Origin of the sequence: Escherichia sp. 94.0001, assembly GCF_013369155.2 — a bacterium.
GTDB lineage: Bacteria > Pseudomonadota > Gammaproteobacteria > Enterobacterales > Enterobacteriaceae > Escherichia > Escherichia coli_F.
Genome location: NZ_JABWMS020000018.1, coordinates 1 through 57,671 on the forward strand (window position 1 = coordinate 1; position 57,671 = coordinate 57,671).

At 50.5% G+C, this 57,671-nt stretch carries 55 protein-coding genes and 1 pseudogene (1 of these 56 running past the window's edge); 29 read left to right on the forward strand and 27 right to left on the reverse strand.

Translation table 11 applies throughout. From position 1 onward, the window contains the following. Positions 1–171: 171 nt before the first annotated feature. Positions 172–798, forward strand: a complete 627-nt coding sequence (locus HEN33_RS11135) for a hypothetical protein (protein ID WP_176263514.1) — start codon at positions 172–174, stop codon at positions 796–798. A 38-nt stretch (positions 799–836) separates the two neighbouring features. On the opposite strand, the gene zapB is transcribed toward HEN33_RS11135, so the two are convergent. Beyond that, positions 837–1,082 carry a septal ring assembly protein ZapB gene (zapB, locus tag HEN33_RS11140; protein ID WP_001296623.1) on the reverse strand — a complete coding sequence of 82 codons (246 nt, stop codon included), beginning with the start codon at positions 1,080–1,082 and terminating at the stop codon, positions 837–839. A 424-nt stretch (positions 1,083–1,506) separates the two neighbouring features. Between zapB and glpF the strand changes: the two genes are divergently transcribed. From glpF to fpr, 4 genes are all read left to right on the forward strand, one after another. Continuing rightward, entirely contained in the window at positions 1,507–2,352 is an 846-nt protein-coding gene (glpF, locus tag HEN33_RS11145; protein ID WP_000084267.1) for a glycerol uptake facilitator protein GlpF, read from the forward strand. Positions 2,353–2,374: 22 nt separating this feature from the next. After that, entirely contained in the window at positions 2,375–3,883 is a 1,509-nt protein-coding gene (gene glpK / locus HEN33_RS11150; protein WP_032185630.1) for a glycerol kinase GlpK, read from the forward strand. 230 nt (positions 3,884–4,113) lie between these two features. Beyond that, positions 4,114–5,124: a class II fructose-bisphosphatase gene (gene glpX, locus HEN33_RS11155; protein ID WP_001250644.1), complete on the forward strand. Its 1,011-nt coding sequence runs from the start codon at positions 4,114–4,116 to the stop codon at positions 5,122–5,124. Positions 5,125–5,220: 96 nt separating this feature from the next. Next, positions 5,221–5,967, forward strand: a complete 747-nt coding sequence (gene fpr, locus HEN33_RS11160; protein WP_000796321.1) for a ferredoxin--NADP(+) reductase — start codon at positions 5,221–5,223, stop codon at positions 5,965–5,967. 4 nt (positions 5,968–5,971) lie between these two features. On the opposite strand, the gene uspD is transcribed toward fpr, so the two are convergent. The 3 genes from uspD to HEN33_RS11175 all read right to left on the reverse strand — a co-directional run bounded on the left by uspD (position 5,972) and on the right by HEN33_RS11175 (position 7,378). Further along, a complete protein-coding gene (gene uspD / locus HEN33_RS11165; protein ID WP_000323553.1) occupies positions 5,972–6,400 on the reverse strand; it encodes a universal stress protein UspD in 429 nt (142 codons plus the stop codon). Positions 6,401–6,426: 26 nt separating this feature from the next. Beyond that, a complete protein-coding gene (locus HEN33_RS11170) occupies positions 6,427–6,726 on the reverse strand; it encodes a DUF406 domain-containing protein (protein WP_000655986.1) in 300 nt (99 codons plus the stop codon). Positions 6,727–6,937: 211 nt separating this feature from the next. Then, a complete protein-coding gene (locus HEN33_RS11175; RefSeq protein WP_000155257.1) occupies positions 6,938–7,378 on the reverse strand; it encodes a DUF805 domain-containing protein in 441 nt (146 codons plus the stop codon). A 100-nt stretch (positions 7,379–7,478) separates the two neighbouring features. Between HEN33_RS11175 and HEN33_RS11180 the strand changes: the two genes are divergently transcribed. Both HEN33_RS11180 and tpiA read left to right on the forward strand, forming a co-directional pair. Continuing rightward, positions 7,479–8,078, forward strand: coding sequence for a YiiQ family protein (locus tag HEN33_RS11180; RefSeq protein WP_000802214.1), 600 nt, complete (start codon positions 7,479–7,481; stop codon positions 8,076–8,078). Positions 8,079–8,185: 107 nt separating this feature from the next. Further along, positions 8,186–8,953 carry a triose-phosphate isomerase gene (tpiA, locus tag HEN33_RS11185; protein ID WP_001216325.1) on the forward strand — a complete coding sequence of 256 codons (768 nt, stop codon included), beginning with the start codon at positions 8,186–8,188 and terminating at the stop codon, positions 8,951–8,953. Between the two features lie 42 nt (positions 8,954–8,995). Here the strand turns inward: tpiA and cdh are convergent, their stop codons facing one another. From cdh to cpxP, 5 genes are all read right to left on the reverse strand, one after another. After that, positions 8,996–9,751, reverse strand: coding sequence for a CDP-diacylglycerol diphosphatase (gene cdh, locus HEN33_RS11190; protein ID WP_000708998.1), 756 nt, complete (start codon positions 9,749–9,751; stop codon positions 8,996–8,998). Positions 9,752–9,857: 106 nt separating this feature from the next. Next, a complete protein-coding gene (gene sbp, locus HEN33_RS11195) occupies positions 9,858–10,847 on the reverse strand; it encodes a sulfate/thiosulfate ABC transporter substrate-binding protein Sbp (RefSeq protein ID WP_176263515.1) in 990 nt (329 codons plus the stop codon). A gap of 319 nt (positions 10,848–11,166) precedes the next feature. Further along, positions 11,167–12,129 carry a 6-phosphofructokinase gene (gene pfkA / locus HEN33_RS11200; protein WP_001355350.1) on the reverse strand — a complete coding sequence of 321 codons (963 nt, stop codon included), beginning with the start codon at positions 12,127–12,129 and terminating at the stop codon, positions 11,167–11,169. Positions 12,130–12,309: 180 nt separating this feature from the next. After that, positions 12,310–13,212, reverse strand: a complete 903-nt coding sequence (fieF, locus tag HEN33_RS11205; protein ID WP_001076748.1) for a CDF family cation-efflux transporter FieF — start codon at positions 13,210–13,212, stop codon at positions 12,310–12,312. Between the two features lie 148 nt (positions 13,213–13,360). Continuing rightward, the gene (gene cpxP, locus HEN33_RS11210; RefSeq protein WP_001223800.1) at positions 13,361–13,861 is read right to left on the reverse strand and encodes a cell-envelope stress modulator CpxP; all 501 of its coding nucleotides are present in this window, start codon (positions 13,859–13,861) and stop codon (positions 13,361–13,363) included. Between the two features lie 149 nt (positions 13,862–14,010). Between cpxP and cpxR the strand changes: the two genes are divergently transcribed. Next, a complete protein-coding gene (cpxR, locus tag HEN33_RS11215) occupies positions 14,011–14,709 on the forward strand; it encodes an envelope stress response regulator transcription factor CpxR (protein ID WP_001033722.1) in 699 nt (232 codons plus the stop codon). After that, positions 14,706–16,079 (forward strand): envelope stress sensor histidine kinase CpxA, encoded by a 1,374-nt coding sequence (gene cpxA, locus HEN33_RS11220; protein ID WP_176263516.1) that lies wholly within the window; start codon positions 14,706–14,708, stop codon positions 16,077–16,079. The genes cpxR and cpxA overlap by 4 nt, the downstream gene beginning before the upstream one ends. Before the next feature lie 105 nt (positions 16,080–16,184). Here the strand turns inward: cpxA and yiiM are convergent, their stop codons facing one another. From yiiM to sodA, 3 genes are all read right to left on the reverse strand, one after another. Then, the gene (gene yiiM, locus HEN33_RS11225) at positions 16,185–16,859 is read right to left on the reverse strand and encodes a 6-hydroxyaminopurine reductase (RefSeq protein ID WP_001270252.1); all 675 of its coding nucleotides are present in this window, start codon (positions 16,857–16,859) and stop codon (positions 16,185–16,187) included. 148 nt (positions 16,860–17,007) lie between these two features. After that, positions 17,008–17,991, reverse strand: a complete 984-nt coding sequence (gene kdgT, locus HEN33_RS11230; RefSeq protein ID WP_001166064.1) for a 2-keto-3-deoxygluconate transporter — start codon at positions 17,989–17,991, stop codon at positions 17,008–17,010. A gap of 259 nt (positions 17,992–18,250) precedes the next feature. Next, positions 18,251–18,871, reverse strand: a complete 621-nt coding sequence (sodA, locus tag HEN33_RS11235; RefSeq protein ID WP_176263517.1) for a superoxide dismutase [Mn] — start codon at positions 18,869–18,871, stop codon at positions 18,251–18,253. 284 nt (positions 18,872–19,155) lie between these two features. Here sodA and rhaT point away from each other — a divergent pair, with 284 nt between their 5' ends. Beyond that, complete coding sequence (rhaT, locus tag HEN33_RS11240; protein WP_088542128.1) at positions 19,156–20,190, forward strand: L-rhamnose/proton symporter RhaT; 1,035 nt, start codon at positions 19,156–19,158, stop codon at positions 20,188–20,190. Here the strand turns inward: rhaT and rhaR are convergent. Both rhaR and rhaS read right to left on the reverse strand, forming a co-directional pair. Beyond that, positions 20,187–21,035 carry an HTH-type transcriptional activator RhaR gene (gene rhaR / locus HEN33_RS11245; RefSeq protein WP_024211942.1) on the reverse strand — a complete coding sequence of 283 codons (849 nt, stop codon included), beginning with the start codon at positions 21,033–21,035 and terminating at the stop codon, positions 20,187–20,189. The genes rhaT and rhaR overlap by 4 nt on opposite strands. A 73-nt stretch (positions 21,036–21,108) precedes the next feature. Continuing rightward, entirely contained in the window at positions 21,109–21,945 is an 837-nt protein-coding gene (rhaS, locus tag HEN33_RS11250) for an HTH-type transcriptional activator RhaS (RefSeq protein WP_000217153.1), read from the reverse strand. Between the two features lie 287 nt (positions 21,946–22,232). Here rhaS and rhaB point away from each other — a divergent pair, with 287 nt between their 5' ends. The 4 genes from rhaB to rhaM all read left to right on the forward strand — a co-directional run bounded on the left by rhaB (position 22,233) and on the right by rhaM (position 26,189). Beyond that, positions 22,233–23,702: a rhamnulokinase gene (gene rhaB / locus HEN33_RS11255; RefSeq protein WP_088542130.1), complete on the forward strand. Its 1,470-nt coding sequence runs from the start codon at positions 22,233–22,235 to the stop codon at positions 23,700–23,702. Beyond that, positions 23,699–24,958 (forward strand): L-rhamnose isomerase, encoded by a 1,260-nt coding sequence (gene rhaA / locus HEN33_RS11260; protein ID WP_088542131.1) that lies wholly within the window; start codon positions 23,699–23,701, stop codon positions 24,956–24,958. The genes rhaB and rhaA overlap by 4 nt, the downstream gene beginning before the upstream one ends. An 82-nt stretch (positions 24,959–25,040) precedes the next feature. Continuing rightward, positions 25,041–25,865 carry a rhamnulose-1-phosphate aldolase gene (rhaD, locus tag HEN33_RS11265; protein ID WP_032304219.1) on the forward strand — a complete coding sequence of 275 codons (825 nt, stop codon included), beginning with the start codon at positions 25,041–25,043 and terminating at the stop codon, positions 25,863–25,865. 9 nt (positions 25,866–25,874) lie between these two features. Then, the gene (gene rhaM, locus HEN33_RS11270; RefSeq protein WP_000619503.1) at positions 25,875–26,189 is read left to right on the forward strand and encodes an L-rhamnose mutarotase; all 315 of its coding nucleotides are present in this window, start codon (positions 25,875–25,877) and stop codon (positions 26,187–26,189) included. Between the two features lie 40 nt (positions 26,190–26,229). On the opposite strand, the gene HEN33_RS11275 is transcribed toward rhaM, so the two are convergent. Then, positions 26,230–27,624: a carbohydrate porin gene (locus HEN33_RS11275; protein WP_176263518.1), complete on the reverse strand. Its 1,395-nt coding sequence runs from the start codon at positions 27,622–27,624 to the stop codon at positions 26,230–26,232. A 476-nt stretch (positions 27,625–28,100) separates the two neighbouring features. On the opposite strand from HEN33_RS11275, the gene HEN33_RS11280 reads away from it, so the two are divergent. From HEN33_RS11280 to HEN33_RS11295, 4 genes are read left to right on the forward strand one after another with little or no spacing between them, the layout of a single operon-like run. Then, positions 28,101–28,547, forward strand: coding sequence for a PTS fructose transporter subunit IIA (locus HEN33_RS11280; protein ID WP_176263519.1), 447 nt, complete (start codon positions 28,101–28,103; stop codon positions 28,545–28,547). Between the two features lie 10 nt (positions 28,548–28,557). Then, the gene (locus HEN33_RS11285; RefSeq protein WP_176263520.1) at positions 28,558–30,009 is read left to right on the forward strand and encodes a PTS fructose-like transporter subunit IIBC; all 1,452 of its coding nucleotides are present in this window, start codon (positions 28,558–28,560) and stop codon (positions 30,007–30,009) included. Next, positions 29,999–31,069 carry an aminopeptidase gene (locus tag HEN33_RS11290; protein WP_176263521.1) on the forward strand — a complete coding sequence of 357 codons (1,071 nt, stop codon included), beginning with the start codon at positions 29,999–30,001 and terminating at the stop codon, positions 31,067–31,069. Before HEN33_RS11285 ends, HEN33_RS11290 begins: the two co-directional genes overlap by 11 nt. Then, entirely contained in the window at positions 31,069–32,817 is a 1,749-nt protein-coding gene (locus HEN33_RS11295; protein ID WP_176263522.1) for a putative frv operon regulatory protein, read from the forward strand. The genes HEN33_RS11290 and HEN33_RS11295 overlap by 1 nt, the downstream gene beginning before the upstream one ends. Positions 32,818–32,872: 55 nt before the next feature. Here HEN33_RS11295 and HEN33_RS11300 read toward each other — a convergent pair whose 3' ends face one another. Together HEN33_RS11300 and fdhD are read right to left on the reverse strand one after the other, a co-directional pair. Continuing rightward, positions 32,873–33,928, reverse strand: coding sequence for a YiiG family protein (locus HEN33_RS11300; protein ID WP_176263523.1), 1,056 nt, complete (start codon positions 33,926–33,928; stop codon positions 32,873–32,875). Between the two features lie 152 nt (positions 33,929–34,080). Beyond that, complete coding sequence (gene fdhD, locus HEN33_RS11305) at positions 34,081–34,914, reverse strand: formate dehydrogenase accessory sulfurtransferase FdhD (RefSeq protein WP_000753612.1); 834 nt, start codon at positions 34,912–34,914, stop codon at positions 34,081–34,083. Between the two features lie 193 nt (positions 34,915–35,107). Between fdhD and fdnG the strand changes: the two genes are divergently transcribed. Genes fdnG through fdhE form a run of 4 tightly spaced genes read left to right on the forward strand, consistent with a single transcriptional unit; the run spans position 35,108 to position 40,631 of the window. Next, positions 35,108–38,158: a formate dehydrogenase-N subunit alpha gene (gene fdnG, locus HEN33_RS11310; protein WP_015953878.1), complete on the forward strand. Its 3,051-nt coding sequence runs from the start codon at positions 35,108–35,110 to the stop codon at positions 38,156–38,158. A 12-nt stretch (positions 38,159–38,170) separates the two neighbouring features. After that, entirely contained in the window at positions 38,171–39,073 is a 903-nt protein-coding gene (fdoH, locus tag HEN33_RS11315) for a formate dehydrogenase O subunit beta (RefSeq protein WP_000331377.1), read from the forward strand. Beyond that, positions 39,070–39,705 (forward strand): formate dehydrogenase cytochrome b556 subunit, encoded by a 636-nt coding sequence (gene fdoI, locus HEN33_RS11320; RefSeq protein ID WP_000829013.1) that lies wholly within the window; start codon positions 39,070–39,072, stop codon positions 39,703–39,705. The genes fdoH and fdoI overlap by 4 nt, the downstream gene beginning before the upstream one ends. Then, the gene (fdhE, locus tag HEN33_RS11325; RefSeq protein WP_000027715.1) at positions 39,702–40,631 is read left to right on the forward strand and encodes a formate dehydrogenase accessory protein FdhE; all 930 of its coding nucleotides are present in this window, start codon (positions 39,702–39,704) and stop codon (positions 40,629–40,631) included. The genes fdoI and fdhE overlap by 4 nt, the downstream gene beginning before the upstream one ends. Positions 40,632–40,961: 330 nt before the next feature. Here fdhE and yiiF read toward each other — a convergent pair whose 3' ends face one another. From yiiF to yihV, 10 genes and pseudogenes are all read right to left on the reverse strand, one after another. Continuing rightward, positions 40,962–41,204 (reverse strand): protein YiiF, encoded by a 243-nt coding sequence (gene yiiF, locus HEN33_RS11330; protein WP_176262982.1) that lies wholly within the window; start codon positions 41,202–41,204, stop codon positions 40,962–40,964. A gap of 217 nt (positions 41,205–41,421) precedes the next feature. Then, complete coding sequence (locus HEN33_RS11335) at positions 41,422–41,640, reverse strand: ribbon-helix-helix domain-containing protein (protein ID WP_000178566.1); 219 nt, start codon at positions 41,638–41,640, stop codon at positions 41,422–41,424. A gap of 694 nt (positions 41,641–42,334) precedes the next feature. Then, positions 42,335–43,249 carry a transposase gene (locus HEN33_RS26330; RefSeq protein WP_342367202.1) on the reverse strand — a complete coding sequence of 305 codons (915 nt, stop codon included), beginning with the start codon at positions 43,247–43,249 and terminating at the stop codon, positions 42,335–42,337. Between the two features lie 12 nt (positions 43,250–43,261). Then, positions 43,262–44,149: pseudogene (locus tag HEN33_RS26955) on the reverse strand (hypothetical protein); the annotation flags it as partial. Positions 44,150–44,563: 414 nt separating this feature from the next. Next, complete coding sequence (gene fabY / locus HEN33_RS11345; protein ID WP_001297068.1) at positions 44,564–45,505, reverse strand: fatty acid biosynthesis protein FabY; 942 nt, start codon at positions 45,503–45,505, stop codon at positions 44,564–44,566. A 44-nt stretch (positions 45,506–45,549) separates the two neighbouring features. Then, positions 45,550–45,987, reverse strand: a complete 438-nt coding sequence (gene dtd / locus HEN33_RS11350; RefSeq protein WP_000560978.1) for a D-aminoacyl-tRNA deacylase — start codon at positions 45,985–45,987, stop codon at positions 45,550–45,552. Further along, complete coding sequence (locus tag HEN33_RS11355) at positions 45,984–46,856, reverse strand: virulence factor BrkB family protein (protein ID WP_032185608.1); 873 nt, start codon at positions 46,854–46,856, stop codon at positions 45,984–45,986. The genes dtd and HEN33_RS11355 overlap by 4 nt, the downstream gene beginning before the upstream one ends. Beyond that, positions 46,850–47,449 (reverse strand): glucose-1-phosphatase, encoded by a 600-nt coding sequence (gene yihX, locus HEN33_RS11360; protein WP_001315111.1) that lies wholly within the window; start codon positions 47,447–47,449, stop codon positions 46,850–46,852. The genes HEN33_RS11355 and yihX overlap by 7 nt, the downstream gene beginning before the upstream one ends. A gap of 98 nt (positions 47,450–47,547) precedes the next feature. Continuing rightward, on the reverse strand, positions 47,548–48,333 hold the full coding sequence (locus HEN33_RS11365) for a DeoR/GlpR family DNA-binding transcription regulator (protein ID WP_176262984.1): 786 nt from the start codon (positions 48,331–48,333) through the stop codon (positions 47,548–47,550). Between the two features lie 33 nt (positions 48,334–48,366). Next, positions 48,367–49,263, reverse strand: a complete 897-nt coding sequence (gene yihV, locus HEN33_RS11370) for a sulfofructose kinase (RefSeq protein WP_088542136.1) — start codon at positions 49,261–49,263, stop codon at positions 48,367–48,369. 167 nt (positions 49,264–49,430) lie between these two features. On the opposite strand from yihV, the gene yihU reads away from it, so the two are divergent. The 7 genes from yihU to HEN33_RS11405 all read left to right on the forward strand — a co-directional run. Then, the gene (gene yihU, locus HEN33_RS11375; protein WP_000718879.1) at positions 49,431–50,327 is read left to right on the forward strand and encodes a sulfolactaldehyde 3-reductase; all 897 of its coding nucleotides are present in this window, start codon (positions 49,431–49,433) and stop codon (positions 50,325–50,327) included. Positions 50,328–50,350: 23 nt separating this feature from the next. Then, on the forward strand, positions 50,351–51,229 hold the full coding sequence (yihT, locus tag HEN33_RS11380; protein WP_032185604.1) for a sulfofructosephosphate aldolase: 879 nt from the start codon (positions 50,351–50,353) through the stop codon (positions 51,227–51,229). A gap of 16 nt (positions 51,230–51,245) precedes the next feature. Then, positions 51,246–52,487 carry a sulfoquinovose isomerase gene (gene yihS, locus HEN33_RS11385; protein ID WP_000870914.1) on the forward strand — a complete coding sequence of 414 codons (1,242 nt, stop codon included), beginning with the start codon at positions 51,246–51,248 and terminating at the stop codon, positions 52,485–52,487. Positions 52,488–52,605: 118 nt separating this feature from the next. Then, positions 52,606–53,508: an aldose-1-epimerase gene (locus HEN33_RS11390; RefSeq protein WP_123059743.1), complete on the forward strand. Its 903-nt coding sequence runs from the start codon at positions 52,606–52,608 to the stop codon at positions 53,506–53,508. Positions 53,509–53,568: 60 nt separating this feature from the next. Continuing rightward, positions 53,569–54,444, forward strand: coding sequence for a sulfite exporter TauE/SafE family protein (locus tag HEN33_RS11395; RefSeq protein WP_000345431.1), 876 nt, complete (start codon positions 53,569–53,571; stop codon positions 54,442–54,444). Between the two features lie 107 nt (positions 54,445–54,551). Then, positions 54,552–56,588, forward strand: a complete 2,037-nt coding sequence (gene yihQ, locus HEN33_RS11400) for a sulfoquinovosidase (protein WP_176262985.1) — start codon at positions 54,552–54,554, stop codon at positions 56,586–56,588. Between the two features lie 45 nt (positions 56,589–56,633). Continuing rightward, a protein-coding gene (locus HEN33_RS11405; RefSeq protein WP_176262986.1) for an MFS transporter crosses the window boundary here: on the forward strand, positions 56,634–57,671 show its 5' portion. 348 nt of this gene lie beyond the right edge of the window; the window shows 1,038 of its 1,386 coding nt (coding positions 1–1,038); it begins with the start codon at positions 56,634–56,636; its stop codon lies beyond the right edge, outside the window.

The following is a 57,671-nucleotide window of genomic DNA, read 5'->3' on the forward strand; positions in this document are numbered from 1 at the left end:
CTATATGGTAAATTAACTATTCTGGGAATAGGGATATGAATCATCGTTAGTAGCGAACGTATTATATAATAAGGGATTGATATGAGATACGTTATCTTATTAATACTATGGATAATAACTACTTTTCTTAGTCATCTTCAGCACAGCAACCTACTGTCTGGAGATCCTGGCATGGTTGGCGAGTATATCGGTTCAGTATTTCTGGGGCCGTTGTTACTTCCCGTGCTTGTGTCAGGTATTCTGTGCGCATTTATTAAAGAAAAACGTAACTTCGCCAGTTTTACTCGCGGGTGCTGTTGGGTATTGGGAATCCTGCTTTTATCCAAAGTCGGCAATACGTTTCGTATGTTTACCCCGTGGCAATATACCTTTGAGAATGCTGCGATAACCGTGACTATCCCGAACCGACACTGGAATACGGTTTCCATTAGTACTAATAAAACCATTGATATAAGAAGTGAGGATAATAGCGTCTTCATTTCTGCTTTCCGCCTGCCCGCAGGACGTAGCGCCGATGACCCGCTGGAAGCGTTAAAGAAGAAGCAGCGAGACAATCTCAAGGATCAATACAATGAGGAAGCCTTCCAGTTTCATGATTGTAATGCCAAACATTTCACCTGTAAGTATCAGGATGTGTTGATAAATTTTGATGGTCAGCAGAAAAGAACCATCAGTGTTTATCTTGAAGACACCCCCAGGGCTGTGGGGATCATTGCATTAATGGCGCCAGATACGGCAGATAAATATCGCCAACAGGCGATGGAGATTATGCTATCCGCTAAAAATGCAGTGAAGTAAAAAATAAGGCGCCTTGCGGCGCCTCTGCGTGGAAGAGATTAAACCTCTTCCATGCGACCCAGCAGGGCCTGCAGACGTTCCTGCCAGCCGTTCTGCTGTTCTTTCAGATGGTTGTTCTCACGCTCCAGCTCTTCGCGCTGATGCTGGGCATTTTGAACTTCCTGCGACAGTGAGTTGTTTTTTTCTTTCAGCTCTTCGATTTCCATCTGCAACAGAGTGATGGTATCAATCGCCTGCTGTACTTTTGCTTCCAGTTTCTCAAACACTTCTAATGACATTGTCATACCTCTCCTGAATTGCAAGGCGTTGATGGATAAAAATCCTCGTCCCGATTACCGGTGACGCCTTAATAAATACGAGCGCACTTTAGTTAGCTCCGATTGTATGAAGCCGCGCCATCGCTGTCCAGCGGCACGCCTTGCAGATTACGGTTTGCCACACTTTTCATCCTTCTCCTGGTGACATAATCCACGCAAATCGAAAATGTTAATAAATTTGTTGCGCGAATGATCTAACAAACATGCATCATGTACAATCAGATGGAATAAATGGCGCGATAACGCTCATTTTATGACGAAGCACACACATTTTAAGTTCGATATTTCTCGTTTTTGCTCGTTAACGATAAGTTTACAGCATGCCTACAAGCATCGTGGAGGTCCGTGACTTTCACGCATACAACAAACATTAACTCTTCAGGATCCGATTATGAGTCAAACATCAACCTTGAAAGGCCAGTGCATTGCTGAATTCCTCGGTACCGGGTTGTTGATTTTTTTCGGTGTGGGTTGCGTTGCAGCACTAAAAGTCGCTGGTGCGTCTTTTGGTCAGTGGGAAATCAGTGTCATTTGGGGACTGGGGGTGGCAATGGCCATCTACCTGACCGCAGGGGTTTCCGGCGCGCATCTTAACCCCGCTGTTACCATTGCATTGTGGCTGTTTGCCTGTTTCGACAAGCGCAAAGTTATTCCTTTTATCGTTTCACAAGTTGCCGGCGCTTTCTGCGCTGCGGCTTTAGTTTACGGGCTTTACTACAATTTATTTTTCGACTTCGAACAGACTCATCACATTGTTCGCGGCAGCGTTGAAAGTGTTGATCTGGCTGGCACTTTCTCTACTTACCCTAATCCTCATATCAATTTTGTGCAGGCTTTCGCAGTTGAGATGGTGATTACCGCTATTCTGATGGGGCTGATCCTGGCGTTAACGGACGATGGCAACGGTGTACCACGCGGCCCTTTAGCTCCCTTGCTGATTGGTCTACTGATTGCGGTCATTGGCGCATCTATGGGCCCATTGACGGGCTTTGCCATGAACCCAGCGCGTGACTTCGGTCCGAAAGTCTTTGCCTGGCTGGCGGGCTGGGGCAATGTCGCCTTTACCGGCGGCAGAGACATTCCTTACTTCCTGGTGCCGCTTTTTGGCCCTATCGTTGGCGCGATTGTAGGTGCATTTGCCTATCGCAAACTGATTGGTCGCCATTTGCCTTGCGATATCTGTGTTGTGGAAGAAAAGGAGACCACAACTCCTCCAGAACAAAAAGCTTCGCTGTAATATGACTACGGGACAATTAAACATGACTGAAAAAAAATATATCGTTGCGCTCGACCAGGGCACCACCAGCTCCCGCGCGGTCGTAATGGATCACGATGCCAATATCATTAGCGTGTCACAGCGCGAATTTGAGCAAATATACCCAAAACCAGGCTGGGTAGAACACGACCCAATGGAAATCTGGGCCACCCAAAGCTCCACGCTGGTAGAAGTGCTGGCGAAAGCCGATATCAGTTCCGATCAAATTGCAGCTATCGGTATTACGAACCAGCGTGAAACCACTATTGTCTGGGAAAAAGAAACCGGCAAGCCTATCTATAACGCCATTGTCTGGCAGTGCCGTCGTACCGCAGAAATCTGCGAGCATTTAAAACGTGACGGTTTAGAAGATTATATCCGCAGCAATACCGGTCTGGTGATTGACCCGTACTTCTCTGGCACCAAAGTGAAGTGGATCCTCGACCATGTGGAAGGCTCTCGCGAGCGTGCACGTCGTGGTGAATTGCTGTTTGGTACGGTTGATACGTGGCTTATCTGGAAAATGACTCAGGGCCGTGTCCATGTGACCGATTACACCAACGCCTCTCGTACCATGTTGTTCAACATCCATACCCTGGACTGGGACGACAAAATGCTGGAAGTGCTGGATATTCCGCGCGAGATGCTGCCAGAAGTGCGTCGTTCTTCCGAAGTGTACGGTCAGACTAACATTGGCGGCAAAGGCGGCACGCGTATTCCAATCTCCGGGATCGCCGGTGACCAGCAGGCGGCGCTGTTTGGTCAGTTGTGCGTGAAAGAAGGGATGGCAAAGAATACCTACGGCACTGGCTGCTTTATGCTGATGAACACCGGCGAGAAAGCGGTGAAATCAGAAAACGGTCTGCTGACTACCATCGCCTGTGGCCCGAGCGGAGAAGTAAACTATGCGCTGGAAGGTGCGGTGTTTATGGCGGGCGCATCCATTCAGTGGCTGCGCGATGAGATGAAGCTGATTAATGACGCCTACGATTCCGAATATTTCGCCACCAAAGTACAAAATACCAACGGTGTGTATGTGGTTCCGGCCTTTACCGGACTGGGTGCGCCGTACTGGGATCCGTATGCGCGCGGGGCGATTTTCGGTCTGACCCGTGGAGTGAACGCTAACCACATTATACGCGCGACGCTGGAGTCTATTGCTTATCAGACGCGTGACGTACTGGAAGCGATGCAGGCCGATTCTGGCATTCGTCTGCACGCGCTGCGCGTGGACGGCGGCGCAGTGGCAAACAATTTCCTGATGCAGTTCCAGTCCGATATTCTCGGCACGCGCGTTGAACGCCCGGAAGTTCGCGAAGTGACTGCGTTGGGTGCGGCCTATCTTGCCGGTCTGGCGGTAGGCTTCTGGCAGAATCTTGACGAGCTGCAAGAGAAAGCGGTGATTGAGCGCGAGTTCCGTCCTGGCATCGAAACCACCGAGCGTAATTACCGTTACGCTGGCTGGAAAAAAGCGGTCAAACGCGCGATGGCGTGGGAAGAACACGACGAGTAATATCAGGCATCTGAACCAATTGCCTGATACTGATCGCCTGATGCGACGCTTACGCGTCTTATCAGGCCTACGAGCCGATGCCATTTTGTGTAGGCCGGATAAGGCGTTCACGCCGCATCCGGCATGTCGTAGACTCTGAAATCGTGCGGGGGCAACCCCCTCACACATCAATAATCCTGCCCTTCCCCTGTGCTACACTTCGCGCCATTCCTTACTGCTTAGAGTTTGCTATGAGACGAGAACTTGCCATCGAATTTTCCCGCGTCACCGAATCTGCGGCGCTGGCTGGCTACAAATGGTTAGGACGCGGCGATAAAAACACCGCGGACGGCGCGGCGGTTAACGCCATGCGTATTATGCTCAACCAGGTCAACATTGACGGCACCATCGTCATTGGTGAAGGTGAAATCGACGAAGCACCGATGCTCTACATTGGTGAAAAAGTCGGTACCGGTCGCGGTGATGCGGTAGATATTGCTGTTGATCCGATTGAAGGCACGCGCATGACGGCGATGGGCCAGGCTAACGCGCTGGCGGTGCTGGCAGTAGGCGATAAAGGCTGCTTCCTCAACGCGCCAGATATGTATATGGAGAAGCTGATCGTCGGACCGGGAGCCAAAGGCACCATTGATCTGAACCTGCCGCTGGCGGATAACCTGCGCAATGTTGCGGCGGCGCTCGGCAAACCGTTGAGCGAACTGACGGTAACGATTCTGGCAAAACCGCGCCACGATGCCGTTATCGCAGAAATGCAGCAACTCGGCGTGCGCGTATTTGCTATTCCGGATGGCGATGTGGCAGCCTCAATTCTCACCTGTATGCCAGACAGCGAAGTTGACGTGCTGTACGGTATTGGTGGCGCGCCGGAAGGCGTGGTTTCTGCGGCGGTGATCCGCGCATTAGATGGCGACATGAATGGTCGTCTGCTGGCACGTCATGACGTCAAAGGCGACAACGAAGAAAATCGCCGCATTGGCGAGCAGGAGCTGGCGCGCTGCAAAGCGATGGGCATCGAAGCGGGTAAAGTGTTGCGTCTGGGCGATATGGCGCGCAGCGACAACGTCATCTTTTCTGCCACTGGCATCACCAAAGGTGATCTGCTGGAAGGTATTAGCCGCAAAGGCAATATCGCCACCACCGAAACACTGCTGATCCGCGGTAAATCACGCACCATTCGTCGCATTCAATCCATCCACTATCTGGATCGTAAAGACCCGGAAATGCAGGTGCACATTCTCTGAGTGATTTGATCGATTGAGCCTTCCAGTCCTTCGGGACTGGAATTTTTTTGTTCGGAGAACGAAGATAAGGCAAGTCAATCAAAACAGGAGAAAAACATGGCTGATTGGGTAACAGGCAAAGTCACTAAAGTGCAGAACTGGACCGACGCCCTGTTTAGTCTCACCGTTCACGCTCCCGTGCTTCCATTTACTGCCGGGCAATTCACCAAACTAGGCCTTGAAATTGACGGCGAACGCGTCCAGCGTGCCTATTCCTACGTTAACTCTCCTGATAATCCCGATCTGGAGTTTTACCTGGTGACCGTCCCCGATGGAAAATTAAGCCCACGATTAGCGGCACTGAAACCGGGCGATGAAGTACAGGTGGTTAGCGAAGCAGCTGGCTTCTTTGTGCTGGATGAGGTCCCTGACTGCGAAACACTGTGGATGCTGGCAACCGGTACAGCGATTGGCCCTTATTTATCAATTCTGCAACTGGGCAAAGATTTAGATCGCTTCAAAAATCTGGTTCTGGTTCACGCCGCACGTTATGCCGCCGACTTAAGTTATCTGCCACTGATGCAAGAACTGGAAAAACGCTACGAAGGGAAACTGCGCATTCAGACGGTGGTCAGTCGGGAAACGGCGGCGGGTTCGCTCACCGGGCGAATACCGGCGTTAATTGAAAGTGGTGAACTGGAAAGTGCGGTGGGCTTGCCGATGGATAAAGAAACCAGCCATGTGATGCTGTGCGGCAATCCACAGATGGTTCGCGATACGCAACAGTTGCTAAAAGAAACCCGGCAGATGACGAAACATTTACGTCGTCGACCGGGCCATATGACAGCGGAGCATTACTGGTAAGCGGTTACTTATCGATAAACGGCACGATGAGCAGATCCGCTTTCAACTTATTGATCATCCCGCGGTATGCCGGCATCAAACGGTTGATAAATGAGTGGTGATGACCACAGACAAGGAGGTCGCACTGCTCTTGTTGCATAATATCCAGCAGTGTTTCCGGCATTTCCCCACGTTCAATACGCAGTTTTGTCTTCGGCCATTGAATATTTTTCGTCAGTTTATACAGCTTGTTATCCGACTTATTCTTCAACAATTGAAGAATATCCTCTGTTGCAGGGAAGTAGATACCCGGATACAACTCGCTTAAGCCATCATCAATATGAATTAACGTCAGGTGAGCGTCATTATGTCTGGCGAGCTCCAGGGCTTTATTCACCAGTAAGGCATCTTCTTCATTCCCGGAAATTGCCACGCCAATGTGTTTATAAGCCATGTTTAACTCCTTCTAAAGCAACTCCATCAAGCTAACGAACGCAGTGATAACTCAAAAATAATCATCTCGGCCTGGCATGAGAAGGTGAAGGCCGCATCAAGCTCAACTTGCCCCTCCAGATCCTTAATCTTATAGGCCACGCTGGCCCCTTCATCCGCAGAGGATGCAGCGGCGGCAAGCTCTTTCAGTTTAGTCATAAAGGACTCTGCTTCTTCGCGGGTGGCAAAAAAGCGCGAAAACTTACTGGTACAGTTGTCGTTATCAATCACCGTACCGATATCAATCGCACATCCTTTAGTACTGCATTTATCTACGACATCTTTCATAGGGCACCTCTGTATATTCGCCTCTCTGTCGATTACGACTTAAGAATAATGCGCCGTTAAGGGAAGAACAAACAAGTAATGATCTTATGGATTACCATTTTTTTTGATATTGCTTAAGGTGAAGAGATCAGAAGGATTTTCCGGGCATTGTCATTTTCAACGTGGAAATAACAAACCCGGAAAAAAATAGCAGTAAGAGATATATTAAAGGTTAATTACTTGATTTATTGTCGGCTTTATACTTCACATCCTGAGTGTCTTTACCATATTTATTTTCGCCTTGTGTGCCAACAAACGCACCAAGATCGATAAGCATCATCACCAGAATCAACGTCGGGACAAAACGCCCCACCGCCCATTGCCAGACACCAGGTAAAATCGCCCAGTTACCCGCCAGCAGCATCCACGCCACAATCATCAGAAATGCCCATGCGCCGGAACGCCCGCGATCATGCAAGCGCTTAACGGTTACTGCCGCTGTTGGCCAAAGCAAGCACACAAGGCAAAACGCCGCGGTCTGAATATCGAGTAAATTTTTACCCGCCAGTGAGAAAAGCACCAGCATGCCTGCGAACCACAGGCCTATCCAAATCCAGAAATCACGGCGTCCAATACGCCCTTTAAATGAAAATAACCATTGCTGTATGGTCATGTAAGTTCCTTGATGGTTGTCTTTTCCAGGATTCTACCCTTTTGACAAGGGCGACAGATATCGTTTTAATCGGAGCCAGTCATAACAAAAGGTACTGTCAATGAAGCCAGGGTGTACGCTGTTTTTTCTCTTATGTTCTGCATTAACCGTTACAACAGCGGCGCATGCACAAACACCAGATACGGCAACGACCGCGCCTTATCTGCTGGCTGGAGCCCCTACTTTCGATCTCTCCATCAGCCAGTTTCGAGAAGACTTTAACAGCCAGAATCCCAGCCTGCCACTGAACGAATTTCGTGCCATCGACAGCAGTCCCGACAAAGCCAATCTCACTCGTGCTGCAAGTAAAATTAATGAGAACTTGTATGCTTCTACAGCGCTGGAGCGCGGTACCTTAAAAATCAAAAGCATTCAAATGACCTGGCTACCCATCCAGGGGCCAGAGCAAAAAGCCGCGAAAGCGAAAGCTCAGGAATACATGGCAGCGGTGATCCGCACACTCACCCCATTAATGACCAAAACACAAAGCCAGAAAAAACTGCAGTCGCTACTAACGGCGGGGAAAAACAAACGTTATTACACCGAGACCGAAGGTGCACTGCGTTATGTTGTCGCGGACAACGGCGAAAAGGGGCTGACCTTCGCTGTTGAACCGATTAAGCTGGCGCTATCTGAATCGCTTGAAGGGTTGAATAAATGACAAAAAGCAAAGCCTTTGTGCCGATGAATCTCTATACTGTTTCACAGACCTGCTGCCCTGCGGGGCGGCCATCTTCCTTTATTCGCTTATAAGCGTGGAGAATTAAAATGCGACATCCTTTAGTGATGGGTAACTGGAAACTGAACGGCAGCCGCCACATGGTTCACGAGCTGGTTTCTAACCTGCGTAAAGAGCTGGCAGGTGTTGCTGGCTGTGCGGTTGCAATCGCACCACCGGAAATGTACATCGATATGGCGAAGCGCGAAGCTGAAGGCAGCCACATCATGCTGGGTGCGCAAAACGTGGACCTGAACCTGTCCGGCGCATTCACCGGTGAAACCTCTGCCGCTATGCTGAAAGACATCGGCGCACAGTACATCATCATCGGCCACTCTGAACGTCGTACTTACCACAAAGAGTCTGACGAACTGATCGCGAAAAAATTCGCGGTACTGAAAGAGCAGGGTCTGACTCCGGTTCTGTGCATCGGTGAAACCGAAGCTGAAAACGAAGCGGGCAAAACTGAAGAAGTTTGTGCACGTCAGATCGACGCGGTACTGAAAACTCAGGGGGCTGCAGCATTCGAAGGTGCGGTAATCGCTTACGAACCAGTATGGGCAATCGGTACTGGCAAATCGGCAACTCCGGCGCAGGCACAGGCTGTTCACAAATTCATCCGTGACCACATCGCTAAAGTTGACGCTAACATCGCTGAACAAGTGATCATCCAGTACGGCGGCTCTGTAAACGCGTCTAACGCTGCAGAACTGTTTGCTCAGCCAGACATCGACGGCGCGCTGGTTGGCGGTGCTTCTCTGAAAGCTGACGCTTTCGCAGTGATCGTTAAAGCTGCAGAAGCGGCTAAACAGGCTTAAGTCTGACAGGTGCCGGATTTCATATCCGGCACTTAACTCGCCTCAACGCAAAATCTCACATTGATGATCCTGAATCTCCTCGGCTGAAGCACGATTCAGTGTCAGTAGATTTCGTTGTGTCGCCAGCAACACAAACGAATTATCACTCTGCCGCACCATCGCCAGCCCGTAGCTTCCCATATGTTCCCGCGCCTCAGGCACTTCTTCTGCAAGCATCATAAATGGACTGCGTTGTACCAGTTCGCTTTCCGTTACCCGACGCGCCAGATATTCATGCCCGCGCAAGCCACCTGGCAGCGGCAACCAGCGACTGCTGATGTTCGCCAGATTATTATCCAGCTGTTCGCGCACATCAGGACGAATACAAGAGATATGAATATGAAAATGGTTTTGCGTACGCCCGGTGCGAGAGTTGATCGCCAAAGAAACCGCGCGATCGGGAACCGGCTGGCCGTATTTTTTGCTCATAAAATCACGCGCCTGCCAGGCCAACCAAAAAAAGTTAGGCGTAGAAGGATCGGTCAACAAAGGGCTTTCAGTACCGTTAATACGATACGTTGGCATCAACAGATATTGCAGTGGACCATTGAGGTCTTTTAAAACCACATATCCGGCATTGGGTTTGACTTCCGCACATGGCGAAGGATTTTGATTTTGCTGCTGATTGGGTAAACATTCCTCAAGGACAATCTTACGTAATGTATCCGACTCTTCGCCGGTTAATTTCCAGTAACCAATACCAGCAGCCACAACGGCGATAACTATCATCACCAAAAAAAGAAGACCCGCTTTTTTCATCTTTTTTTCCCTGTACCTCAAAGAGATGCAAGGGTAACGCAAAATCGTGACAAATAAAAAACCCGGTCGCGAGAAACCACCGGGTTTGATAATTATCCTGGGGAAATCAGCGTTTGCTGATCTGATCGAACGTACCGCCGTTAGCAAAATGCTCTTTTTGCGCTTTCGTCCAGCCGCCGAACTCTTCATCAATGGTGAATAACTTCAATTTTGGAAACGCATTTTCGTACTTTTTCGCTACCTCAGCGTCGCGCGGACGGTAGTAGTTTTTCGCGGCAATTTCCTGACCTTCTGGCGAGTAGAGATATTTCAGGTAGGCTTCCGCCACCTCTTTAGTACCTTTTTTCTCAACCACTTTATCGACCACCGACACGGTTGGCTCTGCGAGGATAGACTCACTCGGCGTGACGATTTCGAATTTATCTTTCCCCAGTTCATTCGCTGCCAGCAGAGCTTCGTTTTCCCAGGCAATCAGTACATCGCCAATTCCGCGCTCGACAAAAGTGTTAGTGGAGCCGCGCGCGCCAGAATCCAGAACTTCGACGTTTTTATACAGTGCCCGAACAAAATCCTGCGCTTTTGCCTGATCGTTGTTGTTGTGGTGCAGCGCGTAGCCCCAGGCAGCCAGGTAGTTCCAGCGCGCGCCACCAGAGCTTTTCGGATTAGGCGTGATCACCGAAACACCCTGTTTAATCAGATCGTTCCAGTCATGGATCTGCTTCGGATTGCCCTTACGTACCAGGAAAACAATGGTGGAAGTGTACGGTGCGGAGTTATCCGGCAGACGTTTGATCCACTCTTTATCAATCCGCCCGCGTTCCGCAATTGCGTCCACGTCATAGGCCAGAGCCAGAGTGACAACATCAGCTTCAATACCATTGATTACCGACGTCGCTTGTTTGCCTGAACCACCGTGTGACTGACGAATCACCACGTTATCGCCAGTTTGCTGTTTCCAGTGGGCACTGAATGCTTTGTTGTACTGTTCGTACAATTCGCGCGTTGGATCATATGAAACGTTAAGAAGCTGAATATCCTTCGCCAAAACGCTGGTTGCCGCCAGCAAAAATGTTAACCCTACGCCCCACTTGTTCATCGCCCGACTCTCTTATGTTGTGTTGTGATGAGCAAAGCGTGCCAGAAGGTTAACCAAACATTAAAGAATAAAAAAAGATTGGCTATAACTTGCGGGTATATGTTGGGGGATTAAAAAGGCGGAAGAAATCCGCCTCATATTGCTGACAAAGTGCGCTTTGTCCATGCCATATGCGGCGCGAACGCCTTTTACGGCCTACAAAAGTTTGCAAATTCAATAAATTGCAGAATTCATGTAGGCCTGATAAGCGAAGCGCATCAGGCATTTTTGCTTCTGTCATCGGTTTCAGGCTAAAGGAATCTGCCTTTTTCCGAAATCATTAATACAGTTTTTTCGCGCAGTCCAGCCAGTCGCCTTTGAACGGACGCTTCATGTTTTCGATAGCGTCGATGATGTCGTGGTGAACCAGCTGTTCGTTCTGGATACCTACACAACGACCGCCGTAACCTGCCAGCAGCAGTTCAATGGCGTAAGCACCCATACGGGAAGCCAGAATACGGTCGTAAGGCACCGGAGAACCACCGCGCTGAATGTGGCCCAACACAGTTGCACGGGTTTCACGACCAGTTTCTTTCTCGATGAAATGCGCCAGTTCGTCAACATCACACATGTGTTCGGTAATTGCCACAATGGCGTGTTTCTTACCTTTCGCGATACCCGCTTTGATTTCATTTACCAAGTCATCACGGCTGAATTCAACTTCCGGAACCACAACGAATTCACAACCACCGGCGATGGCCGCAGCCAGCGTCAGATCGCCACAGTAACGCCCCATCACTTCCACCACGGAAATACGCTGGTGAGAAGAAGAGGTGTCACGCAGGCGGTCGATCGCTTCTACAACGGTGCTCAGCGCAGTGAAGAAACCGATAGTGTAGTCAGTGCCTTTGATGTCGTTGTCGATAGTGCCCGGCAGGCCGATGCACGGGAAGCCCATTTCGGTCAGACGCATTGCACCCATGTAGGAACCGTCACCGCCGATAACCACCAGCGCGTCGATACCACGTTTTTTCAGGTTTTCGATAGCCACGGCGCGGATGTTCTCGTCGCGGAATTCCGGGAAACGCGCAGAACCGAGGAACGTACCGCCACGGTTGATCATGTCAGACACGCTGTAACGGTCTAGCTGTACCATACGGTCTTCATACAGACCCAGATAGCCGTCATAAATCCCCATTACTTCCAGACCTTCTGTCAGCGCAGAACGAACAACCCCGCGAATTGCGGCGTTCATGCCTGGCGCATCACCGCCGCTTGTCAACACACCGATTTTCTTAATCATGACTACCTCTGAACTTTGGAATGCAAAATGAAATCTGTTGCCGGAAGTCTTCTTGCACATCGAAGTGATCCAACGAATGTGCAAATAGTATAACAATCACTTCCTGCTGAATTGATTCAGGTCAGGCCAAATGGCGGTATTTTATACACAAAATGCGGGTCTGGCTCTCTTTTATACTGATTATGAAAGCATAGACCGTTTACCCTCCCTGGGTACGACGGAACAGGGGTCCTGATGGATAATCACATCCGATCCCGGAAAACGCCGTAAAATAGCCTGCTCTACCTGATCCGCCACCATATGTGCCTGAACCAAAGGCAGAGAGTCTTCCATTTCCAAATGAATCTGAATAAAGCGGGTCGGCCCTGACTGCCGCGTGCGAAGATCGTGAGCGCCGCTAACACCCGGCCAGGAAGTCACGATATCAATAATTTCTTGCCGTTCCTCATCAGGTAATGCGCGATCCAGTAATGACTGTACCGCCTCATATCCCATGCGTAACGCGCTATATAAAATATAGATGCCGATTCCCAATGCAAACAGAGCATCGGCGCGATGCCAGCCGTACCAGGACAACCCCAGCGCCAGCAGAATTGCGCCGTTCATCATAACATCAGACTGGTAATGTAGCATATCAGCCCGCACCGCCTGGCTTTGCGTCCGGCGCACCACCCACCGCTGAAACGAGACAAGGATAATCGTACAAATTAGCGCCACAATTGTCACGATAACCCCGACGCCTGGATCTGTCATCGGTGTTGGAGATACCAGATGTTGAATACCCGTCAAAAACAGGAATAGTGCCGAACCGGAGATAAACATACTTTGCGCCAGCGCCGCGAGGGACTCAGCTTTACCGTGACCAAACGAGTGATTATCGTCGGCAGGTTGCAGGGAATATCGCACCACCAGTAAATTCGTCAACGACGCGCCGATATCCACCAGCGAATCCACCAGCGCGGCGAGAATACTCACCGACCCGGTATACCACCATGCAAAAATTTTAATCAGCAATAGCAGCGAAGCCATCGCCGTTGCAGCAATCGCCGCCCGACTGACCAGCCGTCCATAAGATTGATTCATAAATACTCCCGCTATCAACTGACGGTAGTATAACGGAAGCAAATCATCTGCAATGCATTAAGCAGTAGGCAAATTGAGGATAAAAAAAACCCCCACATCATGTGGGGGAAGACAGGGATGGTGTCTATGGCAAGGAAAACAGGGTTTACTACTGGGAACGTGAGTTGCTACTACTCAATAGCTTCAACGATGAACTTTTTTGCCATTGCGTCACGTCGCGCAACTGCTCCATTCGTTGTTGATGTTTCTCGTTTAAAACCGCTTGCTGCTCCGGCGTTAACAGGCGATACATTTGGTTGCGGACTTTTGCCATCTCAACCTGACGAGCAATTTGCTCATTCGCCATTTTTTCTGCCTGTGCGCGCACAGCGTTTTCATCAAAATTTTCTGCGGTGACAAGGCGATGCATTGTCTCCAGTTCGCTAACATTAACAGGAGGCTGTTCGTGCCGGGCCTGTTGCATAAGATCTCGCATCTGCTGACGCTGATGTTCGGTTAAACTTATGCCGTCGAACATATGGCTCTGCGTACTGCGCTGCGTAAGTTCTTCACCCGGATGCCAGTTATCGCCTGAACCGACTTCAGCAGCGTGGCTTAATGAACTGACTGCCAGCGTTGAGGCCATGACGGCAGCGGTAACTATGCGCATCATTTGCTCCCAAAATCTTTCTGTCGCGATTCAACGATAGAGAGTTTACGATTCAGGCTGCAAACATGCGTCAGGGGGTGTAAAACAACGTAAAGTCATGGATTAGCGACGTCTGATGACGTAATTTCTGCCTCGGAGGTATTTAAACAATGAATAAAATCCTGTTAGTTGATGATGACCGAGAGCTGACTTCCCTGTTAAAGGAGCTGCTCGAGATGGAAGGCTTCAACGTGATTGTTGCCCACGATGGGGAGCAGGCGCTTGATCTTCTGGACGACAGCATTGATTTACTTTTGCTTGATGTCATGATGCCGAAGAAAAATGGTATCGACACATTAAAAGCACTTCGCCAGACACACCAGACGCCTGTCATTATGTTGACGGCGCGCGGCAGTGAACTTGATCGCGTTCTCGGCCTTGAGCTGGGCGCAGATGACTATCTCCCGAAACCGTTTAATGATCGTGAGCTGGTGGCACGTATTCGCGCGATCCTGCGCCGTTCGCACTGGAGCGAGCAACAGCAAAACAACGACAACGGTTCACCGACACTGGAAGTTGATGCCTTGGTGCTGAATCCAGGCCGTCAGGAAGCCAGCTTCGACGGGCAAACGCTGGAGTTAACCGGCACTGAGTTTACCCTGCTCTATTTGCTGGCACAGCATCTGGGTCAGGTGGTTTCCCGTGAGCATTTAAGCCAGGAAGTGCTGGGCAAACGCCTGACGCCTTTCGACCGCGCTATCGATATGCACATTTCCAACCTGCGTCGTAAACTGCCGGATCGTAAAGATGGTCACCCGTGGTTTAAAACCTTGCGTGGTCGCGGCTATCTGATGGTTTCTGCTTCATGACAGGCAGCTTAACCGCGCGCATCTTCGCCATCTTCTGGCTGACGCTGGCGCTGGTGTTGATGTTGGTTTTGATGTTACCCAAGCTCGATTCACGCCAGATGACCGAGCTTCTGGATAGCGAACAGCGTCAGGGGCTGATGATTGAGCAGCATGTCGAAGCAGAACTGGCGAACGATCCGCCCAACGATTTAATGTGGTGGCGGCGTCTGTTCCGGGCGATTGATAAGTGGGCACCGCCAGGACAGCGTTTGTTATTGGTGACCACCGAGGGCCGCGTGATCGGCGCTGAACGCAGCGAAATGCAGATCATTCGTAACTTTATTGGTCAGGCCGATAACGCCGATCATCCGCAGAAGAAAAAGTATGGCCGCGTGGAACTGGTCGGTCCGTTCTCCGTGCGTGATGGCGAAGATAATTACCAACTGTATCTGATTCGTCCAGCCAGCAGTTCTCAATCCGATTTCATTAACTTACTGTTTGACCGCCCGCTATTACTGCTGATTGTGACTATGTTGGTCAGTACACCGTTGCTGTTGTGGTTGGCCTGGAGTCTGGCAAAACCGGCGCGTAAGCTGAAAAACGCTGCCGATGAAGTTGCCCAGGGGAACTTACGCCAGCACCCGGAACTTGAAGCGGGGCCACAGGAATTCCTTGCCGCCGGTGCCAGTTTTAACCAGATGGTCACCGCGCTGGAGCGCATGATGACCTCTCAGCAGCGTCTGCTTTCTGATATCTCTCACGAACTGCGCACGCCACTGACGCGCCTGCAACTGGGTACGGCGTTATTGCGCCGTCGTAGCGGTGAAAGCAAGGAACTGGAGCGTATTGAAACTGAAGCGCAACGTCTGGACAGCATGATCAACGATCTGTTGGTGATGTCACGTAATCAGCAGAAAAATGCGCTGGTTAGCGAGACCATCAAAGCCAACCAGTTGTGGAGTGAAGTGCTGGATAACGCGGCGTTCGAAGCCGAGCAAATGGGCAAGTCGTTGACAGTTAACTTCCCACCTGGGCCGTGGCCGCTGTACGGCAACCCGAACGCCCTGGAAAGTGCGCTGGAAAACATTGTTCGTAATGCTCTGCGTTATTCCCATACGAAGATTGAAGTGGGCTTTGCGGTAGATAAAGACGGTATCACCATTACGGTGGACGACGATGGTCCTGGCGTTAGCCCGGAAGATCGCGAGCAGATTTTCCGTCCGTTCTATCGCACCGATGAAGCGCGCGATCGTGAATCTGGCGGTACAGGTTTGGGGCTGGCGATTGTTGAAACCGCCATCCAGCAGCATCGTGGCTGGGTTAAAGCGGAAGACAGCCCGCTGGGCGGTTTACGACTGGTGATTTGGTTGCCGCTGTATAAGCGGAGTTAAACTCCGCATTTGTAGGCAGGATAAGGCGTTTACGCCGCATCCGGCGTTTGAGCAGAATGCCTGATGCGACGCTGATAGCGTCTTATCAGGCCTACTCTCCGGGGGTTATTTTCCCCACAACCGCCGTGAAAAATCTTCGATTTTGCCGCTCAGTCGGCGTTTCTGCATCGTTCGCGTCCAGCTTTTCGATAGTCCGGCTGCGGAAAGCAAACGGTGATACTGCTCATCATCAAACGGCATATGCCATGCGATGGCGGCAGCCTCCTGCACGGTCACATCACTGACACGGGAAACCAACTCCAGCGGCGCATCAGCAGATACCAACCCTGGCGCAATCACGCTATACAACCACCCCACTTTACCCGTGTTTTGCATCAACTGCGCTATGTCGCTGATATCAAAATGGTAATTGAGTTTATAGCAAGGGGAGCGTGGCTGGCTGACCTGAATTAATGCCTCTCCCCAGCGGAAAATATCGCCAATATAAACATTACTTTCCGTCAGACCGTCGGTTGAGAGATTTTCGCCAAACGCAGGCGCAACAAACAACTCCGCCTGTTCCGGAAATTCCCGCGCCCAGTAGAGATAGTGCTCACGAGGATAATGACACAGCGCTCTGTCTGGCCCGCCGTGAACCTTCTTCTCCGCCTGCTCGTCACCTTCCAGCCCCAGCTCCGTCAGCATCAACTCACCATCAACCTGGATTTTGGCAATTGCGCTGGGTTTGCCTTCGGGATAAGCCTGAATCTTGCCCGTGTATACATCAACCGGATATCGCATCTGTTCCCTCTCCACGAGAAATTTCCCCATTAGACCATATTTATTTTATGTCAGGCGTGCTGTTTTCGCGGTATGTATCCAGGCAGGAGCTCAATAGCAAACCGGACGAACGTTAGTTCATCCGGCTGTGGGGATTAAGGAAGCAGGTTTATTTTACCGTGCCTAAAATTTCGATTTTCGCCACTCTGGCTTTGACTTTACGTGACCAGATAGAGGTAAGAATTGGCACCAGAATCGAAGTCACAATGACCGCCGTCGCGACCAGCGAAGTTGCTGCCGGAGCCATCGGTTTAAACGCAGGCACCATTTCAGCAATCAGCACAGGTGTCGCTACCGCGGCCCCTGCGGAACTGGAAGCGGCAATTCCGGCAGTGCCATCGCCACCGCCAATCAATTTATCGGCGATAATCAACGGAATACCGGTCACGATAATTACTGCCACACCCAACAGGATCCCCAGCAAACCTGTCTGGGCAATTACAGTCAAATCAATGGTATTGCCCAGCGCGAAGGCAAAGAATGGAATCAGCGTCTGCACCGCTTTGCTGAAAAATTCTCGTAATTCAGGGTCAAGGTTCCCAAGGGCAAAGCCCACCAGGAACGGTAATACTGCGCCGACGAAAACATGCGGTTCAAACGAGGCAATCCCGGCAGTGCCCAGAATAATCATCGTCATGAGCGGCCCGGACTCCAATGACATCAACACAAATGCCCCAGCTTCTTCTTTCGTACCGTACTGCTGCATGATGGAAGCGTAAAGTCCGCCGTTGGTCATATCCATCGCCGCCACCAGCGCCAGCGTTGAAAGTCCGGCAAAGAATCCAACTTCAACACCATGTTCCGGAATAATGCGCGAGGCAATTGCCGCAACCACCCACGCGACGGCAATTTTTGTTACCACCAGCGTACCGGATTTACGCAATACCGTTCCCGTCGCGCTTAATTTTATTGACGCCCCCATGCAAAAAAACCACACCGCCAGAATGGGCACCGTACCGGTAATCATCCCGTTGGTGAATGATCCAAAATATTTCCCCGCCCCCGGCGAGAAGGTGTGGCACAGTGCGCCAAGGAATAGCGGGACGAGCATCATCCCCCCCGGGATTTTTTCAATCGAGCGTTTTATCTGCATTTCCATCACCTGTCGGCATATTTTTAAGGGCTGATGCGTAATTCCTCAACGGAGCATCAGTGTTGATGAAAACGAAGATAGACATTCATTTAATCAATAAAAGTGATCAAAACCACATCAATTGAAACACTGTTTTATTTTTATCGGATCATTGTTTTTATTTTGAAATTGATCACAAAAAAACCACCGCCGTTGGCGATGGTTCATTTTTTAAGCTGATATGCGGCGTAAACGCCTCATTGCAGCAGGCGGCAAATGATTATTTTTTCGCCGCGAAACGTGCCGCTGCTTCATCCCAGTTCACCACGTTCCAGAACTCTTTGATGTAGTCAGGACGGCGGTTCTGGAATTTCAGGTAGTAAGCATGTTCCCACACATCCAGGCCCAGAATCGGGAAGCCGGAAGCGCCAGAAATAGCTTCACCCATCAGCGGGGAGTCCTGGTTAGCAGTAGAAACCACCGCCAGTTTATCGCCTTTCAGCACCAGCCATGCCCAGCCGGAACCAAAGCGGGAAGCTGCCGCTTTCTCAAATTCTGCTTTGAAGTTATCAACGGAGCCGAAGTCACGTTCGATAGCCGCTTTCAGGTCACCCTGTAAGGTGGTGCCTTTTTTCAGACCTTTCCAGAACAGGCTGTGGTTAGCGTGACCGCCAGCGTTGTTGCGCAGTACGGTTTTCTTGTCTGCTGGCAGCTGGTCCAGTTTGGTGATCAGCTCTTCAACCGGCAGGTTGGCAAATTCTGGCAGGCTTTCCAGCGCCGCGTTGGCGTTGTTGACGTAGGTCTGATGGTGTTTGGTGTGGTGGATTTCCATGGTCTGCTTATCGAAGTGCGGTTCCAGGGCATCGTAAGCATACGACAGGGATGGCAGGGTATAGCTCATATTCATCTCCAGTATTGTCGGGCGGCCGATTGTTAATGCCGCGTAAGCAGTTGGTTCATTATAGTTAATTAAATGATATTGAAAATGATTATCAATGCCGTACTTTTCGTAAGGGTATGGTTTTGCAGGAAAATGCCCGAGATGTGAAGCAAATCACCCACTTAATGCCGTGATTGCCAGTAAATCGACAACGGCGGCAACAGGCGAAAGGTTAATCGACAGCACGATTTTTACACTCATCTCGTCGGAGATGTGACGCGACGAAAAATGATGAGGATAAGAAGATGAGTAACGCGATTACGATGGGGATATTTTGGCATTTGATCGGCGCGGCCAGTGCAGCCTGTTTTTACGCGCCGTTCAAAAAAGTAAAAAAATGGTCATGGGAAACCATGTGGTCAGTCGGTGGGATTGTTTCGTGGATTATTCTGCCGTGGGCCATCAGCGCCCTGTTACTACCGAATTTCTGGGCGTATTACAGCTCGTTTAGTCTCTCTACGCTGCTGCCTGTTTTTCTGTTCGGCGCTATGTGGGGGATCGGTAATATCAACTACGGCCTGACCATGCGTTATCTCGGCATGTCGATGGGAATTGGTATCGCCATTGGCATTACGTTGATTGTCGGTACGCTGATGACGCCAATTATCAACGGCAATTTCGATGTTCTGATTAATACCGAAGGCGGACGCATGACGTTGCTCGGCGTTCTGGTGGCGCTGATTGGCGTAGGGATTGTAACTCGCGCCGGACAGTTGAAAGAGCGCAAGATGGGCATAAAAGCCGAAGAGTTCAACCTGAAAAAAGGGCTGGTGCTGGCGGTGATGTGCGGCATTTTCTCTGCCGGGATGTCCTTTGCGATGAACGCCGCAAAACCGATGCATGAAGCAGCTGCCGCACTGGGCGTCGATCCACTGTATGTCGCTCTGCCAAGCTATGTTGTCATCATGGGAGGCGGCGCGATCATCAACCTCGGTTTCTGCTTCATTCGTCTGGCAAAAGTGAAGGATTTGTCGCTAAAAGCCGACTTTTCGCTGGCAAAACCGCTGATCATTCACAACGTGTTACTCTCGGCACTGGGCGGTTTGATGTGGTATCTGCAATTCTTTTTCTATGCCTGGGGCCACGCCCGCGTTCCGGCGCAGTATGACTACATCAGCTGGATGCTGCATATGAGCTTCTATGTATTGTGCGGCGGTATCGTCGGGCTGGTGCTGAAAGAGTGGAACAATGCAGGTCGCCGTCCGGTAACGGTGTTGAGCCTCGGTTGTGTGGTGATTATTGTCGCCGCCAACATCGTCGGCATGGGCATGGCGAATTAATCTTTCTGCGAATTGAGATGACGCCACTGGCTGGGCGTCATCCCGGTTTCCCGGGTAAACACCACCGAAAAATAGTTACTATCTTCAAAGCCACATTCGGTTGAAATATCACTGATTAACAGGCGGCTATGCTGGAGAAGATATTGCGCATGACACACTCTGACCTGCCGCAGATATTGATTGATGGTCATTCCAGTCTGCTGGCGAAATTGCTGACGCAAAACGCGCTCACTGCACGATGCCTCATCACAAAATTCATCCAGCGCAAAGGGACTTTTCAGGCTGGCCGCCAGCCGGGTAATCAGCTTATCCAGCAACGTTTCGCTGGATGTTGGCGGCAACGAATCACTGGTGTAACGATGGCGATTCAGCAACATCACCAACTGCCCGAACAGCAACTCTGCCATTTCGTTAGCAAACGGCACATGCTGACTACTTTCATGCTCAAGCTGACCGATAATCTGCCGCGCCTGTGCCATCCCCATGCTACCTAAGCGCCAGTGTGGTTGCCCTGCGCTGGCGCTAAATCCCGGAATCGCCCCCTGCCAGTCAAGATTCAGCTTCAGCCGCTCCGGGCAATAAATAATATTCTGCAAAACCAGATCGTTAACGGAAGCGTAGGAGTGTTTATCGTCAGCATGAATGTAAAAGAGATCGCCACGGGTAATGCGATAAGGGCGATCGTTGAGTACATGCAGACCATTACCGCGCCAGACAATTACCAGCTCACAAAAATCATGTGTATGTTCAGCAAAGACATCTTGCGGATAACGGTCAGCCACAGCGACTGCCTGCTGGTCGCTGGCAAAAAAATCATCTTTGAGAAGTTTTAACTGATGCGCCACCGTGGCTACCTCGGCCAGAGAACGAAGTTGATTATTCGCAATATGGCGTACAAATACGTTGAGAAGATTCGCGTTATTGCAGAAAGCCATCCCGTCCCTGGCGAATATCACGAGGTGACCAGTTAAACTCTCGGCGAAAAAGCGTCGAAAAGTGGTTACTGTCACTAAATCCGCAGCGATAGGCGATGTCGGTAACGCTGGCCTCGCTGTGGCGTAGCAGATGTCGGGCTTTCATCAGTCGCAGGCGGTTCAGGTAACGCTGAGGCGTCAGTCCCGTTTTCTGCTTAAGCTGCCGATGTAGCGTACGCAGCGAAAGAGAAAATTGATCCGCCACGGCATCCCAATTTACCTCATCGGCAAAATGGTCCTCCAGCCAGGCCAGAAGCAAGTTGAGACGTGATGCGCTGTTTTCCAGGTTCTCCTGCAAACTGCTTTTACGCAGCAAGAGCAGTAATTGCATAAACAAGATCTCGCGACTGGCGGTCGAGGGTAAATCATTTTCCCCTTCCTGCTGTTCCATCTGTGCAACCAGCTGTCGCACCTGCTGCAACACGCTGTGGTTAACGCGCCAGTGAGACGGATACTGCCCATCCTGCTCTTGTGGCAGCAACTGATTCAGCCCGGCGAGAAACTGAAATCGATCCGGCGAGCGATACAGCACATTGGTCAGACACAGATTATCGGTATGTTCATACAGATGCCGATCATGATCGCGTACGAAACAGACAGTCCCACCGGTGATGGTATAGGGCTGCCCATTAAACACATGAATACCCGTGCCATGTTCGACAATCACAATTTCATGAAAATCATGATGATGTTCAGGAAAATCCGCCTGCGGGAGCCGGGGTTCTATCGCCACGGACGCGTTACCAGACGGAAAAAAATCCACACTATGTAATACGGTCATACTGGCCTCCTGATGTCGTCAACACGGCGAAATAGTAATCACGAGGTCAGGTTCTTACCTTAAATTTTCGACGAAAAACCACGTAAAAAACGTCGATTTTTCAAGATACAGCGTGAATTTTCAGGAAATGCGGTAAGCATCACATCACCACAATTCAGCAAATTGTGAACATCATCACGTTCATCTTTCCCTGGTTGCCAATGGCCCATTTTCCTGTCAGTAACGAGAAGGTCGCGAATTCAGGCGCTTTTTAGACTGGTCGTAATGAAATTCAGCAGGATCACATTATGACCTTTCGCAATTGTGTCGCCGTCGATCTCGGCGCATCCAGTGGGCGCGTGATGCTGGCGCGTTACGAGTGTGAATGCCGCAGCCTGACGCTGCGCGAAATCCATCGTTTTAACAATGGCCTGCATAGCCAGAACGGTTATGTCACCTGGGATGTGGATAGCCTGGAAAGTGCCATTCGCCTTGGATTAAACAAGGTGTGCGAGCAAGGGATTCGTATCGATAGCATTGGGATTGATACCTGGGGCGTGGACTTTGTGCTGCTCGACCTACAGGGTAAGCGTGTGGGTCTGCCCGTTGCTTATCGCGATAGCCGCACCCATGGTCTGATGACGCAGGCACAACAGCAACTCGGCAAACGCGATATTTATCAGCGTAGCGGCATACAATTTCTACCCTTCAATACGCTTTATCAGTTGCGTGCGCTGACGGAGCAACAACCTGAGCTTATTCCACACATTGCTCACGCTCTGCTGATGCCGGATTACTTCAGTTATCGCCTGACCGGCAAGATGAACTGGGAATATACCAACGCCACCACCACGCAACTGGTCAATATCAATAGCGACGACTGGGACGAAACGCTACTGGCGTGGAGCGGGGCCAACAAAGCCTGGTTTGGTCGCCCGACACATCCGGGTAATGTCATTGGTCACTGGATTTGCCCGCAAGGTAATGCAATTCCTGTCGTCGCCGTTGCCAGCCATGATACCGCCAGCGCGGTTATCGCCTCGCCGTTAAACGGTTCCCGCGCTGCGTATCTCTCTTCTGGCACCTGGTCATTGATGGGCTTCGAAAGCCAGACACCATTCACCAATGACACGGCGCTGGCAGCCAACATCACCAATGAAGGCGGGGCGGAAGGTCGCTATCGGGTGCTGAAAAATATTATGGGCTTATGGCTGCTTCAGCGGGTGCTTCAGGAGCGGAAAATCAACGATCTTCCGGCGCTTATCGCCGCGACACAGGCACTGCCGGCTTGCCGCTTCACCATCAATCCCAATGACGATCGCTTTATTAATCCTGACGAGATGTGCAGCGAAATTCAGGCTGCGTGTCGGGAAACGGCGCAACCAATCCCGGAAAGTGATGCTGAACTGGCGCGCTGTATTTTCGACAGTCTGGCGCTGCTGTATGCCGATGTGTTGCATGAGCTGGCGCAGCTGCGCGGTGAAGATTTCTCGCAACTGCATATTGTCGGCGGCGGCTGCCAGAACACGCTGCTCAATCAGCTATGTGCCGATGCCTGCGGTATTCGGGTGATTGCCGGGCCTGTTGAAGCCTCGACGCTCGGCAATATCGGCATCCAGTTAATGACGCTGGATGAACTCAACAATGTGGATGATTTCCGTCAGGTCGTCAGCACCACCGCGAATCTGACCACCTTTACCCCTAATCCTGACAGTGAAATTGCCCACTATGTGGCGCGGATTCACTCTACACGACAGACAAAGGAGCTTTGCGCATGACCACTCAACTGGAACAGGCCTGGGAGCTTGCGAAACAGCGTTTCGCGGCGGTGGGGATTGATGTCGAGGAGGCGCTGCGCCAACTTGATCGTTTACCCGTTTCAATGCACTGCTGGCAAGGCGATGATGTTTCCGGTTTTGAAAACCCGGAAGGTTCGCTGACCGGTGGGATTCAGGCTACTGGCAATTATCCGGGCAAAGCGCGTAATGCCAGCGAGCTACGTGCCGATCTGGAACAAGCTATGCGGCTGATTCCGGGTCCGAAACGGCTTAATTTACATGCCATCTATCTGGAATCAGATACGCCAGTCGCGCGCGACCAAATCAAACCAGAGCACTTCAAAAACTGGGTTGAATGGGCGAAAACCAATCAGCTCGGTCTGGATTTTAACCCCTCCTGTTTTTCGCATCCGCTAAGCGCCGATGGCTTTACGCTTTCCCATGCCGACGACAGCATTCGCCAGTTCTGGATTGATCACTGCAAAGCCAGCCGCCGTGTTTCAGCCTATTTTGGCGAGCAACTCGGCACACCGTCGGTGATGAACATCTGGATCCCGGATGGCATGAAAGATATCACCGTTGACCGTCTCGCCCCGCGCCAGCGTTTACTGGCAGCACTGGATGAAGTGATCAGCGAGAAGCTGGATCCTGCGCACCATATCGACGCCGTTGAGAGCAAATTGTTTGGTATTGGCGCGGAGAGCTACACGGTTGGCTCCAATGAGTTTTACATGGGGTATGCCACCAGCCGCCAGACGGCGCTGTGCCTGGATGCCGGACATTTCCACCCAACTGAAGTGATTTCCGACAAGATTTCCGCCGCCATGCTGTATGTGCCGCAGTTGCTGCTGCACGTCAGCCGTCCGGTTCGCTGGGACAGCGATCACGTAGTGCTACTGGATGATGAAACTCAGGCGATTGCCAGTGAGATTGTTCGTCACGATCTGTTCGACCGGGTACATATCGGTCTCGATTTCTTTGATGCCTCTATCAACCGCATTGCCGCATGGGTCATTGGTACGCGCAATATGAAAAAAGCCCTGCTACGTGCGTTGCTGGAACCTACCACTGAACTGCGCAAGCTGGAAGCAGCGGGCGATTACACCGCACGACTGGCACTGCTGGAAGAACAAAAATCGTTGCCGTGGCAGGCGGTGTGGGAAATGTATTGTCAGCGTCACGATACCCCAGCAGGTAGCGAATGGCTGGAGAGCGTGCGGGCTTATGAAAAAGAAATTTTGAGCCAGCGTGGGTAAACACTGCCGGATGCGGCGCGAGCGCCTTATCCGGCCTACGGGTCGTGCATCCGACAACACCGAATTTACAGGAACACAGAACATGCAAAACATTACCCAGTCCTGGTTTGTCCAGGGAATGATCAAAGCCACCACCGACGCCTGGCTGAAAGGCTGGGACGAGCGCAATGGTGGTAACCTGACGCTGCGCCTGGATGACGCCGATATCGCACCGTATCACGACAACTTTCATGCACAACCGCGCTATATCCCGCTCAGCCAGCCCATGCCTTTACTGGCAAATACACCGTTTATTGTCACCGGCTCCGGCAAATTCTTTCGTAACGTCCAGCTTGATCCTGCGGCTAACTTAGGTGTCGTAAAAGTCGACAGCGACGGCGCGGGCTACCACATTCTCTGGGGGCTAACTCACGAAGCCGTTCCAACCTCTGAACTTCCGGCTCACTTCCTTTCCCACTGCGAGCGCATTAAAGCCACCAACGGTAAAGATCGGGTGATCATGCACTGCCACGCCACCAACCTGATCGCCCTTACCTACGTACTGGAAAACGACACCGCGCTCTTCACTCGCCAGCTTTGGGAAGGCAGCACCGAGTGTCTGGTAGTGTTCCCGGATGGCGTCGGCATTTTGCCGTGGATGGTGCCCGGCACGGACGAAATCGGCCAGGCGACCGCACAGGAAATGCAAAAACATTCGCTGGTGTTGTGGCCCTTCCACGGCGTCTTCGGCAGCGGTCCGACACTGGATGAAACATTCGGTTTAATCGACACCGCAGAAAAATCAGCACAAGTATTAGTGAAGGTTTATTCGATGGGCGGCATGAAACAGACCATCAGTCGTGAAGAGCTGATAGCACTCGGCCAGCGTTTCGGCGTTACACCACTTGCCAGTGCGCTGGCGCTGTAAGGAGCAAATATGATCCGCAAAGCCTTTGTCATGCAGGTTAACCCCGACGCCCACGAAGAGTATCAGCGTCGGCATAATCCAATCTGGCCGGAACTGGAAGCAGTGTTGAAATCTCACGGTGCGCATAACTACGCCATTTACCTCGACAAAGCGCGTAATCTGCTGTTTGCCACGGTAGAGATTGAATCTGAAGAACGGTGGAATGCGGTAGCCAGTACTGATGTTTGCCAACGTTGGTGGAAGTATATGACCGACGTTATGCCAGCTAACCCGGATAACAGCCCAGTCAGTAGCGAGCTGCAAGAAGTGTTTTACCTACCTTAATGAGTTGCGGTGCCGGAAAATATCCAGCACCGCGCCTTCATCAGAAGAAGTATTTAAAGCGAACGCGTGCGCCGTAACGGTCATCAGTATCATCACCGTGTTTTTTATCACCGTCGCTATCCAGAATGGAGTAATAAGTACCAAGGTAAATATTAAAGTTCTCCATATCCATCACATTAGCGAACTGATAAGACGCATGAATGGTGTGAATGGTGTACGTCCCTTCATCATCAATCCAGCAGTCGTTATCACAAACTACACCGCTGAATTCATCAATCTTATTGTGCGCGTAGATATAACCCAGCTCGAAACGTTTCCACAGCGCGTTAATCCCGGCAGTGAAATCTTTCTCATTATTAGCATCTAAATAGGCGGTATTAAGATTAACCACGACGCCATTTTCCGGATCCGTTTTCAGGCCATTCCAGGTCATGCTCATACCATAGCCGGTACGATCGGACTGATCGACAAAATTACCCTTGCTATCGGTATAACCATAAGCATTATTTACTACGTTCGCTTCCATCGCTGCGGAAACGGTGAATTCTTCCGTCGGCGACCAGGCAATTACCGGACGCAGATAAGCAACATTTTTCTGCTGCTCCATATCGCGTCCATAATAATTACCGTCATTATATAAAGATGTTCCGTCTTCAAGTAACGTGTTTAATTCAAAATACCAGTTATCGAGTTGTTTGCTGACAAGGAAATTACCGCCAGCGTTAGAGCGCCCGCGGCCCTCTTTCATCATATAGATATAACCGCTGCCATCGTCATAAAGATCGTTCGCAGTATTACCGGAATGTTCAACAAAGGTATCCTGATTCAGCGGGAACATATCGTAGGCTTCAAAACGGCCTACTTTGACCTTCCAGTCGTTTTCTTTGCCAAAGAAGAATACCGCATCATCGATATTTACTGAACCGTGCATATCCCCCAGCGGTTGTGCGGAGAACCCGGCGAAATAACCATTATCCAGTTTTCGCATACCATCAAAACCTAACAGAATACGACCATTGAGATTCCACTGTTCATTAGTGGGATCACTATTCACATCAGCGTTGGTCATTGCCAGCAGGCCATGATTACTTTCTGCATCCATATTAAATTCTACGTCGCCGTAGATTTTTAAATCGCCATAACCTGAGAGCAAAAGATTAGGTGAGGTGGAATTTTTCTTTGCAGATTCCGCCGTTGCCTGTCCATTTACCGGCGTATTGCCCTGGGCAGCTTTAATTTCGCGGATCTCAGCGGCTTGTTGTGTCTGCAGCTGTTTAACCTGGCTCTCTGCTTTTGCTGCCCGCATTTCTGCCGCTTCCAGGCGTTCTTCCAGCAATGCCATGCGTTGTTCCAGCGTTAAATGCTGTGTTTTTGCCATTCCGGTACTACATGCCAATAATAAACCGATGGCTAAAGATAATGTCGATTTTTTCATTATTTACGTTCCCTGAAATAAAAGAGACCCTACGCTTTCCAAAAGGAATACGTATATAGAGAAATATAAGGTGTGCACTTTCGAATTTTTAATCCAACTTCAGCAGGCCGATGGATAGTATCCCGCTGCATAATATGAGTAAATCCGCTGATTTCCTGGAACGTGAGGAATATAACAATAGTGCCGTTTTTAACTAAATATCGTAAAAAATATTAGATATAATTCACGCTGACTCATAAGCCACAAATATAAATAACCTTGCTGCAAAATATGTGCGGCAGTTAAACATTCACAACATCATTAAATAATGATTTTTTATTCACTGCATTTATTTTTCCCATCAATATGTGCCTTACACCGCAAAATTTATCCTTCACTCTGCCTTATATTGTCACGACTTCACGACATATCCGCGCTCATCACAAAACCGCCCCGCCGTTACAATTAACTATAATATTTTTTCATGGAGTCCAATAATGGCAGCACTTACTGCAAGCTGTATTGACCTGAATATTCAGGGCAATGGCACTTATTCCGTTCTGAAGCAGTTGGCGACAATGGCGTTACAAAACGGTTTTATCACCGACTCACATCAATTCCTGCAAACCCTGCTGCTGCGCGAAAAAATACACTCCACCGGTTTTGGTTCTGGTGTCGCCGTGCCGCACGGTAAAAGCGCCTGTGTTAAACAACCGTTCGTATTATTCGCTCGCAAAGCGCAGGCCATTGACTGGAAAGCCAGCGATGGCGAAGACGTCAATTGCTGGATCTGCCTCGGCGTGCCGCAAAGTGGCGAAGAGGAACAGGTCAAAATCATCGGCACGCTGTGCCGCAAAATTATCCACCAGGATTTTATCGACCAACTGCGACAGGGCGACGCCGACCAGGTGCTTGCTTTGTTAAATCAAACCCTCAGCTCATAAGGACGTGGCGATGGAGTCATCCTTACGTATTGTCGCGATCACCAACTGCCCCGCCGGGATCGCTCACACCTACATGGTGGCGGAAGCCCTGGAACAGAAAGCCCGTTCTCTCGGCCATACCATTAAAGTGGAAACTCAAGGGTCAAGCGGCGTTGAAAACCGCTTATCCTGCGAAGAGATTGCCGCTGCCGATTACGTGATTCTCGCTACCGGGCGTGGCCTGAGCGGTGACGATCGCGCGCGGTTTGCCGGGAAAAAGGTGTATGAGATTGCCATCTCTCAGGCACTGAAAAATATCGACCAGATTTTCAGTGAATTGCCGACAAATTCGAAGCTTTTTGCCGCAGATAGCGGCGTGAAGCTCGGCAAACAGGAAGTACAAAGCGGCAGCGTGATGAGCCACCTGATGGCGGGCGTCTCTGCAGCGCTGCCGTTTGTCATCGGTGGCGGTATCCTGGTGGCGCTTGCCAACATGCTGGTGCAGTTCGGTTTGCCGTATACCGATATGTCGAAAGGTGCGCCGTCGTTTACCTGGGTGGTTGAATCCATCGGTTATCTCGGTTTCACCTTTATGATCCCCATCATGGGCGCTTATATTGCCTCGTCGATTGCCGATAAACCCGCTTTCGCTCCGGCGTTTCTGGTTTGTTATCTGGCGAACGACAAAGCCCTGCTCGGCACCCAGTCTGGCGCGGGCTTCCTCGGTGCGGTGGTGCTTGGGCTGGCGATTGGCTATTTCGTCTTCTGGTTCCGTAAAGTCCGTCTCGGCAAAGCGTTACAACCGCTGCTCGGTTCCATGCTTATCCCGTTCGTTACTCTGCTGGTTTTTGGCGTACTGACTTACTACGTTATCGGACCGGTGATGTCCGATCTCATGGGCGGGCTGCTGCACTTCCTGAACACCATTCCTCCATCAATGAAGTTTGCGGCGGCGTTTCTGGTCGGTGCGATGCTGGCGTTCGATATGGGCGGCCCCATCAACAAAACCGCCTGGTTCTTCTGCTTCTCACTGCTGGAAAAACACATTTACGACTGGTACGCCATCGTCGGCGTTGTCGCGCTGATGCCGCCTGTCGCGGCGGGTCTTGCGACGTTCATTGCGCCCAAACTGTTTACTCAACAGGAAAAAGAAGCCGCCAGTAGTGCCATTGTGGTCGGTGCCACAGTCGCAACCGAACCGGCTATTCCTTACGCTCTGGCCGCTCCGTTACCGATGATTACCGCCAACACGCTGGCGGGCGGTATTACCGGCGTGCTGGTGATCGCTTTCGGAATCAAACGGCTGGCACCGGGTTTGGGTATCTTTGACCCGCTGATCGGCCTGATGTCGCCGGTAGGTTCATTTTATCTGGTGCTGGCGATTGGCCTCGCGCTGAACATTTCATTCATTATCGTCCTGAAAGGATTATGGTTACGCCGCAAAGCCAAAGCTGCGCAACAGGAGCTTGTCCATGAACATTGAGTTACTGCAACAGTTGTGCGAAGCCAGCGCCGTCAGCGGCGATGAACAGGAAGTTCGCGACATTCTGATGAACACGCTGGAACCCTGCGTGAATGAGATCACCTTCGATGGTCTGGGCAGCTTTGTTGCCCGTAAGGGGAATAAAGGGCCGAAAGTTGCCGTTGTCGGGCATATGGATGAAGTCGGCTTTATGGTCACCCACATCGACGAGAGCGGTTTTCTGCGTTTTACCACCATTGGCGGCTGGTGGAATCAGTCGATGCTCAACCACCGGGTAACCATACGCACACACAAGGGAGTGAAAATCCCTGGTGTAATTGGCTCCGTCGCGCCACATGCGTTAACCGAAAAGCAAAAGCAACAACCGCTGTCATTTGATGAGATGTTCATTGATATTGGCGCAAACAGTCGCGAAGAAGCGGAAAAACGTGGCGTGGAAATTGGCGATTTTATTAGCCCGGAAGCCAATTTTGCCTGCTGGGGCGAAGATAAAGTGGTCGGCAAGGCGTTGGATAACCGCATCGGCTGCGCAATGATGGCTGAGCTATTGCAGACGGTGAATAACCCCGAAATTACGCTGTATGGCGTTGGCAGTGTGGAAGAAGAAGTTGGGCTACGCGGGGCGCAAACCTCGGCTGAACACATTAAACCGGATGTGGTGATCGTGCTGGATACCGCTGTCGCGGGCGATATTCCAGGCATTGATAACATTAAATATCCGCTGAAACTGGGCAACGGGCCGGGGCTGATGCTGTTTGACAAGCGCTACTTCCCCAACCAGAAACTGGTAGCAGCGTTAAAAAGCTGTGCCACGCAGAATGATTTACCGCTGCAATTTTCCACTATGAAAACCGGTGCGACGGATGGCGGGCGCTACAACGTGATGGGCGGCGGACGTCCGGTTGTCGCGCTGTGCCTGCCAACGCGTTATCTGCACGCTAACAGCGGCATGATTTCAAAAGCCGATTACGATGCTCTGCTCACGTTGATAAGGGATTTTCTGACCACCTTAACCGCGGAGAAAGTCAACGCGTTTAGCCAGTTCCGTCAGGTGGATTAATGCTAAACGAACGCCAGTTAAAGATTGTCGATCTGCTGGAGCAACAGCCACGCACGCCTGGCGAGCTGGCGCAACAGACTGGCGTTTCTGGCAGGACCATCCTGCGTGATATTGACTATCTCAACTTTACCCTTAACGGCAAAGCCCGCATTTCCGCCAGTGGCAACGCGGGCTATCAGCTGGAAATCTTCGAGCGCCGCAGCTTTTTTCAGTTGCTGCAAAAGCACGATAACGACGATCGGCTGCTGGCGCTGTTATTACTGAATACCTTCACTCCCCGTGCGCAACTCGCCTCGACGCTTAATTTGCCAGAAACCTGGGTAGCAGAGCGCCTGCCCCGCCTGAAACAGCGCTATGAACGCAGTTTTTGTCTCGCCAGTCGCCCTGGTTTGGGCCATTTCATTGATGAGACAGAAGAGAAACGCATTATTTTGCTGGCGAATCTTTTACGCAAAGATCCGTTTTTAATTCCGCTGTCGGGAGTAACACGAGACAATTTTCAACAATTAACCACCGCCTGCGAAAAGCAACGTCGCTGGCCGCTGATGCAAGGCGACTATCTCTCAAGCCTGATTCTGGCTATTTACGCGTTGCGTAATCAGCTTACTGACACATGGCCTGAATATCCCGGTAGCGAGATAAAACAGATTGTTGAATATAGCGGCCTGTTTCTTGGTGATAACGCTGTAAGAACGTTGACGGGGTTGATAGAAAAACAGCATCAACAGGCGCAGGTTATTTGTGTCGATAATGTGCTGGCATTGCTGCAAAGGGTACCGGGCATTGCGTCATTGAATATTATTGATACGCAACTGGTTGAGAATATTACCGGGCATTTATTACGTTGCCTTGCCGCGCCGGTGTGGATTGGTGAGCACCGCCAAAGCAGCATGAATAACCTGAAAGCCGCCTGGCCTGCGGCCTTTGATATGAGTCTGCACTTTATTACGCTACTGCGTGAACAACTCGATATTCCCCTTTTCGACAGCGATCTGATTGGTTTGTATTTTGCCTGTGCGCTGGAACGGCATCAAAACGAACGCCAGCCGATCATTTTGCTCTCTGATCAGAACGCGATTGCCACTATTAATCAGCTCGCCATTGAGCGCGATGTCCTGAATTGTCGGGTGATTATTGCCCGCAGCGTAAGCGAACTGGTTGCCATTCGCGAAGAGATTGAGCCGTTATTGATCATTAATAACAGCCATTATTTACTGGATGACGCGGTCAATAATTGCATCATCGTAAAAAATATCATTACGGCTGCCGGTATCGAACAAATAAAACATTTTCTGGCGACGGCATTTATTCGCCAGCAACCGGAGCGTTTTTTTTCTGCCCCCGGAAGTTTTCATTATTCGAATGTACGTGGTGAAAGCTGGCAACATATTACCCGGCAAATATGTGCGCAATTAGTGACGCAACACCACATTACCGCCGATGAAGCACAACGGATCATCGCCCGCGAAAGCGAAGGCGAAAACCTGATTGTTAATCGTCTCGCCATCCCACATTGCTGGAGCGAACAGGAACGACGTTTTCGTGGATTTTTTATTACCCTCGCCCAACCGGTTGAGGTGAATAACGAAGTCATTAACCATGTGCTGATCGCCTGTGCCGCCGCCGATGCGCGTCATGAGCTAAAAATATTTAGCTATCTTGCCAGCGTATTGTGCCAGCATCCGGCAGAGGTTATTGCCGGGTTAACAGGATATGAGGCATTTATGGAGTTACTTCACAAGGGGTGAACTGTGTCGGATGCGCCGCATCCGACACTGCATTTATCACCAAAATCAAAAACGTTTAACGCAGGCGATTATAGTCATCGACCATTTCGTTGTACTCGCGTAACGCTCGCGGAAATGAGTCGTCGACCATCCAGCTGGTGTTTGCATCCTGAAGTTGCTCTTTATCCCAGTCAGAGTACGGAACTTTATCTCTGACGCGGCGAACATATTTTTTAGCCTCGAGTTGATACTGGTCTGCCGAATTAATGAACGAGAAATTCATACCGCCTTTATCCGCTTCTTTGGCCTGCGCCACCAGCGTTTCCAGTTCAGAGACTTTCTTCATTGCCGCATCAACATCAAACTTCTCTTGCGAAATCAGGTTATTAATTTGTTTCGCTGAAATCATGACTGCCAGAGAGTAGTAGTGGAATGTTTTCCCTTCTCTTTGTTCAATATTTTTCAGTTCCGCAAGCTGGCGCTTATCGTTAATTTCCTGAATCGCCGCATGATAAGATTCTGCTACAGGTTCAAAGGCTTCAAGATTTTTTAAGAATGTCTGGTGCAGCGTTTTTCCTTTGGCAAACGCATCGTCTTTATAATTTTCCTGGGTGTAATATTTATCCATTTCGTTAATGGTATTACCCAACGCCACGGCAGCATCGATATAACTCACCGCCACGCCATCAATAGGTTGCAGCGCAGGCGTTAACGCCACAGCACTTTTTACGCCTTTTTCACACTCAGCGAGGTTGGATTCACTAATACCGTAGATACCATAAACAGTACGCTCTTCACCGGTAGGGCCCTGTTTAAAATCTTTCAGCCAGTCAGCATAACGCGCCAGACTGCTCTGTACAGGGATCTGTAACTTGTTGTAGCACTTGATATAGACATCCATTTTTTCGTCGAAAACCGCTTGTTCATCGACCACCGGTTGAGCAGGCGTTTCAGGTTTAGCTTCTGCTTTTGCAACGGGAGCTTCAGTAGGTTTCGCTTCAGGAGCTAGTGCGGCAGGTTGACTATTGGCAGGCGGGGGCGTTTCTGTTTCGGTTTTTTTATCATCACAACCCGTGATACCGAGAGCCATGATGGCGGCTATAATAGCGGAAGATAATAAATTCCTTTTCATTTAATTGCCTTATAAATATATAGATAAGAGAGTAAACATAATAAAGGAAAAAAGAAAATGCCACTACACGCGTTTTGTTTATAAATAAAACGATAAAATTCACGAAATGAATAAGTCCTGCAATTTAATATATATCGCAGGACTTATTTTAATTAATTACTCAAACGCTGCGGATGGGTATAAACCGTTGCCCGACCCGGTTTACAAAAGCCCACCAGCGTCAAATTACAACGCTCAGCCACTTCTACAGCAAGTGTGGTCGCGGCAGACACCGCAAACAAAATCTCTACGCCACACATCGCCGACTTTTGCACCATTTCATAACTGGCACGACTGGAAACCAGCACCGCACCTTGCTGCCAGCTTTCCCCTTCTTGTGACCGGCGGCCTAACAGTTTATCCAGCGCCACATGGCGACCCACGTCTTCATGCCCGCCTACCAGTTCGCCAGATGGCAACATCCAGGCAGCGGCGTGAGTACAACCAGTCAGTTGCCCCACTGGCTGGAAATCATTGAGATGGCGTAATGCATCATCCAGTTTGTTGAGATCAAATGTCTGAGTGAACGGCAGCGGCTGCACCGGTTTACCGATGTCATTAAGTTGCTCCACGCCGCACACACCACATCCCGTACGTCCCGCCAGTGCCCGACGACGCTCCTTCAACCCCATAAAGCGGCGGCTGGAAAGCTCAATTTGCACTTCCAGACCATTACAGGAAGGAACGACATCCATACCGAAGATATCGCGCGGACTTTCGATAATCCCCTCGGAAAGCGAAAAACCGAGCGCAAAGTATTCAAGGTCTTTGGGCGACGCCATCATCACCACATGCGAAATGCCGTTGTAGACCAGCGCAACGGGAACCTCTTCCGCCACCTCATCTAACCGTGGGTGTTGTAAATCGTCACGCCGCCATAACTCAATTTGACGAACACCTGTGACATTTGTCACATTTTTGATTTCTTTTTGCTGTGTTTTTTTCACTTTCTATTAACCGGATAAGAACACACACACCAACATTATGGTATTCTGTTACAAACCCTTCCTGGATGGAGGGAAATTGAGCCAATTCTGGACCTTTGCGGCCCCTTCCGCAAAGAAAAATAACTCCCACTCCCTGCACACGCAGCAAGCGAATGTAAATGGGACGTGACAATGTCGAAACAAGGAGCAATCCATGCAGGTCAGCAGAAGGCAGTTCTTTAAGATCTGCGCTGGCGGTATGGCAGGCACCACGGCAGCGGCACTGGGTTTTGCACCCAGCGTAGCACTCGCGGAAACCCGGCAGTATAAACTGCTGCGCACCCGCGAAACCCGTAATACCTGCACCTATTGTTCCGTAGGCTGTGGGCTGTTGATGTACAGCCTCGGTGACGGAGCAAAAAACGCCAAAGCATCTATCTTCCATATCGAAGGTGACCCGGATCACCCGGTCAACCGCGGTGCACTTTGTCCGAAAGGCGCTGGCCTGGTGGATTTCATCCACTCCGAAAGCCGTCTGAAGTTTCCGGAATACCGTGCGCCAGGTTCTGATAAATGGCAGCAAATCAGTTGGGAAGAGGCGTTTGATCGCATTGCCAAACTGATGAAAGAAGACCGCGATGCTAACTACATTGCGCAAAACGCCGAAGGCGTGACTGTTAACCGCTGGCTCTCCACCGGGATGCTGTGTGCTTCCGCGTCGAGTAACGAAACCGGCTATTTAACGCAAAAATTCTCCCGCGCGCTGGGTATGCTCGCGGTCGACAACCAGGCGCGTGTCTGACACGGACCAACGGTAGCAAGTCTTGCTCCAACATTTGGTCGCGGTGCGATGACCAACCACTGGGTCGACATCAAGAACGCCAACCTCGTCGTGGTGATGGGCGGTAACGCCGCTGAAGCACACCCGGTCGGGTTCCGCTGGGCGATGGAAGCCAAAATTCACAACGGCGCGAAGCTGATTGTGATCGATCCTCGCTTTACGCGTACGGCGGCGGTGGCTGACTACTATGCCCCTATTCGTTCCGGTACTGACATTGCTTTCCTGTCAGGCGTATTGCTGTACCTGCTGAACAATGAAAAATTCAACCGCGAATACACCGAAGCCTATACCAACGCCAGCCTGATCGTGCGTGAGGATTACGGCTTTGAAGATGGCCTGTTCACCGGCTACGACGCGGAAAAACGCAAGTACGATAAATCCAGCTGGACCTACGAGCTGGACGAAAACGGCTTCGCCAAACGCGATACCACGCTGCAACATCCGCGCTGCGTGTGGAACTTGCTGAAACAGCACGTTTCCCGTTATACGCCAGATGTGGTTGAAAACATCTGTGGTACGCCGAAAGACGCGTTCCTGAAAGTCTGCGAATACATCGCCGAAACCAGTGCTCACGATAAAACTGCCTCGTTCCTTTACGCGCTCGGCTGGACGCAACACTCCGTTGGTGCGCAAAACATTCGAACGATGGCGATGATCCAGCTGCTGCTCGGCAATATGGGGATGGCAGGCGGCGGCGTTAACGCCCTGCGCGGTCACTCCAACATTCAGGGGCTGACGGACCTGGGGCTGCTGTCGCAGAGCCTGCCAGGTTACATGACGCTGCCAAGCGAGAAGCAGACCGATCTGCAAACCTACCTTGCCGCCAATACGCCGAAACCGCTGCTGGAAGGCCAGGTTAACTACTGGGGCAATTACCCGAAATTCTTCGTCTCCATGATGAAGGCCTTCTTTGGTGATAAAGCGACGGCAGAAAACAGCTGGGGCTTTGACTGGTTGCCGAAGTGGGATAAAGGCTACGACGTCCTGCAATACTTCGAGATGATGAAAGAGGGCAAGGTCAATGGCTATATCTGCCAGGGCTTTAACCCTGTTGCCTCATTCCCGAACAAAAACAAAGTGATCGGTTGTCTGTCGAAACTGAAGTTCCTCGTCACTATCGACCCGCTGAACACTGAAACCTCTAACTTCTGGCAGAACCACGGTGAGCTGAACGAAGTGGACTCGTCGAAGATCCAGACCGAAGTGTTCCGTCTGCCATCGACCTGCTTCGCGGAAGAGAACGGTTCAATCGTTAACTCCGGTCGCTGGTTGCAGTGGCACTGGAAAGGTGCGGACGCCCCGGGGATTGCGCTGACTGATGGCGAGATCCTCTCCGGTATCTTCCTGCGCTTGCGCAAGATGTACGCCGAACAGGGTGGCGCGAACCCGGACCAGGTGCTGAACATGACCTGGAACTACGCCATCCCGCATGAGCCGAAGTCGGAAGAAGTGGCGATGGAGAGCAACGGTAAGGCGCTGGCCGATATTACCGATCCGGCAACCGGGGCGGTTATCGTCAAGAAAGGCCAACAACTCAGCTCGTTCGCTCAACTGCGCGATGACGGCACCACCTCCTGTGGCTGCTGGATTTTCGCCGGTAGCTGGACGCCGGAAGGCAACCAGATGGCGCGCCGTGATAACGCCGATCCGTCTGGCCTCGGTAACACGCTGGGCTGGGCATGGGCATGGCCGCTTAACCGCCGCATTCTGTATAACCGCGCCTCCGCAGATCCGCAGGGTAACCCGTGGGATCCGAAGCGTCAGTTGCTGAAATGGGACGGCACCAAATGGACCGGCTGGGATATTCCGGACTACAGCGCAGCGCCTCCGGGCAGTGGCGTCGGGCCGTTTATCATGCAGCAGGAAGGCATGGGGCGTCTGTTTGCCCTCGATAAGATGGCGGAAGGTCCGTTCCCGGAACACTACGAGCCGTTTGAAACGCCGCTGGGAACTAACCCACTGCATCCAAACGTTATCTCGAACCCGGCTGCGCGAATCTTTAAAGACGATGCCGAAGCATTGGGTAAAGCCGATAAGTTCCCGTATGTCGGAACCACCTATCGTCTGACCGAGCACTTCCACTACTGGACCAAACACGCGCTGTTGAATGCGATTTTGCAGCCAGAGCAGTTTGTGGAAATCGGGGAGTCGCTGGCGAATAAACTTGGCATTGCCCAGGGCGATACCGTGAAAGTCTCCTCCAACCGTGGCTATATCAAAGCCAAAGCGGTGGTGACCAAACGTATTCGCACGCTGAAAGCGAACGGCAAAGATATCGATACCATCGGTATTCCGATTCACTGGGGCTATGAAGGTGTTGCGAAAAAAGGCTTTATTGCCAACACGTTAACGCCATTCGTCGGTGATGCGAACACGCAGACGCCGGAGTTTAAGTCCTTCCTTGTGAATGTGGAAAAGGTGTAACGGAGACGACATATGGCTTATCAATCTCAAGATATCATTCGTCGTTCCGCGACTAACGGTCTGACCCCCGCGCCTCAGGCGCGGGACTTCCAGGAAGAAGTGGCGAAACTCATCGACGTCACCACCTGTATCGGCTGTAAAGCCTGTCAGGTGGCGTGTTCAGAGTGGAACGACATTCGCGATACCGTCGGCAATAACATTGGGGTGTACGACAACCCCAATGATTTAAGCGCCAAATCGTGGACGGTGATGCGCTTCTCGGAAGTGGAGCAGAACGACAAACTGGAATGGCTGATCCGTAAAGACGGCTGTATGCACTGTTCCGATCCAGGCTGCCTGAAAGCGTGTCCGGCGGAAGGGGCAATTATTCAGTATGCCAACGGTATCGTCGACTTCCAGTCCGAGCAGTGCATTGGTTGCGGTTATTGCATTGCGGGCTGTCCGTTCGACATTCCGCGCCTCAACCCGGAAGACAACCGCGTTTATAAATGTACGCTGTGCGTTGACCGCGTGGTGGTTGGGCAAGAACCGGCCTGCGTGAAGACCTGCCCAACGGGCGCGATTCACTTCGGTACGAAAGAGTCGATGAAAACGCTGGCGAGCGAGCGCGTGGCGGAGCTGAAAACTCGCGGTTACGACAATGCGGGTCTGTACGATCCGGCAGGCGTGGGTGGTACACACGTTATGTACGTGCTGCACCATGCTGACAAGCCAAATCTGTATCATGGCTTGCCGGAGAACCCGGAAATCAGCGAAACCGTGAAATTCTGGAAAGGCATCTGGAAACCGCTCGCAGCTGTTGGCTTTGCGGCTACCTTCGCAGCCAGTATCTTCCACTACGTGGGTGTCGGTCCGAACCGTGCGGATGAGGAAGAGAATAATCTGCACGAAGAGAAAGACGAGGAGCGCAAATGAAACGACGTGACACCATCGTGCGCTACACCGCGCCGGAACGTATCAACCACTGGATCACCGCCTTCTGCTTCATCCTGGCGGCGGTGAGCGGGCTGGGCTTTTTGTTCCCTTCCTTCAACTGGTTGATGCAAATCATGGGCACACCGCAGCTGGCGCGCATTCTGCACCCGTTTGTCGGCGTGGTTATGTTTGCCTCGTTCATCATCATGTTTTTCCGTTACTGGCATCACAACCTAATCAATCGGGATGATATCTTTTGGGCGAAGAATATTCGTAAGATCGTCGTCAACGAGGAAGTAGGTGATACCGGGCGTTATAACTTCGGTCAGAAATGCGTTTTCTGGGCGGCGATTATTTTCCTGGTTCTGCTGCTGGTGAGCGGCGTGATTATCTGGCGTCCTTATTTTGCGCCTGCTTTCTCAATCCCGGTGATCCGATTCGCGTTAATGCTGCATTCATTTGCCGCAGTGGCGTTAATTGTGGTTATCATGGTGCATATCTACGCCGCCCTTTGGGTGAAAGGCACGATTACCGCCATGGTGGAAGGATGGGTTACTAGCGCATGGGCGAAGAAACATCACCCACGCTGGTACCGTGAGGTCCGCAAGACAACGGAAAAGAAAGCTGAATGAGTATTCGCATAATCCCGCAAGATGAGCTGGGTTCGAGCGAGAAACGTACGGCGGATATGATTCCGCCGTTATTGTTCCCTCGGCTCAAAAATTTATACAACCGCCGCGCCGAGCGTCTGCGCGAGCTGGCAGAAAATAATCCGCTGGGTGATTACCTGCGTTTTGCTGCGCTTATCGCCCACGCCCAGGAAGTGGTGCTGTACGACCATCCGCTGGAGATGGATCTGACCGCGCGCATTAAAGAAGCCAGCGCACAGGGCAAGCCACCGCTGGATATTCACGTTTTGCCGCGTGATAAGCACTGGCAAAAGCTGCTGATGGCAATGATTGCTGAGCTGAAACCTGAAATGAGCGGCCCCGCGCTGGCAGTGATTGAGAATCTGGAGAAGGCATCAAGCCAGGAGCTGGAAGATATGGCCAGCGCGCTGTTCGCCTCTGATTTCTCGTCCGTCAGCAGCGATAAAGCGCCGTTTATCTGGGCCGCACTGTCGCTCTACTGGGCGCAGATGGCCAATCTGATCCCCGGCAAAGCCCGCGCTGAATATGGCGAACAACGTCAATATTGCCCGGTTTGTGGTTCTATGCCGGTGTCCAGCATGGTGCAAATTGGCACCACTCAGGGGCTGCGTTATCTGCACTGCAACCTGTGTGAAACCGAATGGCACGTAGTGCGCGTAAAATGCAGCAATTGTGAACAGAGCGGCAAACTGCATTACTGGTCGCTGGATGACGAACAGGCCGCGATTAAAGCCGAAAGCTGCGATGACTGCGGCACTTACCTGAAGATTCTTTATCAGGAAAAAGAGCCGAAAGTTGAAGCCGTGGCAGATGACCTCGCCTCTCTGGTACTGGATGCGCGAATGGAGCAAGAAGGCTACGCCCGCAGTTCCATCAACCCGTTCCTGTTTCCGGGTGAAGGGGAGTAATCTCTGACGTTTTCCGGGTGGCGCTGGTCGCCCGGATTACAGTTCATAGGGTATGACGACACCATCTCTCGTATTCCGCGTTACCCATTCAAGACTATGCTGTTAGTGCCTGTTTGGCCTCATTCTTCCCGCCAACACATCGATAAGGTTATTGGTATGTCACTGATGACAAGCGTAAGATTGCCTGATGCGCTGCGCTTATCAGGCCTACCAATAAACTGCAATATGTTGAATTTGCACGACTTTGTGGGCAGGATAAGGCGTTCACGCCGCATCCGGCATGAACAACTCGCACGTTGTCAGCAATCTGATTGATATCATTTTTTCCCATTACCATTCCTCGCGCAGCTTACGCTGGTATTCGACACCATCTTCCTCACATCCTTTCCAGATGCCAAAAGCACTGGTTCTTGCTGTTTGCGATTGATTTACCTGGTATTGGTCTACCGCTTCCCGTAATAGTTCCGCACGAGGAAGATTACACTGCACCTCAAGATCATCAAGTTGCTTAATCACCTCATTCGATAAATCGAGTAAAATTCTGCCCATATCCATACCTGCCAGAGAGTTCATAAATATCTCGCCAATATCATTTTGAATCTATGGAGAGAAAAGTACCTTTGTCGAATGCTTAAAGAAAGTGCATTTACGTATCACTTTTATTTTTGCGAGGCGTTTTCCAGATATGATGTAACAGTTGCAATTATTAGAAGTTCAAGTAAAACAACCTTGTATTAATACCAGAATAAGGGGATCTGGTTTTTTATATTCAAGAATAAAAAATTTTTTGTCATTCCTTATGCTCCTTACACTGATCATCGACACCCACTGTCTCCCCCTTTTGCCTGCCTCCCTTTGCTTTACGCACCGGGAATTGCTGACGTTCCAGATATTGCTCTACCGCTTCGCGTAAAATTGCAGATCGTGAAACCTTACGCCAGCCCCTAAGCTTGTTCAGCCGTTTAATTGCCTCTTCTGATAAATGAAGAAAAACCGTATTCATCGTCATTGCCACCACCTAACATATATTACTCATTAATGTATGTGCGAAAATTACGCCGAAAAATCATTTAAAAAAAGCGGATTTTTGCATGCTGTTTTGTTTTTGCGAGACGTTTTCCAGAAATAATAAGAACGTTGCAGTTGTTTCATTTGTTAATCAAAAATGGTTTGGTTATCGCCCAGGATGAGATATGGGTGCTATAAATATATTATATTCAGGGATATTTATTTTTTGATTGGGTCTTCATTTGCATAATCTGAATGGTGTACCCGAAAAACGTCAGCATCCTAACAGCACCAGGATTTAAGGTGAAATTTAACATCCATCACAGACCGGTCAATGCTGCCGCCAACCGGTCTTTACTTGCTCGTCGTTATAATTTTGTGGGTAACAGTTCGGGAAACAAGGAATTCCTTCCGGAACACCCCGGTATCATCCGATAGCATTGACGTCAATCATCAGCGCGACGGTGAGTTTTTTTAATCGAATCATAGGATGGTAACGTTAAGCACGATTACGGGTCATAGTAAAACTCCTGAGCAGGCGGCACTATGCCGCTTTCACAGGAGTTCTGAATACTGGTGCTTTCTGTATGGCATAACCATGCCCCTCGCGGCTAAGTGCCTGCACACTTCTCTCTTTATATGTCATTTTTGCAATGCATTGGCCGAATTCTGGTAATTCAAATGAGTTTTACTCTTCAGACTCCCATCCCTACGGTATACGAGTTAGATTCATGAATGAAATCGACATTTTTAAAAAACGAATCTTGTAAAACATCCGTGTTGATATTACCTTGCAAACCAACATTGAATTTGTTAGAGACATGAAGAATTCGAATATCAAACAGGTCTTTTAACATCATTAATTCTTCAGCTGTTAATGACTCGCAACTAAAATATCCCTGTTGATCAAAAAGGTTTTCAATTTCTCCACCATAGGCGAGGCGTTTGTCAATGAGTGTTTGCAACATCGAGTTGCCAAGGACAATGGATATCGTGCGATCTTTCGCAGATTTACACCCCATCACAACGGCAACATTCGTATCCCCCTCAGGGGGTTCATTTAACGCTGTTGCTAAAATGGTGGTCAAACACGCAAACGGTACTGTATTTCTTTCGTGGTTTAACTTATCTACCAATTCATTCCATTTATCAAAAACCGGCCGATATTTTGTTTGTACAGAATTACCCATGTGGTTAAATAATCCAGCCATACGATTTTTTATCATCTCGATATCCGGAGAGTCAGAAATACTTTTCGCATAATACGGGCCTGATGATGTTGCATACATTAAAGCAGCGCCCACACCTGTCACCATGATAGGTGCAACCACGGTTTTGGCAAAGGCGACGCTGCGATGGCTATGCGCTTCACAGTCTAAAGGAATATATTCCACTGGCTGCGGTAAATCCTGGCATGCCTCCCTCATCATTGCGGTATGTTTTACAAACAACGGTTTTTCATTGCCAAAAAAAACTTTCTGCTTAATTGCGCTAAGAAAACGTAAATCAAAAATGATTGTTTTTGGTTTATTATTTTTTGGCACATTTCCTATTATCCCGCTAAGAACCTTCCTTGCTGCATGGAGATTTTTTTGCACAGCACATAACACAATTGACGAAGCCTTCTCTACTTCGTTATTGATTTTAATTTTAAAATCTGCATGATATACGTTGACGGGCAATGTAAGTATATCTGGACTTACATCTTTGGCTGAGTATTTATTGGTGATCGACGGTCGTGAATCCACGAGAAAACTTAGCCGCAAATTATGCTCTATATTACCAGCTGTTTTTGTGTTGTGATTAAACATAGAGATGCCACCTCTCATTCTTTCACACATATCCTCAACTTTTTCACTTCGTTCTTGTGACGACTTTGCTTTAACGTTAATTTGATGATTTTTACCGGTGCATTCCTTTACTACAAGAGGAACGTTATCTAAAGTGCCATATAGGCTAATAACGTCACCAGGCTTTTTATCATGTAAGTAAGTTTGATTAATACTCGAGGCATTCACAAAGAGGTCAATATTATAACTGTTTATAACTTCACCTACATCAAATGTGTAGTGCTTACTCTGGAGGCTGCCATCCTTATTTAATTGTATATCAATCAATATATCCCCTGACTTTGTCACCATATCTTTGCCATAAACCATTTGCATAGCCATTTCGAGGAGGTTTTTATCTAACTGATTGCGGGCGTTGAGTAAGCGACTACCAAATAATTTATATACTGTTCCCGTCATTGCCAGCGCTGCGCTTTCTGGTACTTTGCGTTTCCACAGTGAGGTTTCTCTATTTTTGAACAGGTCATATTCATTATTACTCGACAACCCGAGTTTCAGTTCGTTAACACAATCGCACAGTTGCTCCTCACCTTCCATTTTAAGGCAAAGTGAAAAATGATTTAATAGCGTTTGCTTCGGTGATTCATTACTCGTTAGTTGTTTTTCTAAATTAACAATAGAATAACTTTCTTGTTTAATGAGATTAATATTGGCAACCATTACAGCCTCCTTCCCACGGTTTAAGAGCAAACATGCAACATAATTATTTATAACATCCAGAGCAGTAAATGAATGATACTGACAATGATGCCAGTCCATTATCTTTGCATAATGTTTGTTAGCTATAGATTTTAAAAATATTTATGAGAAAAGTATGGCACCAGAGGGGGTTTTGGCTATCAAAAATCGCTCAAACCTGAAGTAAGATGATGAATTAAGCATTATCGGCGATAATTGCCACTCACCTCTACAAATAATATTTAAATGCTCCTGAACAGTGATGTAGCAAGACACGTATGGTGCCAACGAAGAATAAAAATTTATAGCGTTCTTATTCAATATAACCGGAATAGTCAGGGGCTGATGTAAATGACCTGAATGAGTGAGAGAGGCTACACCGCCCCTCTCCATCAGCTACTCTTCTTCGTTCCCGCCCTCTTCATACGGGCCAAATGGCTTCGCGGGCAGAACGATATACGTGCCTTCAAACACTGCACCCGGCGTCTCGTCGCCAAAGATTTCGACCTGCATTTGTACCCGCGCTTTGCGCCCGCGCGCCAGACGGTCGAGATCGCCACTTAAGGCACCGAGGTCGGCTACCGCATGGGGTTTACCGCTAATCGGCTTGCTGTAGCGGATATGCGCATCGGCCAGAATAATCGTTCCGCCGAGGTGGCGTTCGCGCAGCATCAGCCAGATAAGCCCCCAACCGGTAAGCGTTGCCAGTGAAAATAAACTCCCGGCAAACAACGTATGATGCGGGTTCTGATTGCCGGTTTCCGGCATGGTGGTGATAAATTTTTGCCCGGTATATTGCTGAATGCGCACGCCCATTTTTTCGCTTAGCGGGATATGTTCGTACCACGCCTGTTGCAGCTGCGCGCACCAGTCGCCGCGATGCAGAATGTCATCCAGAGTGGCGACAGGTTTTATCATCAAAAAATGGCGAATCGGCGTGGTGGTTGGCGTGGTGATTTCTCCCTGATTAACAAACCCCAGCTTGGCGAAAAACTCCACCGCGTCTTCGCGGGCGCTACAGGTCACGCGCTTAACACCTTCCTGACGCGCCACCGACTCCAGGGTCATGGCCATCAGCGTTCCTAACCCTTTGTCCTGCACGTCGGGATGAACGGCCATAAAGCGAATGGACGCTTCATTGTCGGCATTAATATACAGTCGGCCTACCGCCACCAGATTACCCTGCTCGTCGACGACCATCTGGTGATGCGCCATCGCATCCCACGCGTCGCGTTCCGAACCTTTCGGTTGATGCAGGGGCTTACGCAACATTTCCCAGCGAAACTGATAGTAACGCTCTAATTCTTCTTCTGTTTGTGGAACCCGAAGGTGATACATAGCGATACTCTCTCTTGTTTCCCGTGACAACCCTGGAAGCTGGCTCATACCTGCAACCAGAATGTCACGGGGCCATCATTGACCAGCGATACCTGCATATCCGCAGCGAAGCGTCCTGTTTGCGTGTTCATCTCTTGCTGACGGCAGCGTTCGACGAAATAGTCATATAACGCCTCTGCGCGATCCGGTGATGCGCCTTTGGAGAAACTTGGGCGCATCCCCCGTTCGGTATCTGCGGCGAGGGTAAACTGGGAAACCACCAGCACACTGCCGCCCGCCTGTTGCACGTTGAGATTCATCTTGCCATCGGCATCGCTGAAGATGCGATAGCCAAGCACGCGCTCGCACAGACGGTTTGCTTTCTGTTCGTCGTCATCCTTTTCGACACCCAATAACACCAAAAGTCCCGCGCCAATTTCGCCCGTCACTTCTCCCTCCACGGTGACGCTGGCACGGGTTACGCGTTGAATTAATGCAATCATGGTTCGTCGTCTTCTTCTTGTTCAGCTGCTTGTTTTAGTTTGCGGTATTCCCCGAGAGTGACAGTAATTTCCGCGCCAAGCAAGACGATACACCATGTCCAGTAGACCCAGACAAAGAGAATGGGGATCACCGCCAGCACGCCGTAAATGAGCTGGTATGACGGGAACATGGTGATATAAAGCGCGAAACCTTTCTTTCCTGCTTCGAACAGGAGTGCGGCGACAAACGCGCCGACAATCGCGTCGCGATTAGGTACGCGGATAGTTGGAACAATGCTGTACAGCAACCAGAAGGAGATCCACGACAACAGCAACGGAAAAATACGCAGCACATTGTCGATGACAGTATTGAGATCGCTCGCCCAGCGCAGGGAGAGCAAATAGGAACTGATCGCCAGACTGGCCCCTGCCAGCAGCGGCCCCAGCGTTAAAATCATCCAGTACACGGCAAACGAGTAAATTTTTGGTCGCGCTCGTTTACTGCGCCAGATGGTATTCAATGCGCTATCGATGGAGTACATCAGCAATAATGCTGTGACGATCAGCCCACACGCCCCAACGGCGGTCATCTTGTTGGAATTGGCAACAAATTGTTCGATGTATCGCTGAATAACATCGCCAGTTGCGGGCAGAAAGTTGGCAAAAATGAAGTGACGCAACTGAATACTGACGTCCGAAAACATGGGAAAAGCGGCGAAAAGCGCAAAAACAACGGCAACCAGCGGCACTAATGAGAGCAACGACACATAGGCAAGATTACCTGCCAGGGTTGTCATATTGTCCTCATCAATGCGTTGCCAGAGTAGTTTTAGCCAGGCCCATAGCGGACGGGTACGGTGCCTGGCTTTGTCCTGAATGTTTTTTAGCATAACACCTTCGCGAAATAGTCCGGGATGGTGGTTTTATCTTTCACCAGAATGCTGGTAATGCCTAGCTGATTAGCTCCTTCTATATTATCGGCGTTATCGTCGAAAAAGACCGTATCGCTGGGTGAAAAACCTTCCGCCTGCAAAACATGCTGGTAAATTCGTGCTTCAGGTTTGCGCATCCCCAGATCTTGCGACAGATAGATATGGTCAGCAGCATCACGAATTTCCGGGTATTCCTCCGGCCAGAAGGTGGTATGTAGGCGGTTAGTATTGGAAAGCACCACCACACGATGACCCTGCTCACGCAGTTTATGCATGATGGCGATCACTTCCGGGCGCAGCGCGACAAACACCGCCTGCCAGCCGTGGGAAAACTGCTCATAGCTTAGCGGTAGAGCCATCTCATGACACAGCGCCTCTGCGAACGCTTCGTCGCTAATTTCCCCGCGCTCATGCTGATGAAACGCCTCGCCCATGTGGAAACTCTTCTTAAGCGTAGCCAGGGGAACACGCGTTAAATCGCTCCAGGCTCCCAGCACACGGTTAAAGTCGATATCGACAATCACATTACCTAAATCAAAGATATAGAGCATTTTTGCCTCCTTTCGCGCCACAAGAAATTAACTGTAGCGGGAAAGGATGGGTTTGGCTATGTGGTCAGGTATGAAGCAAGGTCAACGGTCACAAAATTCTACGCGTCTTCCTGGGGAAGGATGATTTCAATTTGGCTGTCTTGTAAGCGTGATTTTAGCGCAGCGGGCGGCTGCTCGTCGGTAAAGAGCGCAGTGACCTGTGCCACATTACCAATTTCAACCGCCGCCGAAGCATGATACTTAGTGTGATCGGCGACCAGCAGAATATTTCTCGCGTGCGCCATCATCGTTTTCACCACGTTAGCTTCGTTAACATCAAACTCCATCAACGCGCCATCGCTCTCAATCGCCCCAACACTTGTTACCAGATAATCAGCCCGAAAATCGGCCACAAAGGAAGCCGCTGAAGGGCCAATGATCCCGCTATTATGAGAGCGCAATGTACCGCCGGGCACCATCACTTCAAAGCGCGGGTTGTGGTACAGAATATGCGCCACACGCAGGCTGTTCGTGATTATCCGCAAATGATTATGGTTAAGTAACGCCCGGGCGACATGTTCGACAGTCGTACCGATGGTGATAAATATTGTCGATCCATCAGGAATATAGTCTGCCACCGCTTCGGCAATCGCTTTTTTCTCTTCAGTTTGCGAAACCTCACGCTGTTCGAACGCCGTATTAACGACGCTGGAGGCCCGACCCGCGCCACCGTGATGGCGCGTGATCAGCCCTTGCTCGCTTAATTTACGAATATCCCGGCGGACCGTCTGCGTGGAAACATCCAGCAGATTTGCCAGCTCATCAATATTCATATACCCACGCTCGGCGATCAGCATGAGGAGTTGGTCGTGCCGCGGGTTACCGGTCAGTTCGGTAAGGCTCATGAAAATTCCTCGAAAAACCATCACCCTGGCATTTTATACAAAAAGTGACAAAAAAGATCGGGTTTGATCACAGTCAGGGATCCCGGCACGCCCACCGGGACGCGTGCATTTTAACGCCGCCACACCGCTGGCAAAGCGGACGGAATCCGCTAAATCTCCACCTGTTGCCAGCGCCACCGCCAATGCGCCGTGAAAAACATCGCCCGCACCAGTAGTATCTACCACATCAACTTTGAAAGCTGGCTGATGCTGTCGCCCGCCATTCTCCAGCCAGTCACAGCCTGCACTGCCCTGAGTAACATAGACATGTCCATTTGTGAGCGTTTGTGCCTGTTTTAGGGCACTCGCCATCTCTTTCACGCCCGTTAGCCGCGCCAGACCCGGTTCTGAAAAAGCAGCATGATCGCTTAACGCCACCAGCTCACTGATATCCTGCGGCGTAATATCACCGTCCAGCACGGTCATCACGCCCACCTGCCGGGCCAGGGTGAAGGCTTTTTTCGCGCCGTCGTGCCAGCGTACATCTGCCAGCACCACGTCCCACTGAGAGAAATCAATTTCCTCCAACCACTCTGCGTCAGGCAGCAGGTCCGGGCTGGGATAGTTAATGATGATTCGCTCGCCTTTGGCATCCACCATGATGGCGGATTGCGAAGATTTCGCCTGGTTATACCGTTTGGTGTAACGGGTGTTAACGCCCCAGGATTCCAGCTCTGCCAGCAGGCTGTTGCCCGTGTCGTCGTCACCGACGCGACCAATAAAATCGACCTGCGCACCCAGTCTGGCCGCCGCAACTGCTGCTGTAGCCGCTGGCCCGCCGCCAACTTCCGTATAATTTTTTGCCACGTACTTACCGCTCTCCGTCGGCAACCCTTCCACGTAATAGATGCGATCCATCACGGTAATTCCTACACAAGCAACACGAATCATGGTCATTCCTTAAGCATTTTGGGATGCGTTCATTTTAATTTCACCAATTGTTTAAAAAGTGACGGCTGTCAATTTTTTGACGATAAATTACAAATACGATCAAAAACAGACAAGAAAGGCATGTCATAAATGACAAAAAGTGACATCACTGTATTCAGGAGAGGGTTATGGCAGCAATCGCGTTTATCGGTTTAGGACAAATGGGTTCGCCAATGGCGAGCAATTTATTGCAGCAAGGGCATCAACTTTGCGTCTTCGATGTGAATGCCGAAGCCGTACAGCATCTGGTAGACAAAGGGGCGACTCCCGCTGCTAACCCAGCGCAGGCCGCTAAAGATGCCGAATTTATCATTACCATGTTGCCGAATGGCGATCTGGTGCGCAGCGTGTTGTTCGGTGAAAACGGCATTTGCGAAAGCTTATCTACCGATGCGCTGGTCATTGATATGTCGACCATCCACCCCCTGCAAACCGATAAATTGATTGCCGATATGCAAGCCAAAGGCTTCAGCATGATGGATGTTCCGGTAGGCCGTACTTCTGCAAATGCCATTACCGGTACTCTGTTACTGCTGGCTGGCGGCACCGCTGAACAAGTTGAACGTGCCACGCCGATCCTGATGGCAATGGGCAGTGAGTTGATCAACGCTGGCGGTCCGGGCATGGGGATCCGCGTTAAGCTCATCAACAACTATATGAGTATCGCGCTCAATGCGCTTTCGGCAGAAGCTGCCGTTTTGTGCGAAGCCCTCAATCTTCCCTTCGATGTTGCCGTCAAGGTAATGAGCGGTACTGCCGCCGGTAAAGGCCACTTCACCACTTCCTGGCCGAACAAAGTCCTCAGTGGAGATCTTTCTCCCGCCTTCATGATCGATCTTGCCCATAAGGATCTTGGCATCGCCCTCGATGTTGCCAACCAGTTGCATGTGCCGATGCCGCTGGGGGCCGCCTCACGGGAGGTTTATAGCCAGGCGCGCGCAGCGGGTCGAGGTCGCCAGGACTGGTCCGCCATTCTGGAGCAGGTCCGTGTCAGTGCCGGGATGACTGCCAAAGTAAAAATGTAACGACTGGATAAAGGAATAAATGAATGAATAAGTACACCATCAACGACATTACGCGCGCATCGGGCGGTTTTGCCATGCTGGCGGTCGATCAGCGCGAAGCCATGCGCATGATGTTTGCCGCGGCTGGCGCACCCGCTCCAGTAGCCGATAGCGTTTTAACTGATTTCAAAGTTAACGCCGCGAAGACGCTTTCACCTTATGCATCGGCGATTCTGGTAGATCAACAATTCTGCTACCGCCAGGTGGTTGAGCAAAACGCGATTGCCAAAAGTTGCGCCATGATTGTCGCCGCCGATGAGTTCATCCCTGGCAACGGTATTCCGGTAGATAGCGTAGTCATTGACCGCAAAATCAACCCGCTACAAATCAAACAAGACGGTGGCAAGGCCCTGAAACTACTGGTGCTGTGGCGTAGTGATGAAGATGCGCAGCAACGCCTGGATATGGTGAAAGAGTTCAATGAACTTTGCCACTCACACGGTCTGGTGAGCATCATTGAGCCAGTCGTCCGCCCACCGCGTCGTGGCGATAAATTCGATCGCGAACAAGCGATCATCGATGCCGCTAAAGAGCTGGGCGACAGTGGCGCTGACCTCTACAAAGTTGAAATGCCGCTTTACGGAAAAGGTCCGCAACAAGAGCTTCTCAGTGCTTCACAACGTCTGAATGACCATATCAATATGCCGTGGGTGATCCTCTCTTCCGGCGTTGACGAAAAACTGTTCCCGCGTGCCGTGCGCGTGGCGATGACGGCGGGCGCATCGGGCTTCCTGGCCGGTCGGGCCGTCTGGGCATCGGTGGTCGGTTTACCAGACAACGAACTGATGCTGCGTGACGTTTGCGCACCGAAATTACAACAACTTGTCGATATCGTCGACGAAATGATGGCTAAACGCCGTTAAGATGAGGACAAAAGGAATGAAATGGTTTAACACCCTAAGCCACAACCGTTGGCTGGAACAGGAAACCGATCGCATCTTTGATTTTGGTAAAAATTCCGTAGTACCGACTGGCTTTGGCTGGTTAGGCAATAAAGGGCAAATCAAAGAAGAGATGGGCACCCATCTGTGGATCACCGCCCGTATGTTGCACGTGTATTCCGTTGCTGCGGCGATGGGTCGACCTGGCGCTTACTCGTTGGTTGATCATGGTATCAAAGCCATGAACGGCGCACTGCGCGATAAAAAATATGGCGGCTGGTATGCCTGTGTCAATGACGAGGGCGTGGTGGATGCCTCCAAACAGGGCTATCAACATTTCTTTGCCCTGCTGGGTGCCGCCAGTGCTGTCACAACGGGTCACCCGGAAGCGCGTAAGCTGCTCGATTACACCATTGAAATTATCGAGAAATACTTCTGGAGCGAAGAAGAGCAGATGTGCCTGGAATCCTGGGACGAAGCCTTCAGCAAAACCGAAGAGTACCGCGGCGGCAATGCCAATATGCACGCGGTGGAAGCTTTCTTGATTGTTTATGACGTAACGCATGACAAAAAATGGCTGGATCGCGCGATTCGCGTGGCTTCCGTCATTATCCACGACGTCGCCAGAAATAATCATTATCGCGTTAACGAGCACTTCGATACCCAGTGGAATCCGCTGCCGGATTACAACAAAGATAACCCGGCGCACCGCTTCCGCGCATTCGGAGGCACGCCGGGCCACTGGATCGAATGGGGCCGTTTAATGCTGCATATCCACGCTGCCCTGGAAGCACGTTGCGAACAGCCTCCGGCCTGGTTGCTAGAAGATGCCAAAGGTCTGTTCAACGCCACCGTGCGCGATGCCTGGGCGCCCGATGGTGCCGACGGGATTGTTTATACCGTTGACTGGGAAGGCAAACCGGTGGTCCGCGAACGTGTGCGTTGGCCTATCGTCGAAGCGATGGGTACGGCCTACGCGCTCTACACCGTCACTGGCGATCGCCAGTACGAAACCTGGTATCAGACATGGTGGGACTACTGCATTAAGTACCTGATGGACTACGAAAACGGTTCCTGGTGGCAGGAGCTGGATGCGGACAACAAGGTCACCACCAAAGTCTGGGACGGTAAACAGGATATTTACCACCTGCTGCATTGCCTGGTGATCCCGCGTATCCCGTTAGCGCCAGGCCTGGCTCCGGCAGTTGCGGCGGGTCTGCTGGACGTGAATGCCAAATAACTGACTGAAAACCCTAACCCTCTCCCCAAAGGGGAGAGGGGACCGCCCGGCGCAGTTTTTTGGTTTGACATCAGCCTCATGGGAGGCTGTATGCCGTTTTTTAATTAAGGTGCCTCGTATGCAAATCACCAACATGCATTGCAGTGGACAAACCGTTTCACTTGCCGCGGGGGATTATCACGCGACTATCGTGACGGTTGGTGCTGGTCTGGCTGAATTAACTTTTCAGGGTTGTCATTTAGTCATCCCGCACAAACCCGAAGAGATGCCGCTGGCGCATCTGGGTAAAGTGCTTATTCCGTGGCCGAACCGGATCGCCAACGGCTGTTACCGCTATCAGGGACAGGAATATCAGTTACCCATTAATGAACATAGTTCAAAAGCCGCTATTCACGGGCTGCTTGCCTGGCGAGACTGGCAAATTAGCGAATTAACCGCCACCAGCGTTACCCTGACAGCTTTTCTACCGCCCAGTTACGGCTATCCGTTTATGCTGGCTTCGCAGGTTGTTTATTCGCTCAATGCTCGCACGGGCCTTTCCGTTGAGATCGCAAGCCAGAATATTGGTACTGTGACCGCACCTTATGGTGTGGGTATTCATCCTTATTTAACCTGCAACTTAACATCTGTTGATGACTATCTTTTCCAGCTTCCGGCAGAACAGGTTTATGCCGTCGATGAGCACGCAAATCCGACAACGCTTCACCACGTTGATGAGCTGAATTTAAATTTCACGCGGGCGACAAAAATAGCCGCGACAAAAATAGACCATACCTTTAAAACCGCTAATGATCTGTGGGAAATGACCATTACCCATCCACAGCAGGCACTTTCGGTGAGTCTTTGTTCCGATCAACCCTGGGTGCAGGTTTATAGCGGCGAAAAATTACAGCGTCAGGGACTGGCAGTTGAACCTATGAGTTGCCCGCCTAACGCCTTTAATTCAGGTATCGACTTATTATTACTGGAACCAGGAAAAACGCACCGCCTGTTTTTTAATATTCACGGGCAGCACAATTAATTTTATTAAGAAAAGAACGAGATTATTGTTTAGGGTTGTATTTACACAACAGGAAATATTATGGACTTTTTTACGTTATTTTCGCCAGATGGGGCCATGCTGGAAACAAACGTGGTATGTATCGTTATCGCGTTGATGTTTCTTTATACCTTTGTGGGGATATGCGCGGGATTTGGTGGCGGTTTAACCACCATGCCACTCGTCACGTTAATGCTCCCCGTAAAAATGGCAACACCACTTTCGGTAATTGTCGGCACCGCAACCGCCTTGTACGCCACCTGGCTATCACGCAAAGAAACGGATTGGCGCTCGGCAATGGTACTGATTATTTTCTCATTTTTGGGAATACCCGTCGGTTTATATGCGCTGTCATATTTACCCGACCATTTTATGAAAGTGGGCTTAGGTGGATTTCTTATCCTCTACTCCTTTTACAGCATGTTTATTCCTCGCCTGCCGATTTATGACCGTAACTGGATCGCCGCACCTATCGGCGCAGTAGCTGGCGCATTAGGCGCGGCGTTCTCAACCAACGGGCCGCCGATGGTTATCTACGGGATGCTGCGTAACTTAGGTCCGGCGGCATTTCGCGGCACTCTGAACGCTTTCTTCACCGCAAACAACATCGCGGTGATCGGCGGGCTGGCGACCAGCGGAATTTTGACTGTTTCTATCTTTAAACTGGTGCTGTTTTGTATTCCCACCATGATCCTCGGTTCACTGATTGGACAATATGTGCATAAACGCATTTCGGTCAAAGTGTTTCGTGTGATGGTCTTTTTATTGTTGATTGCCTCCGGTTCTATGTTGATAAAAGGTGCGTTGGGAATTCCCGCCGCTGCCGCACTTCTGCCTCCGTTTACCTTGTTAGTTATACTGCAACTGGCATTTGGTAAAAAAGTGGCTGCAATCCGCCGAGCTGAAGAAAGTAAATAATCACTTGCGCGGGTTTTAATTTATACCCGCACACATTCTTTGATTAATGAAACCTGTAATAACAGGATGGCATGAAATATTAGTTTTATACTCTATGGAGATTATTTATGGATACGCCACGCCCACAGTTATTAGATTTTCAATTTCATCAGAATAACGACAGTTTTACTCTACGTTTTCAAGACCGTCTTATTTTAATCCATAGCAAAGATAATCCTTGCTTATCGATTGGCTCAGGTATAGCGGATATCGATATGTTCCGCGGTAATTTCAGCATTAAAGATAAATTGCAGGAGAAGATTGCGCTCACCGACGCCATCGTCAGCCAGTCACCGGATGGCTGGTTAATCCATTTCAGCCGTGGTTCTGACATTAGCGCCACGCTGCGTATCTCTGCCGACGATCAGGGCCGTTTATTGCTGGAACTACAAAACGACAACCATCACCACAACCGCATCTGGCTGCGTCTTGCCGCACAACCAGAGGACCATATCTACGGCTGCGGCGAACAATTCTCCTACTTTGATCTGCGCGGCAAACCGTTCCCGCTATGGACCAGTGAACAAGGCGTTGGTCGCAACAAACAAACCTATGTCACCTGGCAGGCCGACTGCAAAGAGAACGCGGGCGGCGACTATTACTGGACTTTCTTCCCGCAGCCTACTTTTGTCAGCACGCAGAAGTATTACTGCCATGTTGATAACAGTTGCTATATGAACTTCGACTTTAGTGCCCCGGAATACCATGAACTGGCGCTGTGGGAAGACAAAGCAACGCTGCGTTTTGAATGTGCTGATACATACATCTCCCTGCTGGAAAAATTAACTGCCCTGCTGGGACGTCAGCCAGAACTGCCCGACTGGATTTATGACGGGGTAACGCTCGGCATTCAGGGTGGGACGGAAGTGTGTCAGAAGAAACTGGACACCATGCGTAACGCGGGCGTGAAGGTCAACGGCATCTGGGCGCAGGACTGGTCCGGGATCCGTATGACCTCTTTTGGCAAACGTGTGATGTGGAACTGGAAGTGGAACAGTGAAAACTACCCACAGTTAGATTCCCGCATCAAGCAATGGAAAGAAGAAGGCGTGCAGTTCCTCGCCTACATCAACCCGTATGTTGCCAGCGATAAAGATCTCTGCGAAGAAGCGGCGCAACATGGCTATCTGGCAAAAGATGCCTCTGGCGGTGACTATCTGGTGGAATTTGGGGAGTTTTACGGCGGCGTTGTCGATTTGACCAATCCTGAAGCCTATTCCTGGTTTAAAGAGGTCATCAAGAAAAACATGATCGAATTGGGCTGCGGCGGCTGGATGGCAGATTTTGGCGAATATTTGCCGACCGATACGTATCTGCATAACGGCGTTAGCGCCGAAATTATGCATAACGCCTGGCCCGCACTGTGGGCGAAATGTAACTACGAAGCCCTTGAAGAAACGGGCAAGCTTGGCGAGATCCTTTTCTTTATGCGCGCCGGTTCTACCGGTAGCCAGAAATACTCCACCATGATGTGGGCGGGCGACCAGAACGTCGACTGGAGTCTGGACGATGGCCTGGCGTCGGTTGTTCCGGCGGCGCTCTCGCTGGCGATGACCGGGCATGGCCTGCATCACAGTGACATTGGCGGTTACACCACCCTGTTTGAGATGAAGCGCAGCAAAGAGCTGCTGCTGCGCTGGTGCGATTTCAGCGCCTTCACGCCGATGATGCGCACCCACGAAGGTAACCGTCCTGGCGACAACTGGCAGTTTGACGGCGACGCGGAAACCATCGCCCATTTTGCCCGTATGACCACCGTCTTCACCACCCTGAAACCTTACCTCAAAGACGCCGTCGCGCTGAATGCGAAGTCCGGCCTGCCGGTTATGCGCCCGCTGTTCCTGCATTACGAAGACGACGCGCAGACCTACACCCTGAAATATCAGTACCTGTTAGGCCGCGACATTCTGGTCGCTCCGGTGCATGAACAAGGCCGTAGCGACTGGACGCTCTATCTGCCGGAGGATAACTGGGTCCACGCCTGGACAGGTGAAGCGTTCCAGGGCGAGGAAGTTACCGTTAATGCGCCCATCGGTAAACCGCCGGTCTTTTATCGCGCCGATAGCGAATGGGCGGCACTGTTCGCGTCGTTAAAAAGCATCTAATCACGTCCGCCCGTGGGGAAACTCACGGGCAAAGGGAGAACAACGATGAGTCACATCACAACGGAAGATCCGGCTACTTTATGTCTGCCCTTTAAAGAGAAACTCTCTTACGGTATCGGAGATCTGGCCTCTAACATCCTGCTGGATATCGGCACGCTTTATCTTTTGAAGTTTTATACCGACGTTCTGGGGCTGCCCGGCACCTATGGCGGTATTATCTTTTTGATCTCGAAATTCTTTACCGCCTTTACCGACATGGGTACCGGCATCATGCTCGATTCCCGGCGTAAGATCGGTCCAAAAGGCAAATTCCGCCCTTTCATTTTGTACGCCTCATTTCCGGTCACTCTGCTGGCGATCGCCAACTTTGTCGGCACACCGTTTGATGTCACCGGTAAAACGGTGATGGCCACTATTCTGTTTATGCTTTACGGACTGTTTTTCAGCATGATGAACTGCTCCTACGGCGCAATGGTCCCCGCTATCACCAAAAACCCCAACGAACGCGCATCGCTGGCAGCATGGCGTCAGGGTGGCGCTACATTGGGCCTGCTACTGTGTACGGTGGGATTCGTACCAGTTATGAATCTTATCGAAGGTAATCAGCAACTTGGCTATATCTTCGCCGCCACGCTGTTTTCACTGTTCGGCCTGCTGTTTATGTGGATCTGCTATTCGGGCGTGAAAGAGCGTTATGTCGAAACGCAACCTGCAAATCCGGCGCAAAAGCCAGGCTTGTTGCAATCTTTCCGTGCGATTGCCGGTAACCGCCCGCTGTTCATTTTGTGCATTGCTAACCTCTGTACCTTAGGGGCATTTAACGTCAAGCTCGCCATTCAGGTCTATTACACCCAGTACGTGCTTAACGATCCCATCCTGTTGTCGTATATGGGATTTTTCAGCATGGGCTGTATTTTCATCGGCGTGTTCCTGATGCCTGGTGCAGTCAGACGTTTTGGTAAGAAGAAAGTCTATATCGGCGGTCTGCTGATCTGGGTGCTGGGCGATCTGCTCAACTATTTCTTCGGCGGCGGCTCGGTCAGTTTTGTGGCGTTCTCCTGCCTGGCATTCTTCGGCTCGGCG

Bases quoted from the DNA above. Each gene is read 5' to 3' on its own strand.
- yihS (WP_000870914.1), top strand. From the start codon at position 51,246: ATGAAATGGTTTAACACCCTAAGCCACAACCGTTGGCTGGAACAGGAA.
- rhaM (WP_000619503.1), top strand. From the start codon at position 25,875: ATGATCCGCAAAGCCTTTGTCATGCAGGTTAACCCCGACGCCCACGAA.
- yihX (WP_001315111.1), bottom strand. From the start codon at position 47,449: ATGCTCTATATCTTTGATTTAGGTAATGTGATTGTCGATATCGACTTT.
- pfkA (WP_001355350.1), bottom strand. From the start codon at position 12,129: ATGATTAAGAAAATCGGTGTGTTGACAAGCGGCGGTGATGCGCCAGGC.
- rhaA (WP_088542131.1), top strand. From the start codon at position 23,699: ATGACCACTCAACTGGAACAGGCCTGGGAGCTTGCGAAACAGCGTTTC.
- kdgT (WP_001166064.1), bottom strand. From the start codon at position 17,991: ATGCAGATAAAACGCTCGATTGAAAAAATCCCGGGGGGGATGATGCTC.
- yihU (WP_000718879.1), top strand. From the start codon at position 49,431: ATGGCAGCAATCGCGTTTATCGGTTTAGGACAAATGGGTTCGCCAATG.
- HEN33_RS11355 (WP_032185608.1), bottom strand. From the start codon at position 46,856: ATGCTAAAAAACATTCAGGACAAAGCCAGGCACCGTACCCGTCCGCTA.
- rhaD (WP_032304219.1), top strand. From the start codon at position 25,041: ATGCAAAACATTACCCAGTCCTGGTTTGTCCAGGGAATGATCAAAGCC.
- rhaT (WP_088542128.1), top strand. From the start codon at position 19,156: ATGAGTAACGCGATTACGATGGGGATATTTTGGCATTTGATCGGCGCG.
- fdoI (WP_000829013.1), top strand. From the start codon at position 39,070: ATGAAACGACGTGACACCATCGTGCGCTACACCGCGCCGGAACGTATC.
- HEN33_RS11390 (WP_123059743.1), top strand. From the start codon at position 52,606: ATGCAAATCACCAACATGCATTGCAGTGGACAAACCGTTTCACTTGCC.
- cdh (WP_000708998.1), bottom strand. From the start codon at position 9,751: ATGAAAAAAGCGGGTCTTCTTTTTTTGGTGATGATAGTTATCGCCGTT.
- HEN33_RS11365 (WP_176262984.1), bottom strand. From the start codon at position 48,333: ATGAGCCTTACCGAACTGACCGGTAACCCGCGGCACGACCAACTCCTC.
- HEN33_RS11275 (WP_176263518.1), bottom strand. From the start codon at position 27,624: ATGAAAAAATCGACATTATCTTTAGCCATCGGTTTATTATTGGCATGT.
- HEN33_RS11395 (WP_000345431.1), top strand. From the start codon at position 53,569: ATGGACTTTTTTACGTTATTTTCGCCAGATGGGGCCATGCTGGAAACA.
- fdoH (WP_000331377.1), top strand. From the start codon at position 38,171: ATGGCTTATCAATCTCAAGATATCATTCGTCGTTCCGCGACTAACGGT.
- fdhE (WP_000027715.1), top strand. From the start codon at position 39,702: ATGAGTATTCGCATAATCCCGCAAGATGAGCTGGGTTCGAGCGAGAAA.
- HEN33_RS11285 (WP_176263520.1), top strand. From the start codon at position 28,558: ATGGAGTCATCCTTACGTATTGTCGCGATCACCAACTGCCCCGCCGGG.
- cpxR (WP_001033722.1), top strand. From the start codon at position 14,011: ATGAATAAAATCCTGTTAGTTGATGATGACCGAGAGCTGACTTCCCTG.
- yiiF (WP_176262982.1), bottom strand. From the start codon at position 41,204: ATGAACTCTCTGGCAGGTATGGATATGGGCAGAATTTTACTCGATTTA.
- HEN33_RS11300 (WP_176263523.1), bottom strand. From the start codon at position 33,928: ATGAAAAGGAATTTATTATCTTCCGCTATTATAGCCGCCATCATGGCT.
- uspD (WP_000323553.1), bottom strand. From the start codon at position 6,400: ATGGCTTATAAACACATTGGCGTGGCAATTTCCGGGAATGAAGAAGAT.
- yiiM (WP_001270252.1), bottom strand. From the start codon at position 16,859: ATGCGATATCCGGTTGATGTATACACGGGCAAGATTCAGGCTTATCCC.
- fpr (WP_000796321.1), top strand. From the start codon at position 5,221: ATGGCTGATTGGGTAACAGGCAAAGTCACTAAAGTGCAGAACTGGACC.
- rhaB (WP_088542130.1), top strand. From the start codon at position 22,233: ATGACCTTTCGCAATTGTGTCGCCGTCGATCTCGGCGCATCCAGTGGG.
- cpxP (WP_001223800.1), bottom strand. From the start codon at position 13,861: ATGCGCATAGTTACCGCTGCCGTCATGGCCTCAACGCTGGCAGTCAGT.
- HEN33_RS11280 (WP_176263519.1), top strand. From the start codon at position 28,101: ATGGCAGCACTTACTGCAAGCTGTATTGACCTGAATATTCAGGGCAAT.
- glpX (WP_001250644.1), top strand. From the start codon at position 4,114: ATGAGACGAGAACTTGCCATCGAATTTTCCCGCGTCACCGAATCTGCG.
- sbp (WP_176263515.1), bottom strand. From the start codon at position 10,847: ATGAACAAGTGGGGCGTAGGGTTAACATTTTTGCTGGCGGCAACCAGC.
- glpK (WP_032185630.1), top strand. From the start codon at position 2,375: ATGACTGAAAAAAAATATATCGTTGCGCTCGACCAGGGCACCACCAGC.
- yihQ (WP_176262985.1), top strand. From the start codon at position 54,552: ATGGATACGCCACGCCCACAGTTATTAGATTTTCAATTTCATCAGAAT.
- glpF (WP_000084267.1), top strand. From the start codon at position 1,507: ATGAGTCAAACATCAACCTTGAAAGGCCAGTGCATTGCTGAATTCCTC.
- HEN33_RS11290 (WP_176263521.1), top strand. From the start codon at position 29,999: ATGAACATTGAGTTACTGCAACAGTTGTGCGAAGCCAGCGCCGTCAGC.
- rhaS (WP_000217153.1), bottom strand. From the start codon at position 21,945: ATGACCGTATTACATAGTGTGGATTTTTTTCCGTCTGGTAACGCGTCC.
- cpxA (WP_176263516.1), top strand. From the start codon at position 14,706: ATGACAGGCAGCTTAACCGCGCGCATCTTCGCCATCTTCTGGCTGACG.
- HEN33_RS11335 (WP_000178566.1), bottom strand. From the start codon at position 41,640: ATGACGATGAATACGGTTTTTCTTCATTTATCAGAAGAGGCAATTAAA.
- HEN33_RS11295 (WP_176263522.1), top strand. From the start codon at position 31,069: ATGCTAAACGAACGCCAGTTAAAGATTGTCGATCTGCTGGAGCAACAG.
- HEN33_RS11135 (WP_176263514.1), top strand. From the start codon at position 172: ATGGTTGGCGAGTATATCGGTTCAGTATTTCTGGGGCCGTTGTTACTT.
- HEN33_RS11180 (WP_000802214.1), top strand. From the start codon at position 7,479: ATGAAGCCAGGGTGTACGCTGTTTTTTCTCTTATGTTCTGCATTAACC.
- HEN33_RS11170 (WP_000655986.1), bottom strand. From the start codon at position 6,726: ATGAAAGATGTCGTAGATAAATGCAGTACTAAAGGATGTGCGATTGAT.
- yihV (WP_088542136.1), bottom strand. From the start codon at position 49,263: ATGATTCGTGTTGCTTGTGTAGGAATTACCGTGATGGATCGCATCTAT.
- zapB (WP_001296623.1), bottom strand. From the start codon at position 1,082: ATGACAATGTCATTAGAAGTGTTTGAGAAACTGGAAGCAAAAGTACAG.
- sodA (WP_176263517.1), bottom strand. From the start codon at position 18,871: ATGAGCTATACCCTGCCATCCCTGTCGTATGCTTACGATGCCCTGGAA.
- fieF (WP_001076748.1), bottom strand. From the start codon at position 13,212: ATGAATCAATCTTATGGACGGCTGGTCAGTCGGGCGGCGATTGCTGCA.
- fabY (WP_001297068.1), bottom strand. From the start codon at position 45,505: ATGTATCACCTTCGGGTTCCACAAACAGAAGAAGAATTAGAGCGTTAC.
- dtd (WP_000560978.1), bottom strand. From the start codon at position 45,987: ATGATTGCATTAATTCAACGCGTAACCCGTGCCAGCGTCACCGTGGAG.
- HEN33_RS11175 (WP_000155257.1), bottom strand. From the start codon at position 7,378: ATGACCATACAGCAATGGTTATTTTCATTTAAAGGGCGTATTGGACGC.
- tpiA (WP_001216325.1), top strand. From the start codon at position 8,186: ATGCGACATCCTTTAGTGATGGGTAACTGGAAACTGAACGGCAGCCGC.
- yihT (WP_032185604.1), top strand. From the start codon at position 50,351: ATGAATAAGTACACCATCAACGACATTACGCGCGCATCGGGCGGTTTT.